General features: G+C 67.3%; 54 protein-coding genes and 2 pseudogenes (1 of these 56 running past the window's edge). 33 read left to right on the top strand and 23 right to left on the bottom strand.

All coding sequences use genetic code 11. The annotated features are described in order from the left end of the window. From H7I57_RS01325 to H7I57_RS01315, 3 genes are all read left to right on the top strand, one after another. A protein-coding gene (locus tag H7I57_RS01325) for an arylsulfatase (RefSeq protein ID WP_308204299.1) crosses the window boundary here: on the top strand, positions 1-2160 show its 3' portion. Its footprint begins 270 nt before the window's first position; only the last 2160 of its 2430 coding nucleotides appear in the window; its start codon lies beyond the left edge, outside the window; its stop codon occupies positions 2158-2160. Continuing rightward, positions 2157-2537 carry a DUF1330 domain-containing protein gene (locus H7I57_RS01320; protein ID WP_264021437.1) on the top strand — a complete coding sequence of 127 codons (381 nt, stop codon included), beginning with the start codon at positions 2157-2159 and terminating at the stop codon, positions 2535-2537. The genes H7I57_RS01325 and H7I57_RS01320 overlap by 4 nt, the downstream gene beginning before the upstream one ends. Positions 2538-2705: 168 nt before the next feature. After that, positions 2706-3128, top strand: a complete 423-nt coding sequence (locus H7I57_RS01315; RefSeq protein WP_264021436.1) for an MTB12 C-terminal domain-containing protein — start codon at positions 2706-2708, stop codon at positions 3126-3128. Positions 3129-3163: 35 nt separating this feature from the next. Here H7I57_RS01315 and H7I57_RS01310 read toward each other — a convergent pair whose 3' ends face one another. The 3 genes from H7I57_RS01310 to H7I57_RS01300 all read right to left on the bottom strand — a co-directional run bounded on the left by H7I57_RS01310 (position 3164) and on the right by H7I57_RS01300 (position 9502). Next, positions 3164-4084, bottom strand: coding sequence for a type IV toxin-antitoxin system AbiEi family antitoxin (locus H7I57_RS01310; protein WP_264021435.1), 921 nt, complete (start codon positions 4082-4084; stop codon positions 3164-3166). Between the two features lie 118 nt (positions 4085-4202). Continuing rightward, entirely contained in the window at positions 4203-4955 is a 753-nt protein-coding gene (gene nei2, locus H7I57_RS01305) for an endonuclease VIII Nei2 (protein ID WP_264021434.1), read from the bottom strand. Further along, on the bottom strand, positions 4955-9502 hold the full coding sequence (locus tag H7I57_RS01300) for an ATP-dependent helicase (protein WP_264021433.1): 4548 nt from the start codon (positions 9500-9502) through the stop codon (positions 4955-4957). Before H7I57_RS01300 ends, nei2 begins: the two co-directional genes overlap by 1 nt. 124 nt (positions 9503-9626) lie before the next feature. On the opposite strand from H7I57_RS01300, the gene H7I57_RS01295 reads away from it, so the two are divergent. The 5 genes from H7I57_RS01295 to H7I57_RS01275 all read left to right on the top strand — a co-directional run bounded on the left by H7I57_RS01295 (position 9627) and on the right by H7I57_RS01275 (position 13857). Continuing rightward, entirely contained in the window at positions 9627-11825 is a 2199-nt protein-coding gene (locus tag H7I57_RS01295; protein ID WP_264021432.1) for a winged helix-turn-helix domain-containing protein, read from the top strand. A gap of 480 nt (positions 11826-12305) precedes the next feature. Further along, positions 12306-12677, top strand: a complete 372-nt coding sequence (locus H7I57_RS01290) for a heme-binding protein (RefSeq protein WP_264021430.1) — start codon at positions 12306-12308, stop codon at positions 12675-12677. Positions 12678-12838: 161 nt separating this feature from the next. Next, positions 12839-13123, top strand: coding sequence for a hypothetical protein (locus H7I57_RS01285; RefSeq protein WP_264021429.1), 285 nt, complete (start codon positions 12839-12841; stop codon positions 13121-13123). Positions 13124-13157: 34 nt separating this feature from the next. Beyond that, complete coding sequence (locus H7I57_RS01280) at positions 13158-13490, top strand: hypothetical protein (RefSeq protein WP_264021428.1); 333 nt, start codon at positions 13158-13160, stop codon at positions 13488-13490. Positions 13491-13518: 28 nt separating this feature from the next. Next, positions 13519-13857, top strand: coding sequence for a heme-binding protein (locus tag H7I57_RS01275; RefSeq protein ID WP_264021448.1), 339 nt, complete (start codon positions 13519-13521; stop codon positions 13855-13857). 8 nt (positions 13858-13865) lie between these two features. On the opposite strand, the gene H7I57_RS01270 is transcribed toward H7I57_RS01275, so the two are convergent. Then, positions 13866-14516 carry a TetR/AcrR family transcriptional regulator gene (locus H7I57_RS01270; RefSeq protein ID WP_264021427.1) on the bottom strand — a complete coding sequence of 217 codons (651 nt, stop codon included), beginning with the start codon at positions 14514-14516 and terminating at the stop codon, positions 13866-13868. Here H7I57_RS01270 and H7I57_RS01265 point away from each other — a divergent pair. Further along, a pseudogene (locus H7I57_RS01265) lies at positions 14413-15045 on the top strand (cytochrome P450); the annotation flags it as partial. The gene H7I57_RS01270 and the pseudogene H7I57_RS01265 sit on opposite strands and share 104 nt — an antisense overlap. Before the next feature lie 57 nt (positions 15046-15102). Here the strand turns inward: H7I57_RS01265 and H7I57_RS01260 are convergent. The 3 genes from H7I57_RS01260 to hglS form a co-directional block, all read right to left on the bottom strand. Next, a complete protein-coding gene (locus H7I57_RS01260) occupies positions 15103-15903 on the bottom strand; it encodes an SDR family NAD(P)-dependent oxidoreductase (protein WP_264021426.1) in 801 nt (266 codons plus the stop codon). 112 nt (positions 15904-16015) lie between these two features. Continuing rightward, positions 16016-17560, bottom strand: coding sequence for an L-piperidine-6-carboxylate dehydrogenase (amaB, locus tag H7I57_RS01255; protein WP_264021425.1), 1545 nt, complete (start codon positions 17558-17560; stop codon positions 16016-16018). Then, positions 17557-18777, bottom strand: a complete 1221-nt coding sequence (gene hglS / locus H7I57_RS01250) for a 2-oxoadipate dioxygenase/decarboxylase (protein ID WP_264021424.1) — start codon at positions 18775-18777, stop codon at positions 17557-17559. The genes amaB and hglS overlap by 4 nt, the downstream gene beginning before the upstream one ends. Before the next feature lie 23 nt (positions 18778-18800). Between hglS and H7I57_RS01245 the strand changes: the two genes are divergently transcribed. Both H7I57_RS01245 and lat read left to right on the top strand, forming a co-directional pair. After that, positions 18801-19277: an Lrp/AsnC family transcriptional regulator gene (locus H7I57_RS01245; RefSeq protein WP_264021422.1), complete on the top strand. Its 477-nt coding sequence runs from the start codon at positions 18801-18803 to the stop codon at positions 19275-19277. Positions 19278-19326: 49 nt separating this feature from the next. Beyond that, positions 19327-20682, top strand: coding sequence for an L-lysine 6-transaminase (gene lat / locus H7I57_RS01240; protein WP_264021421.1), 1356 nt, complete (start codon positions 19327-19329; stop codon positions 20680-20682). Here the strand turns inward: lat and H7I57_RS01235 are convergent. After that, complete coding sequence (locus H7I57_RS01235) at positions 20651-21223, bottom strand: restriction endonuclease (protein ID WP_264021420.1); 573 nt, start codon at positions 21221-21223, stop codon at positions 20651-20653. The two genes, lat and H7I57_RS01235, sit on opposite strands and share 32 nt — an antisense overlap. A gap of 111 nt (positions 21224-21334) precedes the next feature. Here H7I57_RS01235 and H7I57_RS01230 point away from each other — a divergent pair, with 111 nt between their 5' ends. From H7I57_RS01230 to H7I57_RS01210, 5 genes are all read left to right on the top strand, one after another. Then, complete coding sequence (locus H7I57_RS01230; protein ID WP_264021418.1) at positions 21335-21703, top strand: hypothetical protein; 369 nt, start codon at positions 21335-21337, stop codon at positions 21701-21703. Between the two features lie 198 nt (positions 21704-21901). Further along, positions 21902-22453, top strand: a complete 552-nt coding sequence (locus H7I57_RS01225) for a CBS domain-containing protein (RefSeq protein WP_264021417.1) — start codon at positions 21902-21904, stop codon at positions 22451-22453. A gap of 43 nt (positions 22454-22496) precedes the next feature. Then, the gene (locus tag H7I57_RS01220; protein WP_264021416.1) at positions 22497-23492 is read left to right on the top strand and encodes a TerC family protein; all 996 of its coding nucleotides are present in this window, start codon (positions 22497-22499) and stop codon (positions 23490-23492) included. A 39-nt stretch (positions 23493-23531) separates the two neighbouring features. Further along, the gene (locus tag H7I57_RS01215) at positions 23532-23846 is read left to right on the top strand and encodes a helix-turn-helix transcriptional regulator (protein WP_264021415.1); all 315 of its coding nucleotides are present in this window, start codon (positions 23532-23534) and stop codon (positions 23844-23846) included. A gap of 124 nt (positions 23847-23970) precedes the next feature. Further along, positions 23971-24825 (top strand): type IV toxin-antitoxin system AbiEi family antitoxin, encoded by an 855-nt coding sequence (locus H7I57_RS01210; RefSeq protein ID WP_264021414.1) that lies wholly within the window; start codon positions 23971-23973, stop codon positions 24823-24825. A gap of 115 nt (positions 24826-24940) precedes the next feature. On the opposite strand, the gene mbp1 is transcribed toward H7I57_RS01210, so the two are convergent. Continuing rightward, a complete protein-coding gene (mbp1, locus tag H7I57_RS01205; protein WP_264021412.1) occupies positions 24941-25177 on the bottom strand; it encodes a microaggregate-binding protein 1 in 237 nt (78 codons plus the stop codon). A 228-nt stretch (positions 25178-25405) separates the two neighbouring features. After that, complete coding sequence (locus H7I57_RS01200) at positions 25406-25561, bottom strand: hypothetical protein (protein WP_264021411.1); 156 nt, start codon at positions 25559-25561, stop codon at positions 25406-25408. A 118-nt stretch (positions 25562-25679) separates the two neighbouring features. Here H7I57_RS01200 and H7I57_RS01195 point away from each other — a divergent pair, with 118 nt between their 5' ends. Then, on the top strand, positions 25680-26111 hold the full coding sequence (locus tag H7I57_RS01195; protein WP_264021410.1) for an ATP-binding protein: 432 nt from the start codon (positions 25680-25682) through the stop codon (positions 26109-26111). A gap of 62 nt (positions 26112-26173) precedes the next feature. Then, positions 26174-26896 (top strand): RNA polymerase sigma factor SigF, encoded by a 723-nt coding sequence (locus tag H7I57_RS01190; RefSeq protein WP_275080747.1) that lies wholly within the window; start codon positions 26174-26176, stop codon positions 26894-26896. Here H7I57_RS01190 and H7I57_RS01185 read toward each other — a convergent pair. Beyond that, the gene (locus H7I57_RS01185; protein WP_264021406.1) at positions 26867-27295 is read right to left on the bottom strand and encodes an STAS domain-containing protein; all 429 of its coding nucleotides are present in this window, start codon (positions 27293-27295) and stop codon (positions 26867-26869) included. The two genes, H7I57_RS01190 and H7I57_RS01185, sit on opposite strands and share 30 nt — an antisense overlap. Positions 27296-27536: 241 nt before the next feature. On the opposite strand from H7I57_RS01185, the gene H7I57_RS01180 reads away from it, so the two are divergent. After that, complete coding sequence (locus H7I57_RS01180; RefSeq protein ID WP_264021405.1) at positions 27537-28085, top strand: nucleotidyltransferase family protein; 549 nt, start codon at positions 27537-27539, stop codon at positions 28083-28085. A 153-nt stretch (positions 28086-28238) separates the two neighbouring features. Then, positions 28239-28484, top strand: a complete 246-nt coding sequence (locus H7I57_RS01175) for a hypothetical protein (RefSeq protein WP_264021404.1) — start codon at positions 28239-28241, stop codon at positions 28482-28484. Between the two features lies 1 nt (position 28485). Here the strand turns inward: H7I57_RS01175 and H7I57_RS01170 are convergent, their stop codons facing one another. Continuing rightward, complete coding sequence (locus H7I57_RS01170) at positions 28486-28806, bottom strand: hypothetical protein (protein ID WP_264021403.1); 321 nt, start codon at positions 28804-28806, stop codon at positions 28486-28488. 241 nt (positions 28807-29047) lie between these two features. Here H7I57_RS01170 and H7I57_RS01165 point away from each other — a divergent pair, with 241 nt between their 5' ends. Further along, positions 29048-30037 carry an NAD-dependent epimerase/dehydratase family protein gene (locus H7I57_RS01165; protein ID WP_264021447.1) on the top strand — a complete coding sequence of 330 codons (990 nt, stop codon included), beginning with the start codon at positions 29048-29050 and terminating at the stop codon, positions 30035-30037. Positions 30038-30152: 115 nt separating this feature from the next. Here H7I57_RS01165 and H7I57_RS01160 read toward each other — a convergent pair whose 3' ends face one another. Next, entirely contained in the window at positions 30153-31955 is a 1803-nt protein-coding gene (locus H7I57_RS01160) for an acetyl/propionyl/methylcrotonyl-CoA carboxylase subunit alpha (RefSeq protein WP_264021402.1), read from the bottom strand. Between the two features lie 610 nt (positions 31956-32565). On the opposite strand from H7I57_RS01160, the gene H7I57_RS01155 reads away from it, so the two are divergent. Further along, positions 32566-34965 (top strand): putative bifunctional diguanylate cyclase/phosphodiesterase, encoded by a 2400-nt coding sequence (locus H7I57_RS01155; protein ID WP_264021401.1) that lies wholly within the window; start codon positions 32566-32568, stop codon positions 34963-34965. 62 nt (positions 34966-35027) lie between these two features. Here the strand turns inward: H7I57_RS01155 and H7I57_RS01150 are convergent, their stop codons facing one another. The 3 genes from H7I57_RS01150 to H7I57_RS01140 form a co-directional block, all read right to left on the bottom strand. Further along, positions 35028-35378: a hypothetical protein gene (locus H7I57_RS01150; protein ID WP_264021400.1), complete on the bottom strand. Its 351-nt coding sequence runs from the start codon at positions 35376-35378 to the stop codon at positions 35028-35030. A 141-nt stretch (positions 35379-35519) separates the two neighbouring features. Next, complete coding sequence (locus H7I57_RS01145; RefSeq protein ID WP_264021399.1) at positions 35520-35933, bottom strand: SufE family protein; 414 nt, start codon at positions 35931-35933, stop codon at positions 35520-35522. Continuing rightward, on the bottom strand, positions 35930-36826 hold the full coding sequence (locus tag H7I57_RS01140) for a sulfurtransferase (RefSeq protein WP_264021398.1): 897 nt from the start codon (positions 36824-36826) through the stop codon (positions 35930-35932). The genes H7I57_RS01145 and H7I57_RS01140 overlap by 4 nt, the downstream gene beginning before the upstream one ends. 175 nt (positions 36827-37001) lie before the next feature. On the opposite strand from H7I57_RS01140, the gene H7I57_RS01135 reads away from it, so the two are divergent. Together H7I57_RS01135 and H7I57_RS01130 are read left to right on the top strand one after the other, a co-directional pair. Next, positions 37002-38381, top strand: coding sequence for an MFS transporter (locus H7I57_RS01135; RefSeq protein WP_264021397.1), 1380 nt, complete (start codon positions 37002-37004; stop codon positions 38379-38381). 2 nt (positions 38382-38383) lie between these two features. After that, the gene (locus tag H7I57_RS01130) at positions 38384-39850 is read left to right on the top strand and encodes an NAD-dependent succinate-semialdehyde dehydrogenase (RefSeq protein ID WP_264021395.1); all 1467 of its coding nucleotides are present in this window, start codon (positions 38384-38386) and stop codon (positions 39848-39850) included. On the opposite strand, the gene H7I57_RS01125 is transcribed toward H7I57_RS01130, so the two are convergent. The 3 genes from H7I57_RS01125 to H7I57_RS01115 all read right to left on the bottom strand — a co-directional run bounded on the left by H7I57_RS01125 (position 39837) and on the right by H7I57_RS01115 (position 42017). Continuing rightward, the gene (locus H7I57_RS01125) at positions 39837-40505 is read right to left on the bottom strand and encodes a GntR family transcriptional regulator (protein ID WP_264021394.1); all 669 of its coding nucleotides are present in this window, start codon (positions 40503-40505) and stop codon (positions 39837-39839) included. The two genes, H7I57_RS01130 and H7I57_RS01125, sit on opposite strands and share 14 nt — an antisense overlap. Beyond that, on the bottom strand, positions 40502-41221 hold the full coding sequence (locus H7I57_RS01120; RefSeq protein ID WP_264021393.1) for a maleate cis-trans isomerase family protein: 720 nt from the start codon (positions 41219-41221) through the stop codon (positions 40502-40504). Before H7I57_RS01120 ends, H7I57_RS01125 begins: the two co-directional genes overlap by 4 nt. 73 nt (positions 41222-41294) lie before the next feature. Continuing rightward, entirely contained in the window at positions 41295-42017 is a 723-nt protein-coding gene (locus tag H7I57_RS01115) for a maleate cis-trans isomerase family protein (protein WP_264021392.1), read from the bottom strand. A 120-nt stretch (positions 42018-42137) separates the two neighbouring features. On the opposite strand from H7I57_RS01115, the gene H7I57_RS01110 reads away from it, so the two are divergent. Genes H7I57_RS01110 through H7I57_RS01100 form a run of 3 tightly spaced genes read left to right on the top strand, consistent with a single transcriptional unit; the run spans position 42138 to position 44988 of the window. Continuing rightward, positions 42138-43076 carry a D-2-hydroxyacid dehydrogenase gene (locus H7I57_RS01110; protein WP_264021445.1) on the top strand — a complete coding sequence of 313 codons (939 nt, stop codon included), beginning with the start codon at positions 42138-42140 and terminating at the stop codon, positions 43074-43076. Next, entirely contained in the window at positions 43076-44485 is a 1410-nt protein-coding gene (locus tag H7I57_RS01105; protein WP_264021444.1) for an amidase, read from the top strand. Before H7I57_RS01110 ends, H7I57_RS01105 begins: the two co-directional genes overlap by 1 nt. After that, on the top strand, positions 44482-44988 hold the full coding sequence (locus H7I57_RS01100) for a DUF3830 family protein (RefSeq protein WP_264021391.1): 507 nt from the start codon (positions 44482-44484) through the stop codon (positions 44986-44988). The genes H7I57_RS01105 and H7I57_RS01100 overlap by 4 nt, the downstream gene beginning before the upstream one ends. Here H7I57_RS01100 and H7I57_RS01095 read toward each other — a convergent pair. After that, positions 44976-46112 (bottom strand): annotated as a pseudogene (locus tag H7I57_RS01095) (acyltransferase family protein); the annotation flags it as partial. The gene H7I57_RS01100 and the pseudogene H7I57_RS01095 sit on opposite strands and share 13 nt — an antisense overlap. A gap of 448 nt (positions 46113-46560) precedes the next feature. Here H7I57_RS01095 and H7I57_RS01090 point away from each other — a divergent pair. Together H7I57_RS01090 and H7I57_RS01085 are read left to right on the top strand one after the other, a co-directional pair. After that, positions 46561-46926: a PASTA domain-containing protein gene (locus tag H7I57_RS01090; protein ID WP_264021390.1), complete on the top strand. Its 366-nt coding sequence runs from the start codon at positions 46561-46563 to the stop codon at positions 46924-46926. Positions 46927-47123: 197 nt separating this feature from the next. Next, a complete protein-coding gene (locus H7I57_RS01085; RefSeq protein ID WP_264021389.1) occupies positions 47124-47453 on the top strand; it encodes a PASTA domain-containing protein in 330 nt (109 codons plus the stop codon). 338 nt (positions 47454-47791) lie between these two features. Here H7I57_RS01085 and H7I57_RS01080 read toward each other — a convergent pair whose 3' ends face one another. Genes H7I57_RS01080 through H7I57_RS01070 form a run of 3 tightly spaced genes read right to left on the bottom strand, consistent with a single transcriptional unit; the run spans position 47792 to position 50423 of the window. Further along, positions 47792-48415, bottom strand: coding sequence for a Maf family protein (locus H7I57_RS01080; protein WP_264021388.1), 624 nt, complete (start codon positions 48413-48415; stop codon positions 47792-47794). Between the two features lie 58 nt (positions 48416-48473). After that, positions 48474-48755, bottom strand: coding sequence for an acyl-CoA carboxylase subunit epsilon (locus tag H7I57_RS01075; protein ID WP_264021387.1), 282 nt, complete (start codon positions 48753-48755; stop codon positions 48474-48476). A gap of 42 nt (positions 48756-48797) precedes the next feature. Next, on the bottom strand, positions 48798-50423 hold the full coding sequence (locus H7I57_RS01070; RefSeq protein WP_264021386.1) for an acyl-CoA carboxylase subunit beta: 1626 nt from the start codon (positions 50421-50423) through the stop codon (positions 48798-48800). A 432-nt stretch (positions 50424-50855) separates the two neighbouring features. Here H7I57_RS01070 and H7I57_RS01065 point away from each other — a divergent pair, with 432 nt between their 5' ends. The 4 genes from H7I57_RS01065 to H7I57_RS01050 all read left to right on the top strand — a co-directional run. Continuing rightward, a complete protein-coding gene (locus tag H7I57_RS01065) occupies positions 50856-51284 on the top strand; it encodes a hypothetical protein (protein ID WP_264021384.1) in 429 nt (142 codons plus the stop codon). Positions 51285-52127: 843 nt separating this feature from the next. Then, positions 52128-52562 carry a hypothetical protein gene (locus tag H7I57_RS01060; RefSeq protein WP_264021383.1) on the top strand — a complete coding sequence of 145 codons (435 nt, stop codon included), beginning with the start codon at positions 52128-52130 and terminating at the stop codon, positions 52560-52562. A gap of 104 nt (positions 52563-52666) precedes the next feature. Then, on the top strand, positions 52667-54526 hold the full coding sequence (locus H7I57_RS01055; RefSeq protein WP_372510081.1) for a DUF4012 domain-containing protein: 1860 nt from the start codon (positions 52667-52669) through the stop codon (positions 54524-54526). Between the two features lie 552 nt (positions 54527-55078). After that, on the top strand, positions 55079-55958 hold an 880-nt coding region (locus H7I57_RS01050), incomplete at its 3' end, for a YveK family protein (protein ID WP_264021382.1).

Genomic DNA, 55958 nt, shown 5'->3' with positions numbered 1-55958 from the left:
TTTCACGTCACCGCGGTGTGTTCACCGACCCGGGCAGCCCTGCTGACCGGTCGGAACCACCACCGATGCGGCTTCGGGTCCATTGCCGAGTATCCCGGACCCTACCCGGGCTATTCGTCGATGCTGCCTCGTAGCATCGCGCCCCTGCCCCGCATCCTGCGCGACAACGGCTATGTCACAGGCGGTTTCGGCAAGTGGCACCTCACCCCGGACAATGTGCAGGGCGCAGCGGGCCCGTTCGACCGATGGCCGCAGGGTTGGGGCTTCGACCACTGGTGGGGATTTCTGTCCGGTGCCGCGGGCCAGTACGACCCGATCATCACCCAGGACAATGGCGTGATCGGGATCCCCACCGAGGGCCGCGACGGCAAGCCGTACTACTTCCCCGACGACCTGACCGACAAGGCCGTCGAGTGGTTGCACGCGGTGCGCGCCCAGGATCCGAACAAGCCCTGGATGATGTACTACTCGACCGGTGCGACCCACGCTCCACACCACGTGTTCTCCGAGTGGGCCGACAAGTACCGGGGGAAGTTCGACGACGGTTGGGATGCCTACCGCGAGCGGACATTACAGCGCCAAAAGGAGCTGGGCATCGTCCCACCCGATACCGAACTGACGCCGCGTCCGGATCTGTTCCCGGCCTGGGACAGCCTGACGGACGATCAGCGAAAGCTCTACGCGCGGCAGATGGAGGTGTTCGCGGGATTCTCCGAGAATGCCGACTGGAATGTCGGTCGTCTGGTCGACGCGGTAGACGGTCTCGGCGACCTCGACAACACACTGATCTTCTACATCTGGGGCGACAACGGTGCCTCCATGGAGGGTACCGTCACCGGCTCGTTCAACGAGATGACCTTCCTCAATGGTGTGGTTCTCGAGGCTGATCACCAGCTCGAGCTCATCGAGCAGTACGGCGGAATCGAGGCTCTGGGCGGAGAGCACACCGCACCTCACTTCGCCGCCGCCTGGGCGCACGCGAACAACACCCCGTTCCAGTGGGGTAAGCAGATGGCCAGCCACCTGGGTGGTACGCGTGACCCGATGATCGTGCACTGGCCGGCGCGGATCTCCTCCGATCGAGCGTCGCGAACCCAGTTCACCCACTGCATCGACATTGCGCCCACCGTGTTGGACTTGGCCGGGATCCCGGCCCCGGTCAGCGTCGACGGGTTCGACCAGGAGCAGATGGACGGCTCGAGCTTCGCGGCGACCCTCACCGACGCCGGTGCCGCTGAGCACCGCACCGTGCAGTACTTCGAGATGTTCGGCAGTCGCGCCATCTATTCCGACGGCTGGTGGGCGTGCACCCGGCTGGACAAGGCTCCGTGGGACTTCTCGCCGGCCACGATCGGCCGGTACGGCCCGGGTGGCTCGTACAACCCCGACGACGACATCTGGGAGCTCTACTATCTGCCCGACGATTTCTCGCAGGCCCACAACGTCGCCGACCGTCACCCGGACAAGGTCGCCGAACTGGTGGAGTTGTGGTGGGCCGAGGCGGCCGACAACCGGGTGCTGCCGCTGCTGGGTGGGCTGTCGGTGTTGATGGGCGATCTGCCGCCGTTACCGACCGTCAGCCGGTTCGCGTTCCAGGGCGGCGTGCAAAACATCCAGCGTGGCATGACGCCTCGCATCGAGGGTCGGTCATACGAGATCTCGGCCGACCTCCACGTGCCCGACAGCGGCGCTGAAGGTGTGCTGGTCGCCAACGCCGACTTCATCGGCGGATATGCACTCTGGGTCGACGGAGACGGTCTGTTGCACCACACCTATTCGATGCTCGGCGTCGAGACCTATCGGCAGACCTCCACCAAGCCGATTCCCGCCGGTGACGTCACCGTGCGGATGCTCTTCGAGATCGACACGCCCACACCGGGTTCCGGCGGAACGGTGACGCTGTATGCCGGTGACGAGAAGATCGGCGAGGGTGACATGCCCAAGACCGTGCCCGTCGCGTTCACGTCGTATGCGGGTATGGACGTCGGTCGCGACAACGGTCTGGTCGTCGACCGGGCGTACGAGGACAAAGCGCCCTATGCGTTCACCGGGACGATTCGGCAGGTGGTGTTCGATCTGCAGCCGGTGGACCCCGACACCGAACTTGCTTTGCATCGCCACGCTGCCGTACAGGCCGTCGGGGACGGAGCCGCCGGATGAGTGAAGTACCCGACCTCGAGGCCCTGCTGCGGTTGCCCGCAGATCAGCCGGTGGTGATGGTCAACTTGATGAAGTTTCATCCCGGCGAGGGCAGAGACCACTACGCGCGTTATGTCGCCGCGGCGACCCCGCATCTGCAGCGGGTCGGGGCCAAGACTCGCTACGCCGGTGACGTGGGCGCCGGCGTCCTGGGGGGCGCGGTCTGGTGGGATGCCGTGTTGCTGGTCGAGTACCCGACACCGCAGGCGTTCGTCGACATGGTCAGCGATCCGGGGTACCGCGACGCGCACCGGTTGCGGAATGCGGCCCTGGAACGCCACGAGTTGATCGCCACGACGGTGTGGTCGCCGGGGGAGGCGTCACCGGAGACCGTCTGATTTGTCCGCCGGAATTGCATTCCAGCAGGGCCTCACTCGAAGTTTTCCTGCTGGAATGCAATTCCGGCGGGGAGGATGCACAGCGCTTTGGCGGACGTAGGTCTTGTCCGAGGGCCGACCGCATGGTGGAGTCTGCGTGGTCGGGCAATCTTCGGAGGGAATGTGTTCATGCGTGCTGCGTTCGCGGCGATGACGGTGTTGGCGGCGGGTGCTCTCAGCGGAGCGGGGGTGGCGGTCGCGCAGCCGGCTCCCAGCGCCGGCGAGTTGCAGTCGGACCTGCAGCAGGTGCTCGACACCGGGGCTCCAGCATCCGAGCGGGCCGCCAAGCTGGCGGGTGGCGATACCGCGGTGTCGACCGCCGACAACATCGCCAACCGGCTGAACACCTACGGCGGCATGGTCAACTGGCAGGTGCAGAACCCGGTGCTCAACGGCGATCAGGTCGATGCCCAACTGGCGGTGACGATTCCGATCTTCGGCACCAAGACACACAGCCTCTACTGGGTGAACCAGGACGGGGCGTGGAAGCTGTCGAACTCGTCGGCCTGCGTCATCGCCACGGACGTCGCCGGCGTCGACTGCACCGTCTAACCGCCCGCCCGCCGGAATTGCATTCCAGCAGGCGTCTACTCGAAGTTTCCCTGCTGGAATGCAATTCCGGCTCGCCAGCGGGTGTACGCGTAGTTCGGAATCTGGATACGGCCTCGCCAGCCGCGCGCCTTCATCGCCTCGTGCAGGCTATGGATGACCGCGACGGGGTCGTTCTCTTTGACGACGGTGATCACGTTCCAGCCGAGGCGGTCGAGCACGGGGAGGACACGTCGGTCCTTCAGGTATTGCCCACGGTCCGTCTGGTGTTGCTCACCGTCGTATTCGATGGCGACCTGGAGACCTTCCCACCCGAAGTCGAGCACCCGAACGGGTCGGCCGTCCTCGTCGAACACCGGTATCTGCGTGGCGGGCGCGGGAAAACCGCAGTCAATGACCAGCAGTCGCCAGAACGTCTCCATCGGGGACATCGCGCCACCGTCGACGAGCGGTAAGACGGCCTTCAGCCGCGCGACTCCGTGATGACCGCGGTAGCGCTTGGCCAGCAGCAGCACGTCTTCTACCGAGTAAGGCCGCGCCCGCATCAGGGCGTCGAGCTGGGCGACAGCCTTGTGGCGACGTTGAAATCGGCCGAGATCGAATGCCGTCCGGGCCGGAGTGGCTATTGGAAGGCCATGCCGCTCGAGCCATTCGTCGGAGCAGATGCGCTCGTTGCGGGCAATCACGCCTCGGGGTGGCCGAGGGCATTTGTAGATCAACTCGATGTCGACGTCATCGTCGATCCAGGACGATCCGTGCAGCGCTGCCGCGGCCTGGCCCGTGACCATGCCTTTGCGCTTGGACCAAAGCCATGCCCCGAACGTGCGGTCGTGCACCGTCAGCTCTCGGCCCCTGGGAGCGTGGACGTTCGGGTAGATCGGCCGGTACCAGCGTTGCAGCTGGTGGCGGGTGACGGCTCCGGCGGCGACGGCTTCGGTGCCGATGATGATGGTTCCCATGCCCGAATGCTGGCCATGCCCACTGACAAACCAAGGCCGCGGTCGCCGAGATTGCACCTAAGCTGGGGATAACTCGAAAAAGTTCTGCTGGAATGCAATTCCGGCGGAGAACGGGGGGTCAGCGCTGGCAGGTGGGGCACCAATAGGTGACCCGCTCACCGCCGCGATCAGTCTCGATGGGCGTGCCGCAGCGACGGCACCCCAGCCCGGCGCGACCGTACACCCACACGTCCTGGCCGGGCCGGGTGTTGCCGGTGGTCGTGCGGTTCACCCGTAATCGGTTGGCCCACAACATCTGCTGCGACCGCTGCGTCACCCGCAACGGGTCGGTCACCTCGCCGACCGCGGTGCCGGGCCGCAGCCCGAACACGAAGCACAACTCGTTGGCGAAGACGTTGCCCACCCCCGCCATCACCCGCTGGTCCAGCAGCGCCTCGGCGAAGGGCCGCGAGGGATCGGCCATCAGGTTCGCAGCCGCAACCGAGGCCGACCAGTCGTCGCCCAGAAGGTCCGGGCCCAGGTGCGCGACGGCCTCCATGTCGGTGGCGCGCTCCAGAACCTCCAAAACACCCAGGTCGACCCCCGACGCCCGAGAGTCGGCTGTCTCCAACACGATCCGCACCTTGTACGCCGGAACACGCACCCTGCCGATGACCCACGCCCCGTCCATCTTCAGGTGCGAGTGAATGCTGGCCGCCCCCACCCGGATGAACAGATGCTTGCCGCGGCTGAGCACCTCATCGACGACCTGCCCGGTCAGGTCCACCGCGGCGTAGCGGGGCACCCGCACATCGCACCGCGTCAACTGCTTGCCCTCCAGCGCCGCCCGCAGCTTCGCGGCGGTGCGGAAGACGGTGTCGCCCTCGGGCATCAGCGCAGCCGCAGCCCGCGGGGTGTCTTGGCGAACCCGGCCTGCGCCAGCGCCTCGGGCACCGGCGACTCCCTGGCCTCGAGGACCGGAACCCCGTCCACGCGTTCGACCAGCAATGCCGGCACCCGGTGACGAGTGACCAATTCGGCGAGCGCGGCCGCCGCGGCGTTGTGGGTCTCGGTGTCGGTGGTGAAGCTCAGCAGCGACCGGCCACCGCGCTCGACGAACCACGCCAGCTCACCGTCGACGAGCACCACCAGCGCACCGGCTTTGCGGCCGGGCCGGTGGGCGGTGTCGGCGTCCTCACCCCGCGTCGGCCATGCCAGGGCGGCGCCGAACGGATTGGCGGGATCGGTCGCGGCCAGCGCGATCGCGCGCAGCGCGCCCTGCTTGTCGTCGATGCTGTCGGCGTGGGTGCGCAACCGGTCGACGGTGCTGGCGGTCGCGAACTGCGCGCCACCGAGCGATTCGACGAAGTAGCCACGCTGACAGCGGCCCACATCCTCCAGCGCTGTCAGCACCTTGTACATCGAGGCGAAGCCGCCCGGGATGGCGCCCCGGATGTTCTCGGCGGCCACCGCACCCTTGGTCAGGACACCGTGGCGTGCCAGCAGCTGATCGGCCTGAAAATGGGCACGCACGGTGGTGTCCACCTCCGCCGCGGGCAGTACGGACCACCGCCCCGCCACCGTCGGGTCGGAATCACGGTGGGCACCCGAGCTGATGCTGTACCGGCTCAGCCGGGGCGCGCGACGATGCCGGTGCGACGGGGTCGCCGGCCGTCGCGCACCCGACCCCCGCGATCCGGCCAGCAGTGCGCGCACCGGTGCGAAGGTGTCCCCACCGACGTATCCCGACCAGATCAGTTGCCACAGCGCCTCTTTGAGGGACGCCTGGCTCACCCCGTCGACGCCGAGCTGCCGGAAGAAGTAGGCGCCACCGCCGCTCAGGGCGTCCAGCACAGCCCGGTGGACGTCGGTGAGGTCGAGGTCCCCGGGTGCGGCCAGCGACAGCGGTGCGGTGTCGGTCGGGTGGAACGCGACCCAGCCGTCGGCCGCCGACAGCGCGCCGGCGCCGGACCACAGCACCTCGCCGGAGGCGAGTAGTTCGTCGAGCATTCCCGGCTGGTAGTCGCGCACGCGCTGGCCGAAGATCAGCGGCTCCACTGCCGAGGCCGGCATCGGCACCCCGGCGAGCTGATCGATCACCGCGGCCAGCCCGTCGACCCCCGACACGGTTTCGCTGCCCAGCATCTGCCACGCCGGCAGGAACCGTCCCAGCGCCGCGGTGCTCACCGGTTCGATCTGTGCGCGCAGCGCGGCCAGCGAGCGGCGGCGCAGGATACGCAGCACCTCGGTGTCGCACCACTGGTCGACGCCGACGGAATTCGTTGGCGCGTCGATGAACTCACCGCGCATCAGCTTGCCGTCCACGGCCAGCCGGCTCAACACGTCGCCGGCGACCCGTAGCCCCAGGCCGAAGCGGGCCGCGGCGTCGGCGGTGGTGAACGGACCCCGCGTCCGCGCGTACCGCGAGAGCAATTCGCCCAGCGGGTCGACCACGGGCTCCAGGAACGCCATCGGCACGCCCACGGGCACCGCCACCCCGACGCCGTCGCGCAATCGTCCGATGTCCTCGACCGCAGCCCACCACGAGCGCCCGGCGAACGACACCGTCACCACCCGCTTGGCCGTGAGCAGGCCCTCCAGCCAGCCGCCGACATCGGCGGCCGAACACCGTGCGGCGATCTCCTCGACCGTCAGCGGCCCGAGCAGGCGCAGCAGATCCGCCACCCCTTCGGCATCACGGGCGGCGCGTTCCGGGGTCAGGTGCTGGAGCTGGCGCGCCGTGGAAGCGACGACGTCGGCGTCGAGCAGCTCGCGGAGTTCGACGCGGCCCAGCAGCTCGGCCAGCAGCGTGGGGTCCAAAGCCAGTGCCGCGGCGCGACGTTCGGCCAGCGGACTGTCGCCCTCGTACATGAACGCCCCGACGTAGCCGAACAGCAGCGACGCGGCGAACGGCGACGGTGTCGGGGTCTCGACCTCGAGCAGCTTCACCCGGCGCTGCGCGATCCGCGCCATCAGCGAGGTCAGCGTCGGCACGTCGTAGACGTCCTGCAGGCACTCGCGCACCGCCTCCAGCACGATCGGGAAGTCCGGGTATCCCTTGGCGACGTCGAGCAGCTGCGCGGCCCGCTGGCGCTGATGCCACAGCGGCGAGCGCTTGCCGGGGTGACGCCGCGGCAGCAGCAGCGCACGGGCCGCGCACTCCCGGAAGCGCGAGGCGAACAGCGCCGAACCGCTGACCTCGGCGGTGACCAGCGGTTCGATCTCGTCGGGGTCGAACACGAAGATGTCCGCGCCGGGGGCGAGGTCGTCGGTGTCGGGCAGCCGGACGATGATGCCGTCGTCGGACGCGGTGGGCTTCTCGTCGATGCCGTACCGCTCGTAGAGCCGCTTGCCGACCGCCAGCGCCAGCGGACCGTGCACCCGCAGCCCGTAGGGCGAGTGCAGGATCACCCGCCAGTCGCCCAGTTCGTCGCGGAAGCGTTCCACCACCAGCGTCGTGTCCGACGGCACGGCCGAGGTCGCGTCCCGTTGCTCGGAGATCAGCTGCCACAGGTTGTCGGTCGCGAACCCGTCGAATCCGACGGTGTGGCAGCGCGTCTCGAAAGCGGTCCGATCCAGGCGGGCAAGCTCCCCGGTGAACGCGCCGATCGCCGCGCCCAGCTCCGCGGGCCTGCCGACGCCGTCGCCGCGCCAGAACGGCAGCCGCGCCGGCTCACCGGGGGCGGGGACGACGAGCACCCGGTCGTGGGTGATCTCGGTGATCCGCCAACTCGTCGCGCCCAATGAGATGACGTCGCCAGGGCGTGACTCGTAGACCATCTCCTCGTCGAGTTCGCCGACCCTGGAGGGCTTTTCGGAATCGGCGTTCGACGCCAGGAACACGGTGAACAGGCCGCGGTCGGGGATCGCGCCGCCGGAGGTGACCGCCAGGCGCTGAGCGCCGGGACGCGCGGTGAGGGTGCCGGAGTCGCGGTCGTAGACGATGCGGGGACGCAACTCGGCGAAGTCGGTCGACGGGTACTTGCCCGACAGCAGGTCCAGCGTCGCCTCGAACGCGCTGCGCGGCAACGCCGCGAAGGGGGCACTGCGCCGCACGGTGTCGAACCACCGGTCGGCGCTGATCGGCTCCAGCGCGCACGCGGCGACGGTGTGCTGGGCCAGCACGTCGAGTGGATTGGCGGGCACCCGCATGGTCTCGATCTGGCCGGCCAGCATCCGCTGCACGCTGACGGCACACCCGATCAGGTCGGTGCGGTGCTTGGGGAACAGCACGCCCTGGCTGATCTCGCCGACCTGGTGACCGGCCCGGCCGACGCGTTGCAGCCCGCTGGCCACCGACGGCGGGGTCTCCACCTGGATCACCAGATCGACTGAGCCCATGTCGATTCCGAGTTCCAGGCTGGAGGTGGCGACCACCGCCTTGAGGCGGCCACTCTTGAGCGCTTCCTCGACCTCGGCACGGGCTTCCTTGCTGACCGAGCCGTGGTGGGCGCGCGCCAGCAGCGGTTCGGCGCCGTAGGTCTGACCGCTGCCCATCAGGTGGGCGGGCGCGCCACCGGCCACGCCGGGGTTGGGCCCACCGAGCTCGACCCCGATGCGTTCGGCGTGAATCTCGTTGAGGCGGGCGGTCAGCCGCTCCGCGAGCCGCCGGGAGTTGGTGAACACGATCGAGCTGTTGTGCGCCTCCACCAGGTCGACGATGCGCTCCTCGACGTCGGGCCAGATGGAGTTGTGCTCCAGATTCGCCATGTCGGGCACCGGGACCTGCACGGTCAGGTCGAACGTCTTGGCCGCGGGCGGCGCGACGATCGTGGTGGGCGCGGCACCGGACAGGAACCGCGCCACCTCCTCGGGCGGCCGCACCGTCGCCGACAGACCGATCCGTTGCGCGGGCTTGTCCAGCAGGGCGTCGAGCCGCTCGAGCGACAGCGCCAGGTGCGCGCCGCGCTTGGTGGCCGCGACGGCGTGCACCTCGTCGACGATCACCGTCTGCACACCCGCCAGCGTCTCGCGGGCCGCCGAGGTGAGCATCAGGAACAGCGACTCGGGGGTGGTGATCAGGATGTCGGGCGGCCTGGTGATCAGTTCGCGGCGCCGGCTGGCCGTGGTGTCGCCGGACCGCACGCCCACGCTGATCGACGGCGGCGGTTGCCCGGTGCGTTCGGCGATGCGGGAGATGCCGGTCAGCGGGGTGCGCAGGTTGCGTTCCACGTCGACGGCCAGCGCCTTGAGGGGGGAGACGTAGAGCACCCGGGTGCCCTTGGCGTCTTCCGGCGCCCGGGCCAGCCCGTCGATGGCCCACAGGAACGCCGCCAGCGTCTTGCCGGACCCGGTCGGGGCGATGACCAGCGTGTTGTCACCGTCGGCGATCGCGTTCCAGGCCTGTGTCTGCGCGGCCGTGGGCTCGACGAACGTGCCCGAGAACCACTCACGCGTCAGCGGGCTGAAGCGCGAGAGCGGATCCACCGTCCGGGGCATTTCTCCATGGTGCCTCGACCCACCGACAGGCCGCTGCACCGGCGGGTGTCCGCCCGCCCGGCCGCCCGTCTCGGAGCCCCGCAAAGTGGCACCCTCGTGCAGGTGGGGGCCTTAGAATCCAGACGTGGTGGCGGGCGAGTGGCAGCCGTACATTCCGGCGGTCACGATAGGTCGACCGCGGATCGGCGCAGCGGTCATCCGCCGTCCGACGGTGGTCCAGAGGCTGCTCGGCGCGGCCGACGGTGATCTGGTGGTGGTCACTGCGCCTGCCGGCTACGGCAAGACCGCAGCGGCCGCGCTGTGGGACGAGGCCGACGCTCGGCCGTTCGCGTGGGTGCGGCTGGACTATCTCGACGACGATCCGGTGCACTTGCTGCTTCACATCGCCACCGCTGTCGCCGAGCTACGGGGGCGCGACGACGGGGTGCTGCGCTATCTGCGCGGACCGGGCCGGGCCGCACTCACGCATCTGGTGCCCGCAGTGGTGCGGCTTCTGGAGGCCAGCGGTCCCCTGGTTCTCGTGCTGGACGACACCCACGAACTGAGCGCCCCGGACGCCATCGGTGCGCTGCATGTCCTGGTCGACACGGTGCCGTCGTCGACGACGGTGGCGCTGCTCGGCCGTTCCCGGCTGCCCCTGGGACTCGCGCGGCGTCGGGTGCAGCAGAAGGTCGTCGAAGTCGGCGTCGAGGAGCTTCGGTTCACCGGCGACGAAGCGGCGGCGGCGCTCGAGTCGGTGTGCGGACCACTGGAGGAGGCGGCGGGGGCGGCCGTGGTCGACCTCTGTGAGGGCTGGGCCGCGGGGGTGATCCTCGTCGGGATGGCGTTGCGCGACGGTGTCGCGGTCGAATCCATCACCGGCAGAAGCAATATGGTGGTCGAATACCTGGTCGAGGAAGTGCTGGAACGTGTCGACGCCGACACCGTGACGTTCCTGATGGAGTCGGCCGTCCTCGACCGGTTCAGCGCAGAGCAACTCGACACGCTGCTCGAGCGTGACGATTCGGGATACATGCTGGAGAAGTTGTCGGATTCGGGCAACCTGTTCCTGGTGCCCCTCGATCACCACAGGGTGTGGTACCGCTACCACCACCTGTTCGGAGATGTGTTGCGGAGCCGATTGCGTGCCACGGCACGAGACAGGTTCCGGGCCTTGGCTTCCCGGGCGGCCGACCTGTTGGACCGATCAGGAGATGTCGACGGCGCCCTGCTCCAGGCGCTCAATGCCGGCGACCGGGCACGTGCGGCGGGCCTGGTCGGCCGCGAAGCGGTCCGGTTGGGTTTTGACGGGCGTGCGGGGGTTCTCGCCCGTCGGTTGGCCCTGCTGGACGCGCGAACATTCGCCGAGCACCCCGATGCGGCCGTGGCCCGTGCCTGGCTCGGGGTGACGACCGGCGATGCGGAGTTGATCCAGCGGTCGCTGATGCTGGCGCACCAGGCCGACAGCGGCCGGCCGTTGGCCGATGGCACGCCTTCGGTGAAAGTCGCTGCAGCGTTGATCAGTTCGCTCGTCGGAGTGGGCGGGGTGCGCGACGTGGTTCGGCATGCCGACGTGGTGCTCGCCGCGGGCGACAATCTGGTGAATCCGTGGTGGGGTGCCGCGACGGTGACGAAAGGCGCGGCGGAGTCCATGCTGGGCAATGCCTCCCGCGCCCGCGCGCTGCTCGAGTCGGCGCTGCCGGTGATCGACGACCTGCCTGGTTTCCAGGCGGCCGCGCTGGCCCATCTGTCGTTGCTCTACCTGGGTGCCGGCGACGACGACGGCGCCGTCGAGCGCAGCGACGCCGCCCGGACGCTCGCCGACAAATACGATCTGTGCGACGTGGTCCCGATGGTCGTCGTCTATGCGGTGAGTGCCGTGATGGCAGCGCGTGTCGGTGACACCGCAGCCGCCCTGGAGTCGGTGGCTCTCACCGAGACGCTGTTGGACAGACTGGGCAATCTCGCGGCGCGTACCGCCCTGCTCGGTCACGGATTGCTGGCGTGGACCGCTGCGGTGATACGGGATTCGGAATTGTTGGGTAAGCACCTGGAGGCGGCCGAGCGCGCCCGACTGCGCGAGCCCGATGCCGTGGCGCTGTCGCAGCGAGTGGATCGCGTCCGGGCCATGGTCGCCGAGGGTTGCCGTCCGCTGACTGCCGCCGAGCTCCGGTTGCTGCCCCACCTGGCTACCCACTTGTCGCTGCAGCGGATCGCCGAGGAACTGGTGATCGGTCGGGAAACGGTGAAGAGCCAGGCGACCTCGATCTACCGCAAGCTCGGGGTGACGTCTCGCGCGGAGGCCGTCGGCGAGGCGAGAAGGGTCGGCCTGCTGTCGGCCTGAACCTTTGGCCTGACACATGGGGCCAGTGCACCGACTGCCGATGCCGAAGGTGGTCGCATCGCTGCGGCGTCGTCGATTTTCCCCCGTTGTGGGGGATGTCAGTCGGTGTTGCGCTTCCTAGGCTTGCATTCTGCTAGCCCGCAGGCTCGCACGGTGAGTTCGTGACCGCCATGTTTGAGAACCGACGCAGTAGGAGGTCGTTATGCGGTCACGGTACTTGATTGCCGTTCCCTTTCTGTTGATCGCCGGGCTCTATGTCGCGCCCACAGCTGCAGCCGATTGCGTCACCACCGGGAACCAGACGTTCTGTTCCTTCGGGGAGCCGGGTGAGTCCGGCCCTGTCCTGCCCTATGAGTGCGTCGACGCTTACGACTACTACTGTAACGACACTTACAATCATTGGGACCTGTTCTGAGCTCGATCCGAGGTCGCAGTCGAAGCGCCAACGGTGATTCAACCAAGCAGATGGAGGAGCAAGTAATGGTGTCTCACAAGACTTTCGCGCGACGGATGCTGGTGGCCGCCGTCGGTTCGGGTGCGGTGTTGCTCGGTGCCACCGTGCCCGCGAGCGCTCAGCCGGTGCCGCCAAACTGCACCGCGGCTGATCTTGCCGGGGTCATGTCCGGCGTCACCGCCGCGACGTCGGCGTATCTGTTCACCCATCCGCCGGTGAACGACTTCTTCACCAGTCTCGGAAAGATTCCCAACGAGCAGCGGCGTGAAGCGCTGGCCAGCTTCCTGGATGCCAACCCGCAAGTCAAGGCCGATCTCGGCGGTATCCGGCAGCCCGCCAAGGACTTCCGGGCTCGCTGCGGCGTGGGTCCAGGACCTATGGCAGAGGGTGAGGGCTGAGCCGAGCCCTATCCGGCTCGGCCGGCCCGCCGCACCGGCGATCGTTCACCCGTTATGGGGGATGTCTCCTTTCAAGGGCGGCTCTTACGCTCCTGGTACCCGTGGACCCATGGGCGTTCGCAAGGGCTCGAGTTGCGAACTGAGGCGGTAGGAGTGTCGTCGTGCGAACGTCGTACATGTTCGTCGCAACCGTCGTGGTGATCGCCGGACTTGCCGCCGAACCGACTGCCGCCGCCGAGTGCACCACCTCCGGAAACACCACCATCTGCTCGGTCGGAGAGGGCGGCAGCGGGCCTACCATGCCCTATCCGTGCGAATACGACTACTACTGCGACGACAACTATTGGGCGGTCGACCTCGACATGGATCCCGGTGCGGGCATCGGTCTGCCGGGACGTCCCGGCGATCGACCCGGCGGTGGCCGACCGGGCGGTGGCGGACGATGAACCACCCCACCAACAGCAATGCCAGGAGTTTGTCATGATCCGGTTGCCGTACGTATTTCTCGGACCTGCCGTCGTGTTCGCCGGCCTGTCGGTCGCGCCCACCGCGGCGGCCGACTGCACCAGTTCCGGCGGAACGACGATCTGCGCGCAGGGCGAGTCCCGCGGCGCCAACACCGGATCCGGTCCCAGCGGATCCGGACCCTATGTGCCCTATCCGTGCGACTATGACTGGTACTGCAACGATACCTACGGCTGGGATTGGGATGTCAATCTCGACTGGGATCCCGGTCCGGGTATCGGCGCCCCTGGCACCCCGGGAAATCGGCCGAATGTCGGAGGTGGTGGTGGGCGCGGTGGCCGACGATGATTCAACCAGGCGGACAGAGGAGCAATTGATGGTGTCGCACAAAACTTTTGCGCAGCGAGTACTTCTGGCCGGCGTTGCCGCCGGCGCGGTCCTGCTTGGTGCCGGCGCGCCTGCGACCGCTCAGCCTCCGCCACCGAACTGCACGGCTGCCGACCTTGCGGGCATCATGTCGGGTATCACCGCCGCGACGTCGGCCTACCTGTTCACCCATCCGCCCGTCAACGAGTTCTTCACCTCCCTCAAGGACCTGCCCCAAGAGGAGAAGCGAGATGCGTTGCGGGACTACGTTGATGCCAACCCACAGGTGAAGGCCGACCTTCAGGGCATCCGCCAGCCCGCGGTGGATTTCCGCAATCGCTGCGGCTGAATCCTGCGTCAGCGCTGCTGGACTGACACCGCGTCGGCGAGCGCCCGTGGGATGCCGGGCACCCGGCCCACGGCGTCGAGCAGGCCGTGGGCGCAGGTGTCGGCGACGAAGTCGGCGTCGATCGACGCGTCGATGAGCCGCTGTCTGCACATCTCCAAAGTGAACGCCAGCCAGCCGTAGACGGTGGCCCGCAGATCCCGCTGGACCTTCGGATCCAGGGCATCGCCGACGGCCTGGGTGACCCGGTCGATGATCCGGTTGGCCTGGCGGTCGTTGTCGATGTCCTCGATGCCGCGCAGCACCGGATCCGACCGGCCCATCCCGAGGTAGGCGGCCCAGGCGCCGTGGGGGTGCTCCTCGTCGTAGTGCAGGTAGGCGAGCACGCCCGCGCGGAGCTGGCCGAACAGCGTCAGCCCCGGTTCGGGTGGGGTGTTGGTGGCTTCGAACAATCGCTCGCCCTCGGCGCGGACGACGGCGGCGAAGAACGCCCGCTTGTCGGGGAAGTAGTGGTACATCAGCGCTCTGGAGACGCCGGCGCGCTCGGCGATCTCATCGATGCGCACCTCGTCGTACGGCCGCTGGCCGAACACCTCCGCGCCGAGCGCGAGGAGCTCGTTGCGCCGATCGTCGGGGGACAGACGGCGTCGGGAGGCAGCCATGCAGGCGATACTACTTGACACATGTACAACAGCGACGGAGGCTGGGCTCATGACCGCTGTTGACGACCGGAGGTCTCACCCCGCCCTGCCGCATCCCCGCCGTCGGCTGCCCGTGCTGGGTGACGTGCTGGCCTTCCGCGCGGAATCCCCGGCGCAGTCGACGTTGCAGCTCGCCAAGCTCGGCTCGGTCTTCGAGTTCCGGTTCCTGGGGGCACGGTACGTGGTCGCCGCGGGTGCGGACGCCGTCGTCGAACTGAGCGACGAGAGCCGGTTCTGCAAGCACGTCGGGCCGGACATCGAGGCGCTGCGATTGCTGGGCGGCGACGGGCTGTTCACCGCCTACAACGACGAACCGAACTGGCAGAAGGCGCACGACGTGTTGATGCCGGCGTTCAGTCAGCAGGCGATGCGCCGCTACCACGCCGTGATGTTCGACGTCGCCGACGAACTCACCGACCGCTGGGACGCTCACGCCGCGCGCGGTGAGACGGTCGACGTCTCGGCCGACGCGACCAGGGTGACGAGCTCGCGTGTCTGTACGTCGACACGCCGCTTTTCGCGTACAACAGCGCGAGCTCGGCGGCCGTCAGGTCGAGCGCAGTGTCCGTTGGTAGCGGCGCATGCCCGCGATCCAACGGTCGTAGTCGGCGCCCTTGTGCCGGTACATGTCCAGAACCTGGGGATGAGGCAGCACCAGAAACCGGTTCTCCCGAATCGCATCAACGGTCAGCGAGGCGACCGTTGACGGCGTGAGCACGTCACCGGACTGCAGGATGGACTGCGCGCCCACGCGGGCGCCCGGGTCGGTCTCCGCGCGAATCGCATCGAGGAGCGGGGTGTCCACACCCAGCGGGCACACACAACTGACGCCGATACCGTCGTCTCCGTAGGTGATCGCCAGCCACTCGGCGAAGCCGACGGCAGCATGCTTGGTGACCGCGTAGCCCGCGGCGCCGATCTGTGACAACAACCCGGCTGCCGACGCAATCGACACGAAGTACCCCGAACCTCGGGACTTCCACTGCGGCACTAGCAGTTCCGCTGCGCGGACGTGAGCGCGCAGGTTGATCGCCAGAATCCTGTCCCAGTCGGCGTCGGTGCCGAGGCCCGAAGCGCCGGTCACTCCGGCATTGGCGACGAAGATGTCGACGGGCCCGAACTCGCGCTCCGCAACGGCCATGAGAGCTTCGATACCCTCTGTGGTGGCGGCATCGGCGTGCATCGCCACGGCGGCGCCGCCGATCGCTGCGGCTGTCGTCTGGGCGAGGTCGTCGTCGACGTCCCCGATGGCGACGCGTGCGCCCGCTGCCGTCAATTCCTCGGCGATCGCGCGTCCGATGCCTGAAGCGCCGCCAGTGACGATGGCGACCTTGCCTTCGAGTTCCATGCACTGAGTGTGCCCTCGGCGCCCGCGAGCTTGCGCAAATGTACGCGCGGCGCGGCGTGTCGGCGGGCAAACACGCGAGCTCGCGCGAACCAGCCTGCCAGGGCACCGGGCCCTAGCCGAAGTGCACGCCCTGGGCCAGTGGAAGCTCGGCGGAGTAGTTGACGGTGTTCGTCGCGCGCCGCATGTAGGCCTTCCACGCGTCCGAGCCCGACTCGCGCCCGCCACCGGTCTCCTTCTCGCCGCCGAACGCGCCGCCGATCTCCGCCCCCGACGTGCCGATGTTGACGTTGGCGATGCCGCAGTCCGACCCGTCTGCGGCCATGAATTGCTCCGCCTCGCGGACGTCGAGCGTGAAGATCGACGACGAAAGACCCTGCGGCACCGCGTTGTTCAACGCGATCGCCTCGTCCAACGTCTCGTAGGTCAGCACGTACAGGATCGGGGCGAACGTCTCGGTGTGCACCACGTCGGTCTGCGCGGGCATCCGCACCACCGCAGGCGTGACGTAGAAGGCGCCCTCGTCGCCGGCGTCGTGGCGCTCACCGCCGATCACCTCACCGCCCTCGGCCTCGGCCTGCTGCAGCGCGCCGACCATGTCCCGGTAGGACGTCTCGTGGATCAGCGGACCCACCAGCGTGCCGTCGACGAAGGGATCCCCGACCGGCAGCTGCCGGTAGGCCGCCACGATCCTCGACACCAGCTCGTCGGCCACCGAGGAATGAACGATCAACCGCCGCAGCGTGGTACACCGTTGCCCGGCGGTGCCCGCCGCGGAGAACACGATGCCGCGCACCGCCAGGTCGAGGTCGGCCGCCGGTGTCACGATGGCCGCGTTGTTGCCGCCGAGCTCCAGCAGCGCGCGACCGAACCGCTGCGCCACCCGCGGCCCGACCGCCCTGCCCATCCGCACCGACCCGGTCGCGCTCAGCAGCGCCACCCGGGGATCGTCGACCAGCCGCTCACCGATCTCCCGCTCACCCAACACCAGCCGGCCCACCCCGGGGGGCGCACCGACATCGGCGCACGCGCGCTCCAGCAGCGCCTGGCACGCCGACGCGGTCAACGGCGTCAGCTCCGACGGCTTCCACACCACGGTGTCACCGCACACCAGCGCGACGGCGGTGTTCCACGCCCACACGGCGACCGGGAAGTTGAACGCGGTGATGACGCCGACGACGCCGAGCGGGTGCCAGGTCTCCATCAGGCGGTGGCCGGGGCGTTCGGAGGCGATGGTCTTGCCGTACAGCTGACGCGACAGGCCCACGGCGAACTCGCAGATGTCGATCATCTCCTGCACTTCACCGAGTGCCTCGGAGGTGATCTTGCCCGCCTCGATGGTGACCAGCGAGGCCAGCGCGGCCTTGTGCTCGACGAGCAGTTCGCCGAGCCGGGCCACCAGGGCACCGCGGACGGGCGCCGGTGTCACCCGCCATGTCGTGAACGCCTGCGCGGCCTCGGCGATCGCGGCGTCGGCCTCCTCCACGGTCGACTCCGTCAGCGTGAACAGCACGTCGCCGTTGATCGGGGTGCTGGCGGGCATGCCGCCCGATCCCGGGTCCCCGAGCGGGACCGAGCAGCCGACGGCGGCGAGCGCGTCGCGGACGCGGGAGCGCAGGGCGTCGGAGGTGGGCAGCGGGGACGTCACGGTGGTGGTCATGAGCAGGCGGCTTTCTCGTAGAGCTCGTAGGGGTCGTGGATGTGGTGACCGATCTGGCCGGCCATCCACTGCCGGCTGTAGTCCGAGTCGTCCACCCCGTCGGTGGCCGGCGTGTCGGAGTCGAGGTTGGAGCGGAAGATCCCCGCCGCGGATGCGGGCAGGAAGTCTTCGTAGACAACGGGTTTGTCGGGGTCGCCGCCGCGGTAGTAGGCCAGGCCCGCCGCTGCCATCTCGGCGTCGGAGGCGGGGAAGTGCTGATCCCACACCGCGGCCGGGTCCTCGGCGGCCATCGCGGCGTCGAACCGGTGCCGGCCGGCGGGTGTCAACGCGACCCCGCGCTGCTCCACCTCGCCGAACCGGACCCGCAGCGTCCCGTCGCTGACCGTGCCGTCGGCGTCGAGGAACCGGCGTGGCTCGGCCAGGGCCCGAAACGACGTCTGGCGCAACAACACCTGGGGTCTGTCGGTGCGGGGCGGGCCCTGGATGTCGTCGATCATCGTGATACCACGCGCGGTCATCGCGGCGTGCAGTTCGTCGATGTCGAGAACCCGCGGCGTGAGGTGGTTGATGTGGGTGGTCGTGACGCCCGCGATGTCGGCCGCGACCGCCGACACCGCCGACAGTTCGGTGTACCAGGCGCGGTCGATCGGCTCGCGGGACAGCGCGAACGCCGACACCGCGGCGGCGACGAACGCGTCGGCCTCGGCCTGCGAGCACCCGCCGTCGGCGGCGATCCGGCGTGCGCGGCTGATCATCGCGGGATCGAAGAGTTGGCGCTGCGCCAGGAACCGTTCGACCCGGCCGCGCAGGTCGGCGTCGAAGAACCGGGCGTCGGCGGTGGCCAGCATCGAGGTGAACACCCGGAAGGGGTTGAGCGCCAGCTCGTCTGGATCCACCGGCCGGAACGCGGTGGACACCACCGGCACCGGCGACGCCGCCTCCCGCAGGTCGTAGAAGCCGACCGGGTACATGCCGAACGCCGCGAACAGGTCGGCCACCTGGGCCAGTTCGGCCGCGGTGCCGACCCGGAGCGCGCCGTGGCGTTCCGCGGTGACCCGGTCGAGCGATCCCAGCCGGAGCGCGCCGACGTACGCGCGGTTCACGTCGGAGCTGACGTCGACGAGCGTGTGGTAGGCGGGCACCTCGGCGCCGTACATGCGGGACAACCCGGAGGCGAATTGCGCCCGCAATTGCCAGGTTTCGACACGACTACCCATGACCCCTCCGATACAGTGCGGCCATGACCGATCCCGACGATCCCACGCCGCAGGTGCTCGACGAGATCGATCGCGTGCTGGCCCGGGAACTCGTCGCCGACGGCCGCGCGACCCTGGCGCACCTGGCCGAAGCGGCGGGGCTCTCGGTGTCGGCGGTGCAGTCGAGGGTGCGCCGGCTGGAGTCCCGAGGGGTGGTCTCCGGGTACACGGCCCGGATCAACCCGGAGGCCGTCGGCAGCATGCTGTCGGCGTTCGTCGCCATCACCCCTCTCGATCCCTCTCAACCCGATGATGCACCCGCCCGGCTGGAACACATCCCCGAAATCGAGGCGTGTTATTCGGTGGCCGGGGAGGAAAGCTATGTCCTGCTGGTGCACGTCGCGTCGGCGCGGGCGTTGGAAGGTCTGCTCCAGCGGATCCGCACCGCAGCCGACGTGAAGACACGCAGCACGGTCATCTTACATAAGTTTTACAGCGATCGCCGCTTCATACCGGAGTAGTACCGGCTGAGTGTCGCATAAACAGTAAATAATCCGTTACGCTGGGTCCATGACTGATCTTCTTCCGGTCGCGCGTCGGCCCGCCCAGCGGATCTCCCCGGCCGATGTGCGCGCGGTGCTGGCGCGCAACATCCTCGCCGACGGTCTGGACCTGGTGCTCGACATCGACCGCTCCCAGGGTTCCTATCTGGTCGACGCCCGCACCGGGCGCGGCTACCTCGACATGTTCACCTTCTTCGCGTCCTCAGCGCTGGGCATGAACCATCCGGGTCTGGCCGACGACGACGAGTTCCGCGCCGAACTGGCCGCCGCCGCGCTGAACAAACCGAGCAACTCCGACGTCTACAGCGTCCCGATGGCGCGGTTCGTCGACACCTTCGCCAGGGTGCTCGGCGACCCCGCGCTTCCGCACCTGTTCTTCGTCGACGGGGGAGCGCTCGCGGTCGAGAACGCGCTGAAGGTCGCGTTCGACTGGAAGAGTCGGCTCAACGAAGCGCGTGGGCTCGACCCGGCACTGGGCGCCAAGGTGCTGCACCTCAAGGGGGCGTTCCACGGTCGCAGCGGCTACACCATGTCGCTGACCAACACCGATCCCACCAAGGTGGCCCGCTTCCCGAAGTTCGACTGGCCCCGCATCGACGCGCCGTTCCTCCATCCGGGCGCGAACATGGACGCACTCGAGGCCGAAGCGATCAGCCAGGCGCGGGCGGCGTTCGAAGCCGCACCGCACGACATCGCGTGCTTCATCGCCGAGCCGATCCAGGGTGAGGGCGGGGACCGGCACTTCCGGCCGCAGTTCTTCGCCGCGATGCGGGAGTTGTGCGACGAGTTCGACGCGCTGCTGATCTTCGACGAGGTGCAGACGGGCTGCGGCATCACCGGAACCGCTTGGGCCTTCCAGCAATTGGGCGTCGTACCGGACGTGGTGGCCTTCGGCAAGAAGACCCAGGTCTGCGGTGTCATGGCGGGCGGGCGGGTCGACGAGGTGGCCGACAACGTGTTCGCCGTGAGTTCGCGGATCAACTCGACGTGGGGCGGCAACCTCGTCGACATGGTCCGGTCCCGCCGGATCCTCGAGGTCATCGAGGCCGACGGGCTGTTCGCCCGGGCGGCCGAGAACGGCCGCTATCTGCTCGACCGTCTCGAGGAGTTGGCCGCCGAGTTCCCCGGCCTGGTGCGCGACCCGCGCGGCCGCGGCCTGATGTGCGCGTTCAGCATGCCGACCGCGCAGCAGCGCGACGCGTTGATCGCCGGGCTGTGGGACTGCGGGGTCATCATGCTGGGATCCGGCCCCGACAGCGTGCGCTTCCGGCCCGCGCTGACGGTGTCGCGCGACGAGATCGGCGCCGCGATCGACGCCGCGGGCGCCGTGCTCAGGACGATGTGGGTGCGGCCGGCTGTGTGAGCCGGCGGATCGTCGAGCGCAGCCTCGGCAGATCCGTGCCCGCCACCAGCTCGCAACCGTGCCGTTCGGCGAGTTTCCGTGCGGCGGGCGTGAATTCGTGGTTGGTGACGACCATCGTCTGAGTGCAGTCCTGCATCGGCGCCCCGGCCACCACCTCCTGGACGGCGCCGGCCCCGACCGGGCGGGACAGCCGCTTGCACTGGACCGCCAGCCGATTGGGGCGGTGCCCGACGATCAGGTCGACTCCCCAGTCGCCGGTGATCGACGTCATGATCACGGGCACGCCGCACGACCGCGCGATCCGGGCGACGTAGTCCTCGAACTCGGTACCCGACATGGCATCGGCGGCCGAGCGCTCTCGCGCCCCCGGCGTGGCCGCGCCGACGACCGTGGCCACGAAGAAGCGCGGCGCCACCGCGAGAAGGGCCGGGGCCAGCACCGCCGTTAGCACGCTGACGGTGAGGTTCGCGCCGACCAGATAGGCGGTGGTGCCGACGGCCACGCCCAACGCCGCGTACAGCTTCCACCGCAGCCTGGTCACGCACGCATGGTAGGCCCGGGCCCCGACAGATTACGTTTACCGGATCGTGATCATGGGAATTCCCCGCAAACCAGAACAATGGCTCTATCAGCGGATCCAGGAGAACCAGCCATGTCGGACGTGTCCCATGACACCCGCGATTTGCGCCGCGGCGCCGAGTACGACGACGCCGGCGTGCGCGACGCCGTCCGTACCGGCGCGGGGTTCGCCGCGGCCGGCCTGCTCTTCCTTCTCACCGCGGCCGTCTGGGTCGGCACGTGCACCGGTTCGACCGCCGACGCGTTGGCGTGCGGGGCGCCGCAGCGAGCGGCGCTGGCGTTGGGTGCGCCGGCGATCCTGCTGGCCGGCGGGGTGTGGTCGCTGGCACGCACCTATCGCATCCCCCGGGACCGGACCGCGTGGTGGGCGTGGCTGGGCACGGGTTCGCTGCTGCTGGCGCTGATGGTGCTGAGCGCCGTGGTGAGTGTGCCCTCGCTCTGATGCACGCCCGCAGTCGGACGTGGGCGCATCCCTTTCGAGCGCGGAACTTCATCTGAAGCACTAGGGCGCTGACGTACCGGGCGGACCCGGCAACCGCGACCATGCGAACCAACTTTAACGAATAATATTTCGTGTGTTAGGCTTCGTCTAATTGCGTGGGGCGGTCAGGAGGCCAGGATGTTGCGTGCTGGAGATGTCATGAGTCGGCCGGTGGTGTCGGTGCAGGGCTCGACGCCGCTACGCGAAGCCGGGGTGGTGCTTGCCGCTTACGGCTTTGCCGGGCTTCCGGTCGTCGACGAGTCGGGCGTGCTCCTCGGGATGCTGTCTGGCGGTGACGTTCTGCGAGCGGGTTCCGTGGCCGAGGACACGGCTCGTGCGGCGATGACGACACCTGCGCTGACCGTCGACATCACCTCGCATATCGACGAGATCGGCCGCCTGCTGGTGGGCCGGGGGATTCGCAGCATCCCGGTCGTCGACGGCGAGGGCCGCGTGTTGGGCATCGTCAGCCGCGGCGACCTGTTGCGACTCGACTTGACCAGCGACGAGGTCGTTGCGGTAGGTGCGCAGAAACTGCTCGACGACTACACCGGCAGACGGAGGTGGGTCGCTCAGGTACGCCAGGGCGAGATCACCGTCGCCGGCGTGTTCGACGGTGATGCGGAACGCCGCATCGCTGTGGCGCTGATGCGCATGGTTCCGGGGGCGCGTGACATCCGACTCGGGGCGGGAGTACCCGGCAACGGCTGATGCCTGCCGGGTCCATGGTGTTCGTGAACCGAGGGGAACAGAAGTGGTAACCGATGCTACCGATGTTGTAGTCGTCCCGTTGTGGGGCTGGGTCGCGCTGAGCGCTGCGATCGCCGTCATGCTGGCGGTGGACCTCTTCATGCACCGCGACAACCACGTGATTGGGTTCCGCGAAGCCGCTGTCTGGTCCGCGATCTGGATCGCCGCGGGGTTGGGCTTCGGTGTGATCGTCTGGTGGGCCTACGGCGGCGACGTCGCCGGAACCTATTACGCCGGATATCTGATCGAGAAAGCGCTGTCGGTCGACAACGTCTTCGTCTTCGCCCTGATCTTCACCTATTTCTCGGTTCCCGATCGCTACCAACACAAGGTGCTGTTCTGGGGCGTCGTCGGTGCATTGCTGTTCCGGCTGGTGTTCATCTTCGTCGGGGCCGAGTTGTTGGCCGCGTTCTTCTGGACCGCTTACACCTTCGGTGCGTTCCTGCTCTATACCGCCTACAAGATGGCCTTCCAGCACGACAAGGAGCTGCAGCCGGACGAGAACCTGCTCGTGCGACTGGTTCGGCGGGTGGTTCCGATCGACCCGAACTATCACGGCGATCGGCTCTTCACCCGGGTCAAGGGCAAGCGAGTCGCCACGCTGCTGTTCGTCGTGCTGATCGCTATCGAGGCGACCGATCTGATCTTCGCGATCGACTCGGTGGCGGCGGTACTGGCAATCACCACCAGCACGTTCATCGTCTGGACCGCCAACGCCTTCGCGGTGCTCGGACTGCGCAGCCTCTACTTCTGTCTGTCCGGACTGCTGCGCCGGTTCACCCACCTGCACTACGGGCTGGCGTTCCTGCTCGCATTCGCCGGACTCAAGCTCATCCTGTCGGAGACACCGGTCGGCAAGCTGCCGATCCCCGTGACGCTGGGTGTCATCGTCGTGACCCTCACCGTGTCCATCGTGTGGAGTCTGCTCGCCACGAGGTCCGCCGACGCCGCAGCGGCCGTCGACGAGGGCGACCGGCCACGAGAGGTACGCACCGATTGACGAATCACATTACGCGAATCGCGCAGTAAGATACCGGCGATGGTGACCTCGAGACGGACGTCCAAGAACGCGGCGGATGATCAGCCGCGCAACTGGACGTTCCTGACCAATCACGCCCACGTGCTGTTGTGCCTGGCGCAGGGGGACTCGCTGACCGCGCGCGAACTCAGCATCCGGATCGGCATCACCGAACGCTCGGTGCAGGCCATTCTCGCGGATCTGATCGCCGACGATTACCTGGAGAAGACGAAGGTGGGCCGGCGCAACCTCTACGCGGTGAATCCCTCGGGACGCCTCCGGCATCCGTTGGAGTCCGCACACACCGTCGGTGAACTGATCGACGCCCTGAGCTGAGCCGCCGGGCGGCGCTCTGCGCGACATTGCGCTCAGGGTCGTGGAGCGCGAGTTGTCCACAGCCGTGGCGGCAATCTGGGCGTCAGGCCGCTGTTTTGTCGGCGTCAGCGGTCAGCATCGCGGCATGCCACCGGTATTCATCGGCAGTGAAGCACTGGCCAGGGGCGCGCTGACCCGCGCGACGTTGCGGTGGAACTACCGCCGCCTCTATCCCGACGTGTACACCTCTGCCCCGGCCTCTCTACGGGTCCGCACCATCGGGGCGTGGCTGTGGACCCGACGAAACGGCATCGTCACCGGCCGTGCGGCTGCCGCGTTGCACGGCGCGCGGTGGGTCGATGATCGCGTGCCGATCGAGATGATCTGGAAATGCGGGCGTCCGCCGCCGGGAGTGATCGCCCGCAACGAGAGAATCGCCGCCGACGAGGTCACCCAGATTGCCGGTCTGCTGGTGACGACCCCCGAACGAACAGCGCTGGACCTCGCCAGGCATCTGCCGCGGAACAGGGCCGTTAGCCATCTCGATGCCCTCGCCCCGGCGACGGAGGTGAAGGCCGTCGACGTGCTGACCGTGGCCCAGCGGTACCCGGGAGCGCGCGGTCTGCGGTCCGCGGTCACGGCACTGAGCCTGATGGACGGCGGTTCCCAGTCGCCGAGGGAGACGTCGCTGCGGTTGTTGCTCGTCGACGAGTGGACTGACCCGGTCAGGACACAGATCAAGGTGTGCGAAGACCGCAACGTCGCCTACATCGACATGGGCTATGACGAGCCGATGGTGGGCCTCGATTATGAGGGCGCACATCACGCCGAGGACCGCACGACGTACGTCGGCGACATCGGCCGCGCCGAGTTGATCGAACGGTGTGGCTGGTTCGACCTGCGGGTCGTCAAGGAGCACACCAGTGACTTCATCAAACACCGCGTGCAGCAAGCCTTTCAGCGACGCGGCTACACGCCGACATTGCGCAGACGGTCGTGATCGCGGCCCCGCCACAGCCCTGGACGCAACCTCGGCGACCCCGGCCGCGCAACGCCGGGCCCCACCCATGACAATGGGCCCAGCCGAACCGGCTGGGCCCATCGCAACGAAACTCTTACTGGTTGGATTCCTGGCGCTTCTCGGCTGCCTTCGCGCCGGCGCGGGCCGACTCGGCCTCGGCTTCCTTCTCGGCGACGTCGCGCTGAGCATCGGCCTTGTCCTGCTGGGCCTTGCCCTCGCGGATCATGTCGTCGCGACCGGTGACGGTGCCGACGGTCTCCTTGGCCTTGCCCTTGACGTCCTCGACGACGCCCTTGACGCCTTCTGCGGGTCCACTGTTGCTGTCAGCCATGCTTTACCTTTCGATTTGGGTGGATAAGCCTGATTTCACCCACCTCTTGGGTGCACAGCCAGACTTCCCGGATGGGCCGACGGCTAAACGGGTGACGTGGGTCTCACTGAACGGTATTCAGCGGCAACGTAATTCCCGCCGGTCAAGCAGCAAGTTTGGGGTGTACCGGCAACGGGGTATTGCACCCGAACCATGAGGACATTCCGAGCGAGAGCCACGCCCGCGGGCTCACTGCATCATCGGCGCGAGAATCAGGAAAGCGCCCGCATAGATGGCGGCCGCGATCACGATCAGCGCGGCCAGCACGAGGCCGGTGATCACCAGCACGCGTCGCAGCGGCTTGTCTTTCGGATCGGCGCCGGTCGACGGCTTGATCTCCTCCATGACCGGCGGTTACCCGACTTGGGTCGACGCCTAACGTTGTCCACCGATGCCCTGCGCGCCCATGAATAACCGGGGTTCAGCCTGGGGTAATCTCGCTTTCAAGTTTCCAGGAGGTCAGATGGCCGACGCGAGCCAGATCAACGGGCATCGTCACAGTGCCCAGTCAGTAGAGCTCCGCGTGGCCGCCACGCTGGAGAATCTCGCGGTACTTCGCACGGTGGTGGCGGCCATCGGCACGTTCGAGGACCTCGACTTCGACGCCGTCGCCGATCTTCGGCTGGCGGTGGACGAGGCCTGTACCCGGCTGATCAGGTCGGCCGTGCCGGACGCGACGCTGCTGCTCGTCATCGACCCGCAGCCCGAGTCCCTGGTCGTGCAGGCCTCGACGACCTGCGACGGCCCCGACATCCTGGCGCCCGGAAGCTTCAGCTGGCATGTGCTGACGTCGCTGACCGACGAGGTCACCACCTTCTCCAACGGTCAGTCGGCCGGTGACAGCCAGCAGTTCGGGATCACGATGACGACGAGGCGAGCGAGTTCGCTGCGGTGACTCGATCGCCTTCACAGGGCTCGTCATCTCGGTCGAGCTCTGAATATGCGGACGTGGCAGACATGTTCCGCGAGTTGGCTGAGCTCGAAGAGGGGTCGGCGGCATTTCAGCGGCAGCGTGACAACATCGTGCAGCGGTGCCTGCCGCTGGCCGACCACATCGCCCGCCGTTTCGACGGCCGCGGTGAACCACGCGACGATCTGGTCCAGGTCGCCCGGGTGGGTCTGGTGAACGCCGTGATCCGGTTCGACGTCACCGCCGGATCGGACTTCGTGTCGTTCGCGGTGCCGACCATCATGGGTGAGGTCCGCAGGCATTTCCGCGACAACAGCTGGTCGGTCAAGGTGCCGCGGCGACTCAAGGAACTGCATCTGCGCCTCGGCGCGGCGACCGCCGACCTGTCACAGCGCCTGGGTCGCGCGCCGACGCCCAGCGAGCTGGCCGCCGAGCTGGAGATGGACCGCGACGAGGTAGTCGAAGGCCTCGTCGCGGGCAGCTCCTACAACACACTGTCCATCGACAGCGGAGGCAGCGGCAGCGAGGACGCGCCTGCGATCGCCGACACGCTCGGTGACGTCGACACCAGCCTCGATCAGATCGAGAACCGCGAGTCGCTGCGACCGCTGCTGGCGGCACTGCCGGAACGCGAGCGCACCGTGCTGGTGCTGCGGTTCTTCGAGTCGATGACGCAGACGCAGATCGCCGAGCGGGTCGGCATCTCGCAGATGCACGTGTCCCGGCTGCTGGCCAAGTCGCTAGCTAGGCTCCGGGACCAGCTGGAGTAGCCGCGGCGGCTCGTTGTGCACCGTCGTCAGCGCATCGCCGACGTCGGAGCAGATCGGCAATGCCGAATCCGGGTCGCAGATCCGCAGCAGTCGCACGACGGCGGCGCTCGGAACGAGTGCCCAGCGGATTTCCTCGCCGACGCACTGGACGTTGAGGGTGTGCAGCGCGGTGAAGCCCGCGGTCGCGAAGAACGTCAACCCGGAAAGGTCGATGACCAGCCGGTCCGTGTCCTCGCAGTTGCGGAGCGCGAACTCGACGAACTGCGTGCCGTTGGCGGCGTCGAGTTCCCCGCGGACGGCGACGACCGCGGTCGTCTTCTCCGGCCAGTGGATCTCGAACTGTGCGGTGTGGCAGTCGAGGCGTTCTGTGGTGGGTTCGGTATCAAAAACTTGAGGCATGGTGACTCCATTAGTCGGAATGCGTGATTCGGACTGTGGATCACGTCAAGGTGGGCCCTTGGTCTCAAAGCCGGCACGGACGACGGTCCGCGTGACGATGACGTCTCCAGAAAGGCTGCGAATTCAACCCCTGCGTTGAACCCTACGCCACCGGGGCGATCTTGGACAATGAAAGCTAGACGCTATTAACAAATACTCAGCTGAGCATTGACAAATTTGTCAATGAGAAACGAGTACGGCTGTGGCACAGAATTTTTCGGTCTCCGGGGTGCTGCTGGCCGCCGGTGCGGGCACCCGATACGGAATGCCGAAGGTGCTTGCCGACGGTGGCGAGTGGTTGCGCCGCGGCGTCGCGGCGTTGCGCGACGGCGGCTGCGGTGACGTGGTGGTGGTGCTGGGCGCGGCGGTGGTGGACGTGCCTTCGCCGGCCCGTGCGGTCGTCGCCGAAGAGTGGGCGCAGGGCGTTAGCGCCTCGGTGCGGGCGGGTTTGCTCGCGCTGCGCGACGATGCCGAGTTCGCGGTGCTGACCACCGTCGACACCCCCGATGTCGGGGCCGCGGCGGTAGCGCGGGTGCTGGCTGCCGCGCGCGCGTCGGAGTCCGGCCTGGCCCGCGCCCGCTACGGCGAACGGCCCGGACACCCGGTGGTGATCGCGCGCAGGCACTGGCCGCAGGTGCTCGACGCGCTCACCGGGGACGAGGGCGCCGGACCGTTCTTACGGGTTCGTGACGACGTCGTCGTCGTCGACTGCGCGGATCTGGGCTCGGGACTCGACGTCGACGAACGCTGACCCCCGATGTCCCCCGATTGGGGGAACGGGGATTCCACCGGTTCATGGACCGATCGCCCTACAGACGGACCCGCCCGGGTGCGGGAGAGTTATCTCATCACCGGAACACCACCGGGACAGACGAAAAGTCAACGACCGCAAGGAGATAACATCATGACCCGAATTGCCCGCCTCATCGCACTGCCCATCGTGTCCGCCGGCATCATCGGTGGCGCCGCCCTGGGCCTGGCAGGCACGGCCGGTGCCGCGGTCTCGGTCGACAACAACGGCGGCATCGTCGCCACCCCGGACATCCATGCGCACCAGCAGATGATCTATCCGATGCGGCACGGCCTGTACTACTGGCCGACCCAGGCTCATGCCCCGCACGTCGACACCACCGTGCACCAGAGCCGCTGACCTACCCGCCGAACACGGCGTCCGCGAAGCGCTGTACCGCCTCCGCCCCGGTCACGGCAGCCTGCTCGTGGCCGGGGCGAGCGCGCGTGCTGACCGCTCCGGTCGACGGATTCAGTACCACCTCGGCGAGCAACTCACCGGTCGTCGGCTCGCAAACCGCCCACGAGCACGATTCCGCAGAATCCCACTGGGCCGCACGGTGCGCGACGTAGTCGGGGCGGTGCTCACCGAGGTCGGCCAGGGCGGGTCGGTCGTCGACGCGGTCATCGGAGCGCATGGCTCGCAGGTACCAGGCGCCGGCGTTGATCTCGACGGGTTCCACCCGCTCAGCTTGCCATCTGGTTGCGGAAAGGGGACGGCCCCGCTCCCGCCGGCGGTGCCGGGAGAACGAGGCCGTCTCCACCCCTCAGCAAATGGGTGTACCCAGTAGGGGCAAATCCTACCCCCCGTCGAGTTCGGTCGCGGACGGTTTTCGCGGACGGATCTGGTGCGGTTTCAGTACCCGCCGAGTGGGTACGGTGGCGACCGAGGACGGCGACGGGCCGCAGCCACCGGAAGGACAGATGAAGGTACTGATCACGGGCGGCACCGGTTTCGTCGGCGCGTGGACCGCCAAGGCCGTCCAGGACAAGGGTCATCAGGTCCGGTTCCTGGTGCGCAGCGCGGAGCGGTTGGCGGCCAGCGCTGGCAGCATCGGGGTCGACGTCGACGACCATGTCCTCGGCGACATCGCCGATGCCGGGTCGGCCACGCAGGCCCTCGACGGCTGTGATGCGGTCATCCATTGCGCGGCAATGGTTTCCACCGACCCCAGCCGTGCCGACGAGATGCTGCACACCAACCTCGAGGGTGCCCGCAACGTGCTCGGTGCGGCCGCGAAGGCCGGGCTGGATCCGATCGTTCACGTGTCGAGCTTCACCGCGCTGTTCCGCCCCGACCTCGAGGTGCTGCACGCCGACCTGCCGGTGGTCGGGGGCAGCGACGGCTACGGCAAGTCCAAGGCCGTCGTCGAGGCCTACGCCCGCGGCCTGCAGGACGCCGGCGCACCCGTCGACATCACCTATCCCGGCATGGTGCTGGGACCGCCCGCCGGTGAACAGTTCGGCGAGGCGGCCGAGGGTGTCGAGGCGGCGATCAAGATGCGCGGTGTCCCGGGACGCAGCGCGGCGTGGATCGTCATCGACGTCCGCGATCTCGCCGACCTGCACGTCGCGCTGCTGGAGCCGGGGAAGGGGCCGCGCCGGTACATGGCGGGCGGTCGTCGGATCCCGGTCGATCAGTTGGCGTCGCTGATCGGCGCCGCGGCCGATCGGTCGCTGGCGGTGTTCCCGGTGCCGGACACCGCGCTGCGGGGGGTGGGCGCGCTGTTCGACACGGTCGGTGCCTACCTGCCGTTCGAGACGCCGATCAACTCCGCGGCGATGCAGTACTACACGCAGATGCCGCCGTCGGACGACACCCCGAGCGAGCGCGATCTCGGGGTCACGCAGCGCGACCCGGCCGAGACGCTCGCCGACACCGTCGAGGGCTTACGGCGCGTCGGACGGATCTGACGCTGTCGCGGGCGCCGAGCTCGCCGCCGCCGAGCTTGCGCATTTGTACGCAACACGCCGCGCGGACGCGTGCAAACACGCGAGCTCGCGGGGGAGAAAAAGGGGAAAGGGGGGGCTACTCGCCGCTCTTGATCTCGCAGAGCACGGTGCCCTGGGTGATCGCCGCGCCGGCTTCGGCGGACAGGCCGGTGATGACGCCGTCCTTGTGGGCGGTGACGGGGTTCTCCATCTTCATGGCCTCCAGGACCACGACGAGGTCGCCCGCCGCGACGGTCTGACCCTCCTCGACGGCGACCTTGACGACGGTGCCCTGCATCGGGGCGGTCACCGCGTCACCGGAGGCCGCCGCGCCGCCGCCGCCACCACGCTTGCGCGGCTTGGGCTTCTTGCGGATCGCGCCGGACGCGGCCCCGCCGCCGTTGCCGAGGGCCAGGTCGCCGGGCAGGGACACCTCGAGGCGACGGCCGCCGACCTCGACCACGACGGTCTGGCGCGGGATGGTGTCTTCCTCGTCGATCGGGTCGCCGCCGGTGAACGGTTCGACGGTGTTGTCCCACTCGGTCTCGATCCAGCGGGTGTGCACGTCGAAGCCCTCGCCGTTGCCGATGAAGGCGGGGTCGGAGACCACGGCGCGGTGGAACGGGATGACGGTCGCGAGGCCCTCGATGTTGAACTCGGCCAGCGCGCGGCGCGACCGCTCCAGGGCCTCGTCGCGGGTGGCGCCGGTGACGATCAGCTTGGCGAGCATCGAGTCGAACTGCCCGCCGATGACCGATCCGGTCTCGACGCCGGAGTCCAGGCGCACGCCCGCGCCGGTGGGGGGTTCGAACTTGCTGACCGGGCCGGGGGCGGGCAGGAAGCCGCGGCCGGCGTCCTCGCCGTTGATGCGGAACTCGAAGGAGTGGCCGCGCGGCGTCGGGTCCTCGGTGATGTCGAGCGCCTCGCCGTTGGCGATGCGGAACTGCTGGCGCACCAGGTCGATTCCCGCGGTCTCCTCGGTGACCGGGTGCTCCACCTGCAGGCGGGTGTTGACCTCGAGGAAGCTGATCAGGCCGTCCTGGCCGACGAGGTACTCGACGGTTCCGGCGCCGTAGTAGCCGGCCTCCTTGCAGATGCGCTTGGCCGACTCGTGGATCTCCTTGCGCTGCGCGTCGGTCAGGAAGGGGGCCGGGGCCTCCTCGACGAGCTTCTGGAAGCGGCGCTGCAACGAGCAGTCACGGGTGCCTGCGACGACGACGTTGCCGTGGGTGTCGGCGATGACCTGGGCCTCGACGTGGCGCGGCTTGTCCAGGTAGCGCTCGACGAAGCACTCGCCGCGGCCGAACGCCGCGACGGCCTCACGGGTGGCCGACTCGAACAGTTCGGGGATCTCTTCGATGCTGCGGGCGACCTTCATGCCGCGGCCGCCGCCGCCGAACGCGGCCTTGATGGCGATCGGGACGCCGAACTCCTTGGCGAACTCGACGACCTCGTCGGCGTCCTTGGCGGGTTCGGCGGTGCCCGGCACCAGCGGGGCCTCCGCGCGGGCCGCGATGTGGCGGGCGGTGACCTTGTCGCCGAGGTCGCGGATCGACTGGGGGCTGGGCCCGATCCAGATCAGCCCGGCGTCGATGACGGCCTGGGCGAAGTCGGCGTTCTCGGACAGGAAGCCGTAACCCGGGTGGATCGCGTTGGCTCCGGACTTCGCGGCGGCGTCGAGCAGCTTCTCGAACACCAGATAGGACTCCGCGGAGGTCTGGCCGCCGAGCGCGAAGGCCTCGTCGGCGAGCCGCACGTGGGGTGCGTCGGCGTCGGGTTCGGCATAGACCGCCACGCTCGCAAGGCCTGCGTCCTTGGCTGCCCGGATCACCCGGACCGCGATCTCCCCGCGGTTGGCAACGAGCACCTTGGAGATCTTTGAGCTGGCGTGACTGGCCACTGCGCCTCCTGATGGCATGGTTCTCTAAGAGCGTCTTTAAGAATGTATCCCGGGAAGTTTAAGCGTCCCAATCCAAGTGTCGGCGAGCCGGTCCCTTACCCGTCGGTAACTCACCGTCAGGCAGCGTCAGGCCGTCGTGGCCGTCACCTCACGGCGGCGATCGGGCTGCGCTACATCCTCGTTGCCACCACCACGAGATCTGCTCGCTCAACGCTCGCTGTGCTGACGATGACCTCGGTGCGGAACGCGCTCGTGCGACACGGGAAGCGATTTCAGCAAATTTTCATATCGGCGTTGCGGTTGCTGTGCCGATTAGCCGAAATGCGAAAAGAGTGGTCGGATTCTGGCAGACTATTTCAGCGATGGCAGTTGCTCTGGGTTTCCGGTCGCTGCGCTGTGAGGGAAGGCATCACGGCCGATCGGACGCGCAACGCCGCACTTCAAAGCGATGCTCCGGCAGTGGTCCACACGAGTCGGCAAAGCCGGCGAGCATTTGTCCGGGAAATCGCGTTCGGCCGAGGCGGTCCGTGGAAGTAGATGCTCAAACATCGCGTGAGGCCACGTGTTTTACACACATCACGCCGTTTTTGGCGAATCAGTGGCGGTTACCATGACCATCGCCGCCGGTCTGTCGGCCCAGCCGGCGCGGAGGTGGCGACTGCAGGCCGCCCTGTTGGCGGTGATCGCGGGATTCGTGGTGTCCACGATCTTTGACCTGCGTGTGCAACCGGGTTCCTCGTGGTGGATGAACGGGATTTGGCAGAACCTGGCCTACGTCGCGGCCGCTGCGCTGTGTCTGGTGCGGATACCGGCGGCCTCGCCTGACCGGGCAGCCTGGCGGATCATCGCGTTGGGCCTGTTCTTCCTCGGGCTGGCGAACACCTACTACCAGTGGTTTCTTCGACCGTTGGAGCCCGCGCCGATCCCGCTGCTGGCCCACGCGCTCTGGCTTGCCTTCTATCCCTGTGCCTACCTCGGATTGGTGCTGTTGATTTGGCCTCGGGTGCCGCGGCTGCCCCTGGGCCTGGCGCTGGACGGCGTGGTGGTCGCATTGGGGGCGGCGACCCTCGGCGCGGCGGCCGTCATCCCGCAATCGATGGCGGATCACGGGGAAAGCGTCGCTCGGGCGGCGGCCACCCTCATGTATCCGATGGCCGATCTGCTGCTTCTGACGTTGGTGATGTTCGCCGTGTCGCTGCTTTCCTGGCGACCGCCGACGTCGATGTGGTGGCTGGCCGGAGGATTCGCCTTGTTCGCGTTGGTGAATTCGGTCATCGGTGCGGCGCACGACCTGTCGGAGCCGGATGGACTGTTCAACGTGGGAACTGTGATCGCCACCATGCTGATCGCCCTAGCACCCGGACAGCATCGGCGCCGTGCGAGCACCCGGCCTCCTCCGACGTGGGCTCCGTTGGCGGCGCCGCTGTTGGCGGCCTGCGCAGCGATCAGCGTGTTGGCCGCGGCGCGGTACATCCCGATGGCGCCGGTCGGCGGCTGGATTGCGGTGGCGACACTGCTGGCGGCACTGGGTCGCCTCGCGGTGGCGTTCTTGGAAGCGCGGCATTCCAGCGAGCATGCACACCAAGCGCGCACCGACGATCTAACGGCCTTGCTGAATCGTCGTGGCTTCTATGAGCGAGCCTCGGAAATCCTGTCGGCAAGTGCCGGCGGCGACGAGTCCCACGCGCTTCTGTTGCTTGATCTCGATCACTTCAAAGACGTCAACGATTCACTCGGGCACGCTGCCGGCGACGAGTTGCTCCGATTGGTCGCCGTCAGGCTGATCGGTTCGCTCGACGAGCACGACCTGCTGGGCCGCCTCGGCGGGGATGAGTTCGCCCTCTTGGTGTCGTGTGCCGACACCGACGAAGCGAAGCTGACGGCAGCGGAGCTGATCGCAGCGCTCGGGGTGGGTGTAGACATCGACGGAGTGGAGGTACATGCCGACGCCAGCATCGGTATCGCCATCACGTCAGAGCACGGCCGCGACCTGGGAACACTGTTGCGGTACGCCGACATCGCCATGTACCGGGCCAAGGAAGCTCGCGCCAGCGCCATGGCCTACACCGCCGAATTGCACGGGCATGGCCCCACGCGCGCGGGGCTGGAGATGCTGGCTCAACTACGTCGGGCGATCGAGCGCGCCGAACTGGCCGTGCACTACCAACCGAAATTCTCGTTGGCAACCGGTGAGATCGTCGGGGTCGAGGCGTTGGTCCGCTGGCCGCATCCCAGCCTGGGGTTGCTCTATCCCGACCAGTTCTTGCCGCTGGCCCGGCGCAACAGCCTGATGTACGCACTGACCGAGTTCGTCGTGGAACGTGCCCTCGACGACGCCGGCCAGTGGCGCACTCGAGGACATTCGGTGCCGGTGGCGGTAAACCTGTCGCCACCCACCTTCGCCGACCGGGATTTTCCGGTCCGGATGGTCGACGCGGTGACCCGTCATCAACTGACACCGGCAGACCTCGCCGTCGAAATCACCGAAGACTTTGTTCTGGGCAACCTCGAACGGGCCCGCGCTGTGCTGGTCGACCTCCGCGACCTCGGCTTCAGGATTGCGATCGACGACTTCGGCAGCGGGTACTCGGCTCTGTCCTACTTGCGGGAGCTGCCGATCGACGAAGTCAAACTCGACCGCTCGTTCATCGCGCCGATAACGGCGGATGCTGATGCGGCTGCGATTGTGCGCGCCGTGATTGCCTTATCGAAAACTCTTCGCCTGACCACCGTCGCCGAGGGCGTCGAAACCGCCGAGACCGCGGCGCTGCTCGACTCGTATGGATGCGACGCGGTTCAAGGCCACTACTTCAGCCCGCCGGTGAGCGCTGCCGACCTGCTTCAACTCTTGGGCCGAGCCACTGTCCCGCCGGACGACACGCAGCAGGGTGGTGGCTCGCGGCGATCGTCGTCATCGCCACCTGGGCGGCCTGCCACGGCGCGCTCGAAGTCGTTTCCGTTGTCGAGATTCCTCCCGGTCCGCCACCTGCAGCGGAAACGGTCAGGCTAAGCGGGACGCGATCTCGCTTCTGACTGAGCCGATTCCGTCCAGCGCGAGGTCGACGCAGGAGGTCAGCGCAGGCCGCCCTGGATACCGTGGTGCCAGCCGCTGCGGAAGTTGTCCGCACGGGGAACCTGAGGCCTGCTCGGCACGGCGATCATCGATCCGGTGACATCGCCCTGGGCGTGGACTTCGAGGATGTCGGCGCCGCGCACTTCTCCCCAGGTCGAGTCGTGCCGGACCCCGCCGCTCGTCGTCGACGCCGCCTGGCGGCTGCTCACCCGCGTGTCGGAGCGGATCTCCTCGGCGTTGGCGGTTCCCGCGCTCACGCCGATGAAGGCGGCCGAGGCCGCCGTCGCAATCGCGCCGACCACGCCCATCTTCGTCATGGAGCAATTGCGCCTTGCGGTGGTCTTGGCCATTTTCTGTGAGTCTCCTGAATAGTCGCTGTCAGAACGCTGTCGATCACCTGGTTGTTCTGCACCCTAACAGCTAGCGCACGGTGGTCGGCGCACTCTTCGGAAGCCCTTAGAAAACAACGGCTTTCGACCGCAGAGCCGCTTCTACTGCAAACGACGCTTGATCCGGGACAGCATCGCCGACATGCCGCGCAGCCGCAACGGGCTGATCAGCGCCGCCAGCCCCAGATCGCCGTAGAAGTCGTCGGGGACGGCGAGGATATCGGCGGCCGATTGCCGGTCCAGGCCGGCAGCCAGGATCGCGGCGAACCCACGGGTGGTCGGGGCCTCGGCCGGCGCGCTGAAGTACAGCCGCACCCGCGAGCGATCCTCGGCGTCGACGTGCAGGAACAGCGGCGACTGGCATTCGGGCACCGGCTCCATCGCCGCCTCTTCGAGGTCGGCGGGCAGTTCCGGGAGTTCGTTGGCGAACTCGAGCAGCATGGCGAGCTTGTCCTGGCCGTCGACCTCCTTGAAGTCCGACACCACCTCGGCCAGTGCGGCCGGCATACCGGTCATGGCGAGGGCGCCTCGCCCGGCTCGTCTCCCACCGCGACGGGGACGCGCACCGCGTTGCCCCACTCGGTCCAGGAGCCGTCGTAGTTACGCACGCCGGGCAGGCCGAGCAGGTGGGTCAGCACGAACCAGGTGTGGCTGGAACGCTCGCCGATGCGGCAGTACACCACCGTCTTGTTCTCGGGATCGAGGAAGTCGGCGTAGAGCTCCTCGAGTTCGGGGCGGCTGCGGAACTTGCCGTTGTCCAGCGCGGCCTTGGCCCACGGGATCGACACCGCGGTCGGGATGTGGCCGCCGCGCAGCGCGCCTTCCTCGGGGTAATCGGGCATGTGGGTGCGTTCGCCGGTGTACTCCTGCGGGGACCGCACGTCGATCAGCGGCCGCTTGCCCAGTACCGACAGGACGTCCTCCTTGAACGCGCGGATCGGGGCGTCGTCGCGCTCGACGACGGGGTAGCCGGTGGTCTGCCTGGACGGCACGTCCAGGGTGGTGTCGCGACCGTCGGAGATCCACAGGTTGCGTCCGCCGTCGAGCAGGCGCACGTCGGGGTGGCCGAACAGCGTGAACACCCACAGCGCGTAGGCGGCCCACCAGTTGCTCTTGTCGCCGTAGATGACGACGGTGTCGTCACGCGCGATGCCCTTGCGGTTCATCAGCTCGGCGAACTGCTCGCCGGTGATGTAGTCACGCACGTGCGGGTCGTTGAGGTCGGTGTGCCAGTCGATCTTGACCGCGCCGGGGATGTGGCCGGTGTCGTAGAGCAGCACGTCCTCGTCGGACTCGACGATGGCCAGGCCTGGGCGGCCGAGGTTGCCGGACAGCCAGTCGGCGGTGACCAACCGTCCGGGGTGGGCGTAGGACTGCAGTGTGGGGCTGGGATCAGCAGGTAGCGGCACATGGTCAGCCTACCGTCGCAGCACCCGTGGGTCGGGGGGCTCCGAGATCGACCGTTTGAAATCCCGTTTCTTGGGTACGGGGGACAGGTGCAGCCGATCTTGATTGGTCCGCGTGACGCATCGTTGCCGGCGTGGAGCAGCCTTCCGACACCGTCCCCGACTTGAGGAGCTCCCGATGAGCCGCCCCGACGAACCCGCCGCCACCCAGGAGGAACCGTCACCTGCGGTACTGAAGAAGGCCATCGCGGCGTCGGCGATCGGCAACGCCACCGAGTGGTTCGACTACGGCCTCTACGCCTACGGCGTCACCTACATCTCGGCGGCCATCTTCCCCGGCGACACCGCGGAAGCCACGCTGTTCGCCCTGACGACCTTCGCGGTGTCGTTCCTGGTGCGCCCCCTGGGCGGGTTCGTCTGGGGGCCGCTCGGTGACCGGCTCGGCCGCAGGCAGATCCTGGCGATCACCATCGTGCTGATGGCCACCGCCACCTTCTGTGTCGGCCTGGTGCCGTCGTATGACTCGATCGGGTTCTGGGCGCCGGTGCTGATGGTGTTCCTGCGGATGGTCCAGGGCTTCTCCACCGGCGGCGAGTACGGCGGGGCGGCCACCTTCATGGCCGAGTACGCGCCGGCGCGCCGCCGCGGCTTCATGGGCAGCTTCCTCGAATTCGGCACGCTGGCAGGCTTTTCCGCGGGCGCGCTGATGATGCTGGGGTTCTCCGCGGTGCTCAGCGACGACCAGATGGGCAGCTGGGGCTGGCGCCTGCCGTTCCTGATCGCGGCGCCGCTCGGCATCGTCGGCATCTACCTTCGGACCAGGCTCGAGGACACCCCGGTGTTCCGGGAACTGGAGGCGCAGGGCAAGGAAGAGGAGAACGTCGGTTCGGAGTTCAAGGACCTCATCACCCGTTACTGGGCGCCGATCCTGAAGCTCGTCGGCCTGGTGGTGGCGCTCAACGTCGTGAACTACACGCTGCTGAGCTACATGCCGACCTACCTCGAGCAGTCCATCGGGCTGTCCACCAACTTCTCGCTGGTGGTGCCGATCATCGGCATGCTGGCGATGATGGTGTTCGTGCCGTTCGCCGGGCACCTGTCCGACCGGGTCGGCCGCAAACCGCTGTGGTGGGTGTCGCTGGCCGGTCTGTTCGTCGCGGTGGTCCCGATGTTCATGTTGATGTCCACCGGTGTGGTGGGGGCGATCATCGGCTTCGCGGTGCTGGGCCTGCTGTATGTGCCTCAGCTGGCGACGATCTCGGCGATGTTCCCGGCGATGTTCCCGACGCAGGTGCGCTTCGCGGGCTTCGCGATCGCCTACAACGTGTCGACGTCGATCTTCGGCGGCACCGCGCCTGCGGTCAACGAGTGGCTGGTCACCGAGTCCGGCAACAACCTGTGGCCGGCGTTCTACATGATGGGCGCGGTGGTCGTCGGGATGATCGCGCTGTCGCGGGTGCCCGAGACCACCCGCTGCCCGATCAACGGCACCGAGATCCCCGGCACGCCGGAGGCGCCGCCGCAGTTGGAGTACGAGACGGCGGGGAGCCGGTCCTGACGGTGGACTCCTGCGACGAAGCCCGGGTCGTCGACGCCGTCGACAAGCGACTGTTCATCGACGGCACGTGGGTGGACGCCAGCGGCGGGCGCACCTCCGAGGTGCTCGACCCGTCCTCGGGCGCGACGCTGTGCGCGGTCGCCGACGCCGCCCCGCAGGAGGGCCGGGCGGCGCTGGACGCCGCGGTCGCCGCGCAACCGGGCTTCGCCGCCACCCCGCCGCGGGAGCGCGCCGACATTCTCACCCGCGCGTTCGGGTTGCTGCACGAGCGCATCGACGACCTGGCGTTGCTGATGACGCTGGAGATGGGCAAGCCGCTGGCCGAGGCCCGCGGTGAGATCGCCTATGCCGCAGAGTTCTTCCGGCACTCCGCCGGCGAGGCGGAGCGGATCGACGGCGGATACCAGACCGCGCCGGCCGGCGGCTCGCGCTTCCTGGTCGCCCGTCAGCCGGTGGGGCCGTGCCTGCTGATCACGCCGTGGAACTTCCCGATGGCGATGGGCACCCGCAAGCTCGGCCCGGCCATCGCCGCCGGGTGCACCAGCGTCATCAAGCCGGCCCCGCAGACGCCGCTGTCGATGCTGGCGCTGATGGACATCCTCACCGAGGCCGGGCTGCCCGCCGGCGCCGTCAACTGCATCACCACCACCGACGCCGGCGGGGTGCTGGAGCCGATGATCAGGTCGGGGCTGGCCCGCAAGCTGTCGTTCACCGGGTCGACCCAGGTGGGCCGGTTGCTGCTGGAGCAGTGCGCGGAGAAGATCCTGCGCACGTCGATGGAACTCGGCGGCAACGCGCCGCTGCTGGTGTTCGACGACGCCGATCTCGAGGAGGCCGTCGAGGGCGCGGTGGCGGCCAAGATGCGCAACATGGGGGAGGCGTGCACCGCGGCCAACCGGATCTACGTCCACTCGTCGATCATCGACGAGTTCGGCCGCATGCTGGCCGAGCGGATGGCGGCGCTGCCCGTCGGCCGGGGCACCGAGGCCGGCGTCAAGGTCGGTCCGCTGATCGACGACGCCGCCCTGCGCAAGGTGCAGACGCTGGTCGACGACGCCGTCGCCCGCGGCGCCTCCGTCCTGACCGGCGGCTCGGCGCCCGGCGGTGCGGGGTTCTTCTATCCGCCCACGGTGCTGACCGGTGTGCCGCGTGACGCGCAGATGTCCGCGCAGGAGATCTTCGGGCCCGTCGCGCCGCTGACCGCGTTCGAGACAGAGGAGGAGGCCGTCGCGGCCGCCAACGACACCGAATACGGTTTGGTGTCTTACGTTTTCACCAACAATCTGCGCCGGGCGCTGCGGGTCGCCGAGGCGTTGGAGACCGGGATGGTGGGCCTGAACCAGGGCGTGGTGTCCAACCCGGCCGCGCCGTTCGGCGGCGTGAAGGCCTCGGGGCTGGGCCGAGAGGGTGGGTCGGTGGGCATCGACGAGTTCCTGGAGACGAAGTACATCGGCATCAAGATGGGCTGAATACGGCCTCGTCCTGGTCGATCAGCCTGGCCAGCGCGTCGTCCATGTGGGCCACCAACAGCTCGTCGGTGCGGTCGCGGTCGCCCGAGCGGATCGCCGACGCCAGGATGCGGTGCTCCTGCTCGCGGTAGTCGGACTTGGCGTAGCTCTCGGCCAGGGCGTGGATGCACATCCGCGTCTCGGTGATGAACGTCTGGTGCATCCGCGCCAGCCGCGGGCTCCCGGAGAGCTCCACGAGCCGCTCGTGGAAGGCGATGTCGAGCTCGCTGGCCTCCGCCGAGGTGATGGCCCGGCCCATCTGGTCGACGATCAACAGCAGCTCGTCGCCCGCCTTGACGTAGGCGCCGCCGAGGATCTTGCGGGCGGCGGCGCGCTCGACGGCCTCGCGGGCCAGGTACATGTCGCGGACGTCGTCGGGGGTCAATTCGGTGACGAAGATGCCGCGGTTGCGGATCGCGACCAGCAGCCCCTCCTGGGTGAGGCGCTGCATGCCCTCGCGCAGCGGACCGCGGCTGACCCCGAGCTGGCGCGCCAGTTCCGCCTCGCCGAGCTGCGCGCCGGGTTCCAGCTCGCCGTGGCCGATCGCCGCCCGCAGCTTGTCGGCGATGATGCTGGGCGTCGTCTCCTGCACCAGCGGGCCGATGTGGCTGGTCACCGGCCACCCCCGAACAGCGCGCCGAGCCCGGGTAAGGCCGGCACCGGCCCGAGCAGTTCCAGGCCTTTCCACACCGTGACCTGGTTGGCGGTCAGCACCGGCTTGCCGACCGCGGTCTCCAGGTCCTCGATGATCGCGAGGGTGTGCATCGCGGTGTCGGGGACCAGCACCGCCTCGGCGTCGGGGTGGTCGGCGGCGGTGACCATCGCGACGACCTGGCCGGGTTCCAGCGTGCCGACCTCGGCGGCGGTGTAGATGCCGTGGCTGCCCATCGACACCACCTGCACGCCGCCGGCGGACAGGAAGCCGACGAAGTGCTGGGCGACGTCGTCGGGGTAGGACGCCGCGACGGCGACCCTGTCGATCCCGAGGTGACGCAGCGCGTCGACGAACGCCAGGGACGTGGAGGAGGCAGGCACCCCGGCGGCGGCGGCGACCGCGGACACCTGGTCGCGGGCGCCCTGCACGCCGAACACGAAGCTGCCCGAGGTGCACGCCCACATCACCGCGTCCGGGTTCTCGGGCGCCAGTTGCGCGGCGCCGTCGGCCAGGCGGGTGTCGCTGCCGAGGTCGAGCAGGGCGTCGACGCGGTGGGCGTCCTCACCGACGGAGGTGATCACCACCGGCAGCCGCACCGCCCCGGCGATCCGGTCCTCGAGTGCGGGGAAGTCGTCCTCGGCGCTGTGGCCGGGGTAGAGCAGGCCGACCGTCGGCATGCGGCCCTCCTTGGCTGACACCGAAATGAGTGGATTGTCAACAATGTTAGCGGCAGGGGTTCGGCGTCGGTGCTCAGCGCTCCATCAGCTGCTGGCCGGGGCCGACGGCCTTGCGGCCGATCAGGCCCAGCGCCAGCCACATGGTGACCTGGTTGGCGGTCAGCACGGGCTTGCGCAGTTCGCCTTCGAGCGGGGCGATCACGTCGTAGGTGGGCATGTTGGTGCAGCTGATGAACACGGCTTCTGCCTGGTCGTTGTCGGTGTGGCGCACCAGTTGGGCGGTGACGTCGTGGGGCACCGTCCAGATGTCGGAGATCAGCCCGAGGCCGGCGGCGGCGGTGACCTCGATCCCGGCCTCGCCGAGGTAGGCGGTCAGTCCCACCGTCAGGTCCGCGGTGTACGGGGTGGCGATGGCGAGCCGGCGGATGCCCATGTGGCGCAGCGCGTCGAGCAGGGCGCCGCTGGTGGTCAGCGCTGCGGGTGCGCCTGCCGCGAGCATGGAGGCCACCAGGGCCTGTTCGCCTGCCGGGCCGCCGACGAAGCTGCCCGACGTGCAGGCGTAGGCGGTGACCAGCGGCGATACTGCGGAGATGTCGGCTACGCAGTGGGCGGCGGTCTCCGGGTCGGAGATGTGCATCGCCATCTCCATGGTCGCCGCCATCGGGGCGTAGGGCATCCGGGTGAGGTGCAGGCTGACGTCGTCGGGCAGCCATCGCCATAACTCCCGGTCAAGCGCGAAATCGTAGGGTACGACGACCCCGATTCCGGCCTGCAGTAGGGGTGGCGACGGCTTCATTTTCACAGTGTGGGGCCGATGCGACCCGCCCGCAAGTCCGATTGTTGACAATCAGACGGTTCGATTCCTAGCCTCGACCCCGTGCCTCGAACGAGACCGGTTGTCGCGGTGCTGTGCGCCATGGCGGAGGACCGGCCACCGGGGCTCGAGGATCTGGACGCTGAGCTGCGGTTCTGCACCGCCGACGGGCTGGCCGAGGCGGTCCGCGGAGCGCGGGCGTTGCTGCTGTGGGACTTCTTCTCCAGCGCCGTGGCCGATGTGTGGGACCGGGCGACGGACCTGGAGTGGATTCACATCACCGCCGCAGGGGTGGACACCCTGCTGTTCGACGACCTTCGGGCCTCCGAGGTCGTGGTGACCAACGCGCGCGGGGTGTTCGACCGGCCGCTGGCCGAGTACGTGCTCGGCGCCGTGCTGGCCCACGCCAAGGACAGCCGCACCAGCTTCGACCTGCAGCGCCGCCACGAGTGGCGGCACCGCGAGACGCGCGCCATCACCGGCGCCACCGCGTTGGTGGTGGGCACCGGCGGCATCGGCCGCGAGACCGCCAGGCTGCTGCGCGCGGCCGGGATGGTGGTCCGCGGGGCGGGACGGCGGGCCGTCGCCGAGGATCCCGACTTCGGTGAGATCATCGACAGCGCAACCCTTTCCGCGCATGCCGGGTGGTGTGACCATCTGATCCTGGCCGCCCCGCTGACCCCGGCGACGCGCGGCCTGGTCGATGCGGCAGTGTTGGCCGCGATGAAGCCCGACGCGCATCTGGTGAACATCGCCCGCGGCCCGATGGTCGACGAGGCCGCACTGCTGGCGGCGCTGACCGAAGGCGAGATCGGGGGAGCGACGCTCGACGTGTTCGACACCGAACCGCTGCCCGCCGACCACCCGCTGTGGGACGCGCCCAACGTGACGATCACCGCGCACATGTCGGCCGACGTCGTCGGCTGGCGTGACGTGTTGGCCGCCCAGTTCGCGGCCAACGCGCGGCGCTGGCTGGCCGGCGAACCGCTGCACAACGTCGTGGACAAGGCGCTGGGCTACGTGCCGGGTGCGGCGCCGTGATGATGGAGGCCACCGAACTCGTTGCGGGCTACCGTGATCGGAGCATCTCCCCGGTGGAGGCCACCCGGGCCGCGCTGGACGCGATCGAGCGCCACGACCCGGCGGTCAACGCCTTCGTGCTGGTGGACGCCGAGGGGGCGCTCGCGGCGGCCAGGGAATCGGAGGCCCGCTGGCACGCCGGGGAGCCGCTCGGGCCCGGCGACGGGGTGCCGACGTCGATCAAGGACGTGCTGTGGACCCGCGGCTGGCCGACGCTGCGCGGCAGCGCGCTGATCGACGCAGCGGGTCCGTGGGACGAGGACGCGCCGTGCGTGGCGCGGTTGCGGGAGACCGGCGCGGTGTTCCTGGGCAAGACGACGACGCCGGAGTACGCGTGGAAGGGCGTCACCGACTCGCTGCGGTACGGGGCGACCGGCAACCCGTGGCATCCGGGCATGACGGCGGGCGGGTCCAGCGGGGGCAGCGCGGCGGCGGTCGGGCTGGGCATGGGCGCGTGGTCGGTCGGCACGGACGGCGGTGGCTCCGTGCGCATTCCGGCGGCCTTCACCGGCACCGTCGCGCTCAAGCCGACCTACGGTCTGGTCCCGCACTACCCGCCGAGCCCGTTCGGGACGCTGGCGCACGTCGGTCCGATGACGCGGACCGTGCGCGACACCGCGGCGCTGCTGGACGTGATCACCGGGTTCGACGCGCGCGACTGGTCGGCGCTGCCGACGCCGCCCGGGTCGTTCCTCGACGGCCTCGACGACGGGGTGGCCGGCCTGCGGATCGCGTACTCGCCGAACCTGGGCTTCGTCCGCAACGACCCGGATGTCGACGCCGCGGTGCGCGCCGCCGTGGCGGTGCTGGACGACGCGGGGGCGGTGGTCGACGAGGTCGACCCGGGTTTCCCCGACCCGGTGGAGGCGTTCCACGTGCTGTGGTTCTCCGGGGAGGCCAAGGTGCTGGAAGGCTATCTGGATGGCACTGCCGACCTGGCGACGTTGGCGGGCCGCGCCGACGCGGGGCTGCTGCGCACCGCGCAGACCGGCACGGCGTTCTCGGCGTCGGACTACCTGGACGCCACCGCGGTCCGAATGCAGTTGGGGCAGTTGATGGGTCGGTTCCACCAGCGCTACGACGTGCTGGTGACCCCGACGCTGCCGCTGCCCGCGTTCGGCGTCGGCCGGGACGTCCCGGACGGATCGGCCTCGCCGGACTGGACGAGTTGGACGCCCTACACCTACCCGTTCAACCTGACCCAGCAGCCCGCGCTGAGCGTGCCGTGCGGCTTCACCGCCGCCGGCCTGCCGGTCGGCCTGCAGATCGTCGGCCCCCGGCACGCCGACGCGCTGGTGCTGCGGGTGGGGCAGGCCTATCAGTCGGCCACCGAGTGGCATCGACGCACACCGAAACTGGAGGAACTGTGAGTCGTTGGATCACCGTCTCGTTGGACAAGCGCGGCGTGACGTGCACGGCCCGCCTGCTCGACGAGCAGGCGCCCCGCACGTGTGCCGCGGTGTGGGATGCGCTGGCTGGAGGACAGGTCTCCGCACAAGTTTTTCATGGCAAGTACGCCCGCAACGAGATCTACACACTGCTGCCCGCGTTCACCGGTGCCGACCCGGGTAAGGAGAACACCACGGTCACCCCGATCCCCGGCGACCTGTGCTGGTTCTCGTTCGACTCCGACGACCTGGGCAACCCCGCGTACGGGTATGAGAACACCACCGGCACAGGCACAACGGGCGCGATCGTGGATCTCGCGTTGTTCTACGGGCGCAACAATCTGCTGATCAACGGTGACCAGGGCTGGATTCCCGGGAACGTCTTCGGTGCCATCACCGAGGGCCTCGAGGAGATGGCCGCGGCCTGCCAGGACCTGTGGATGGGTGGGGTGCGCGGGGAGACGCTGAGCTTTCAGCGCGCCTGAACGACCGCGGCGGGCGGTCGGGGGGCGCCCCGCTCGTAGGCGTCGGGCCGCATCGCGTAGGTGATCAGGCTGACGGCCAGCAGCGCCAGCGCGGCGACCACGGCGACCTTGGTCGCCCGCTCGGGTTGGTAGAGGCCGTGCTTGATCTCGTCCCGGATTTCGCGGGCCCGCTGCCGGCCCGCGTACCGCAGCGGGTTCTCGACCAGGTGATAGATCGCGAGCGCCAACCCGAACGCGAGCGCCAACACGGTGGCGTAGTAGTACGCGCTGGTGGCCATCATCGTCGCGAGCAGGACGACCACCGGCCAGTGCACCAGGTACAGCGAATAGGAGATGTCCCCGAGATAGGTGCAGGCCCGGTTGCGCAGCAGGCCCTGCAGGATCGGCTCACCGCCAACACCGGCGGCGATCACCAGGGCGGCGCCCGCCACCGGCAGCAGCGCCCACGGCGCCGGGAAGCCCGCGGTCTCCGCGTCGATCAGGAACATGCTCGCGCCGATGAGTCCGACTCCCGCCCACGACAGCACCGGCTTCAGCAGCACCGGGATGCGGGAGAGCGCTCCGGTCGCGGTCGCCAGCAGGGCACCCACCCCCAACTCCCAGACGCGGGAGAACGTGTTGAAGAACGCCCACGCCGGTGACGATGCGGTCTCGTAGACGGCGAAGCCCAGGGATGCGGCGACGACGACGCCCATGACGGCGCCGGTGACCAGCAGCCAGCGGGCATGGCTCCACGCCCAGCGCACGGCGATCAGGCTGATCACGAAAATCAGTGCGGGCCAGACGAAATAGAACTGCTCCTCGATCGACAGCGGCCAGTAGTGCTGCAGGGGAGACACCAGTTCGGTCGCTGTGGCGGAGTACGCGCCCTGGGCAGCGAAGTGCCAGTTCGCCAGGAAGGCGAGGGCGAACAGCGCGTCCACGCCGACGTCCCGGGCTCCCGGCGGTGGCAGGACGTAGATCGACGCGGCACAGGTCAGGGCCAGGACGAGGGCCGCTGCGGGGACGATGCGGCGCAGTCGATCGAAGTAGAATTTCGTGAACGACAGCGTGCCGGTTTCCCCGGCGGTTCGCAGCAGACCGTCGGTGACGAAGAAGCCGGCAATCACGAAGAAGACGTCGACGCCGACGAAACCGCCCGCGGGTCACCCCCACAGATGCGCGGCGAACACGGCGAGAACCGCCAGTGCACGCAAACCTTGAACATCGAGGCGGTAGTTTGCTCGTTCTGCACGAGCGCGGCGTCGCCGCGACGACTCACGATATCGATCAAGCACAGTAGTCACTTTTGTGCCCCCCGGCTGAGTATCCCGATACATCAGATTTTCGCTGAATACCCACACTCGCGCATCTTGGCAACGGCGATGTGTCTCAGGTCACGCGCATCGGCGGCGGAACTCATGCTGCGTGATTCCTGCGTCGTTCCTGCTGATTCGCTGGCGACTCCGACGCCCGGGCGTCGTGGCCCTTATCGTTGGCCAGGGAAGTGCACGCAACCGGGCGCTGCTGAATCCAACGTGGGAATTAGCCACTGTCGCAAGGGTTTTCAGGTGAACATGGAGAGGATTGACGATGAAGCAGCGCATCATGGCGACAGTGGCGACAACGTGCGCCCTGGCTGTGGGTGTGATCGGGGTTGCGGCGCCGGCAGCGGCGGCGCGGGACGGCAAGGTGTATTCCTCGGGTTCCAACGACACTTCCTGGGTGATGCCGGATGTCGACGGGATGGTGCTCAAGCACGCGATCCTCACCGTGGAGAAGGTCACCGCGCCCGTGGAATTGAACATCGGAACTGTCGCCAAGGGTGACCAACCCGTGATCAACCAGGAGGACTGGGTGGTGTGCGGACAGTCCCCGAAGAAGGGCGCGCCGATCTCGCAGGAGACCAAGAAGGTCACCCTCGCAGTGCAGCGACCTCATGACGACACCTGCGCCTGACGCGGCGCCCGGTCGGCCGGTGTCCGGATCACCGAATTGTATTCCGGGGACGCAAGACGCCTGACCTGGGAGTAAGCTAACCGGTTTCCTCCCGAATCCCTCGAGCTAACGCGGCGAGACCGTTTCGTTACAGAAACACTACGGCGAATCGACTACTGTTCGACAGGGGTTGGGACTGACTTCGAGGGGGTTGTGCGGTGCGCAGGCAAATCATTGCGATGACGGTTGCGGTTCTCGCTGCGACGATTGGGTTCGCGGGTCAGGCGGGAGCAGAGACCAGTTCGGAATGGGAGATGCCGAACGTACGCAACATGGTGCTGCAGCAGGCGATAGATGCTGTGTACGACGTAACTGGTCCGGTCGACTTGAAATTCGACTTGCTGGATAAGGTCAACGGCCAGGATGTTCTTAACCTAACCAACTGGGAAGTCTGCGCGCAGAATCCGAGCGCAGGTGCGCAGATTTCAAAGAAGACCATGAAGGTCACTTTTTACGCGAAGCGATTCAATCAAACCGCTTGCGTATAGCCCGGACCGGTCCCCAGTAGGGGCGTCCTACGGTTGGCTATTGTTCGTCAAACCCCTGTATCGGGCCTCTTTGGGGCCCGAAATATCGCAGGTTCTCTTGGCTTCCGGCCTGTTGCGGCGCGCGACGCCGCGCCCCTCATTGGCACATCGGAGGGACAGATGAAGTCGGGCAGGCATTTCCGACTGGCCAGCAGGTTAGCGATGTCGTCCTCGTCCAACCGAGGTGATTGATCACCACCGTAGCCAGCCGGGCTTCATATAGACGTGACAAATATGTTATGTGAAGTCGCACTTGACTACGCCGCAGATGATAGTCAGGCCCTGCTAACGGTCGTCTATTACCAGAGATCGCCAATGAACAATCCCGCCTTGCGCAACATCAGGTGCACCAGGGGAAGGCTGAGGCCGATGACATTGGACGGGTCACCCTCGATCCGTTCGATGAACCATCCGCCGAGTCCGTCCAACGTGAATGCGCCCGCGACGTTGATGGGCTCCCCGCAGGCGATATAGCTGGCCAGTTCGTCGTCGGTCGGTGCTCCGAAATACACCGTGGTGCTTGCCGTTTCGGAGTCGGCGTGGGTGATGACACCGTCCGAGATGCGCAGCATCGCGTGCCCGGTGAGGAGGTGGCCGGTCGTCCCCGCCATCGCCAGCCATTGTTTACGCGCGGCTTCGGCGGAGCCGGGCTTACCCCAGAGCCTGTCGTCTCGGTACAGCATGGAATCGCAGCCGATCACGACGCAGTCGGAGGCGACGTCGTTCGGCAGTTGTGCGGCAACACTGACGGCTTTGGAGTTAGCGAGCGATGCCACCACAGCCTCCGGCGGCAGTCCGGGATCGAGCGACGCGAGCAGGGCGTCCTCGTCGACCTTGGAGACCACAACCAGCGGGTCGATACCGGCTTGACGCAGCACCCGCAGGCGGCCTGACGACGCCGAGCCCAAGACGAACCGGGTCATAACTCAATCCCCTTCGCGCGAGCGCTCATCAGGCGCTGTCTCCTCTTCGCGCGGGCGCTCATCGCCGCATGTGGGTCCGTTCCAGCAGGGTGACCCGCTGCCAGCTGGAGACGTTGTAGCGCAGCTTGTCCACCGGATGGCCCCACGGGTTGAGCTCCTGCGGGCCCGGTTCGGGGGCGGCGCCGCCGCCGGCGCCGGCGAGCACGGTCACCAACGCGGCGATCTCCTCCACCGACGGCTCGCCCTTGACGACCTGGAAATGCGGGTCCGGCTGCGGCGGATCATCGATCGTCATGTCCCGCGGGTCGGAGACCTCGACGATGTCGGCGTTGTGGTCCATTGCTGAACGTCCTTGTCTAGGAAGCAGATCCGGGTGGCGGGGTCAGAGCGGGATGTTGCCGTGCTTCTTCGGCGGGGTCTGCACGACCTTGCGCTCCAACAGCCGCAACGCGGTGCCGATGTAGCCGCGGGTGTGCGACGGCGGGATGACCGCGTCGACGTAGCCGCGTTCGGCGGCGACGTAGGGGTTCACCAGGGTGTCCTCGTAGGTCTGCTGCAGCTGCAGGCGCAGCGCATCGACGTCCTCGCCGTCCTTCGCAGCCTCCTTGAGCTGCTGGCGGTAGACGAAGCCCACCGCGCCTGAGGCACCCATGACAGCGATCTGAGCGGTCGGCCAGGCGACGTTGACGTCGCATCCCATGTCCTTGGACCCCATGACGCAGTAGGCGCCGCCGTAGGCCTTACGGGTGATGACGGTGATCTTGGCGACCGTGGCCTCGCCGTAGGCGTAGAGCAGCTTGGCGCCGCGGCGGATGATGCCGTTGTACTCCTGCTCGGTGCCGGGCAGGAAGCCCGGGACGTCGACGAGCATGACGATCGGGATGTTGAAGCAGTCGCAGGTGCGCACGAAGCGGGCGGCCTTCTCGGAGGCGTCGATGTCCAGGCAGCCGGCGAACTGGGTGGGCTGGTTGGCGACGATGCCGACCGGGCGGCCGTCGACGCGGCCGAACCCGATGATGATGTTGCGCGCGTAACCCGCCTGCACCTCGAGGAACTCGTCGTCGTCGAGGATACGGGTGATGACCTCGTGCATGTCGTACGGCTGGTTCGGCGAGTCCGGGATCAGCGTGTCCAGCTCGAGGTCCTCGTCGGTGAGGCTCTCCTCGATCGGGCCGGGGTGCGGCGCCGGGTAGCGCGGCGGCTCGGCGTAGTTGTTGGGGGGCAGGTAGCCCAGCAGGTCCCGGACGTAGTCGAGGGCGTCCTGCTCGCCGGAGGCGACGTAGTGCACGGTGCCCGACTTGGCCATGTGGGTGTGGGCGCCGCCGAGTTCTTCCATCGTGACGTCCTCGCCGGTGACGGTCTTGATGACGTCGGGGCCGGTGATGAACATCTGGCTGGTCTGGTCGACCATGATGACGAAGTCGGTCAGCGCGGGGGAGTAGACGTGCCCACCGGCGGCGGCGCCCATGATCAGCGAGATTTGGGGGATGACACCGGAGGCCAGGATGTTGTTGCGGAAGATCCGACTGTAGAGGCCCAGCGAGACGACGCCCTCCTGGATGCGGGCGCCGGCGCCGTCGTTGATACCGATCAGCGGGCGGCCGGTCTTGATGGCCAGTTCCTGAACCTTGACGATCTTCTCGCCGTACACCTCGCCGAGGGAGCCGCCGAACACGGTGGCGTCCTGGCTGAAGATGCAGACGTCGCGGCCGTCGATGGTGCCGTAGCCGGTGACCACACCGTCGCCGGTGGGCCGGTTCTTGTCCAGGCCGAAGTTGGTGGACCGGTGCTTGGCCAGTGCGTCGAGTTCGACGAACGAGTCCTCGTCGAGAAGCGCCAGGATGCGTTCGCGGGCGGTCAGCTTGCCCTTGGCGTGCACCTTCTCCACGGCGGTCTCGCCGACCGGGTGCAGGGCCTCTTCGGCGCGCCTGCGCAGGTCGGCCAGTTTCCCGGCGGTGGTGTGGATATCGATCTCGTGCTCGGCTTCGGGCTCAGTCACGCTGGTCATAGGTGTCGATGGTATCGGCGAGGGTTGGGCATGTCGCGCGTGGGTCTTAGTGGTCCCTTAAAAAAGCCTGTAGCGACAAGCAAGCACAGCACCTCGGTGGTTCCTCCTGATACGGCGGAAATGTGCACCGTGCAATTTCAGCCAGTGTTGCTTCTCCGGCCGCACTGCCGAAGGCCACGATAAAACCTCCATATAAAAGGATCCAGCAAACTTGCTGAGTCGAAGAGAGGACGTCGCATACTATGCCGAGAACCCCGTCGGGCCGCGGTTGAACTGTGCTAACTCGCGGGGTGGACCTGCAGCTGAGACCTGTTTTTCGGTGTTTGCCCGAAGCGTGCTCTTACCTGGTGAGTTGCAGTTGACAGGTCGGGTACCGTCTGCAAAGCTTCAAGCAATATCGAAGGGTACCGAGCCTTCTGTGGGGGGAAACAAATGAATGCTATTGCAACTAAGTGTCAGGTGACAGTTGCCGCTCTGGCGGTGGGGGCTGCTGCTGCCTTTGCTCCGGTCGCCGCGAATGCCGCTCCCGCGGTGCAGGTTCCGGCCGCTCCGGTGCAGCAGGTGGCGGGTGATTTCGCTGAGGCGCCAGGTGATTTCCTGTTCTTCAGTAAGGTCGTCTCGCTTCAGCTAATTGCCTCGAACATCAGATTCCGCTCGGGTGTCTTGGAGCGGAAGACCACTCGCCTCGAGGCGTATGCGGCTGCTAATCCCGGAACCTTCTTCGGGCAGCTGGCTGCGGCACGGGCAGCGCGTCTGGACGCGCGCCGAACGGCTTTGGGCGCTCTCACCTTCAGCGCCTGCAAGGATGGTGTCGGCATTATCGTCGGGCCGTACGGAACGGTGTCGCAGGGCGCCTGCTGACGCAGGTCGCAAAGGCCACGTTGGCTCGCATGCCAATATCGCGATAGCTCGCTTAGGCGAGCACGCCGAATGGTGAGCGGGTCGATGTCGGCATTCTGCAGCACATGCAGTCCGTACGGAGGCGCTTGGCATTCGGATGCCTCCACGTCATTCGATGAATATTCCCTTCTGCGAAAGCGGCACACATTCCATCGGCGCGACGGCTGCCTGATGCAGAAAGAGAACGGTCTGCCAACTCAGGCGCTATAAGGCGGCCCGAGTCTGCGGTGGCGTCACCTCATTATTGGGACTGGCCTAACTGCGACCCAACCAAATGCGCCCCATCCGTGCGCTGGTGTATACGCCCTGGTCTATTTGTCCTCCAACGACACTCGTCTTGCATTAGCGCGAAGAGGACATGGCGAGTGTGCAGGATTTCGACGATAAAGCATGGGGCGGTTCTCACCGTCGTCCGCCGGCGACTCCGTCAGCACGCCGGGATGAATCCGTCGATACCGGAGTCAGCCTCCCGAAGGATCCCAAGGCGCGGACCCACCGGCCAATTTTGGTCCTCGTCAACGCTTTCCCGGTCGGAGTCGCAGAATGCAAGCCGCTTTCCCCACTTGCACCCTCAGTGAAAAACGCGCCCGGCAATGCTACTCCTTAAGTTCCCTACAGTGGGCGACTTCGACCTCAGTCGCGAGCGCACGACTATGTCCGTGCGCCATTAAGTTTGGGGTGAACTGAGACTCTTGATGTCTGCCCGGCGAGTGCAATTCCTTTTTTTCGGATTCGGTTGACAGCCCTTGTCGCGTCTGGGATGCTTCCATCAACGTTGAAGGACGCTTAACCTTCCCTGGGGGGATGAATATGAATGCCATCGCAACTAAGTTTCAGGTGACAGCGGCCGCTCTCGCTGTGGGCGCTACCGCAGCTTTTGCTCCGATCGCCGCGAATGCCGCTCCCGCGGTACAGGTTCCGACCGCTCCGGTGCATCAGATGGTGGGCGATCTCGCGGAGGCGCCGGGCGATTTCCTGTTCTACACCCAGGTTATTTCGCTCCAAATAATTGCCTCGAACATCAGATGGCGTTCCTCCTCACTGGAGGGTAGGGCGCAAAGTCTCCAAGTGTATGCGGCCAACAATCCGGGCACGTTCTTCGGACAACTGGCGGCGGCAAGGGCACAGACACTCCTCGAGCGTCGCGCGGCCTTGGGCGCGCTTACTTTCAGTGCCTGCAAAGGCGATAAGGGCATTCAGGTCGGACCATACGGAACCGTAGACGGCGGCCCCTGCTAAAGGCGCAATGGCGTTCTGAACAAACACAACCATCAATTCATAGAGCTGGAGCCTGCGCGTCGCTACGCTGACGTGCAGGCTCCAACTATTTACAGGAAACTCGAGTGCGATTCTTCCCGCGACGCCAATCGGATCAAGACCCCAACGCCGATGACGGTGACGACACACGAACTGGTGACGACGATGGGCGCCGATGGCTGCCGGGATTCGTTCGTCGCCGCGAGTTCCTTTGGGGAGTTTCACTGCTGGTCCTCGTCGCCCTCGGGTTGGGATGCTGGGTCGCCGTCGGTGCTTTTCAAGCCAAGTCCAGTCTCGAGCAAGCCCGCAGCAGTGCTGAGGACGCCAAAGACGCGCTGCTAGATGGGAATACTGAAGCGGCGTCCAGATCAGCCGACGATGCGCTTGTCCGAGCGCAGGCGGCTCGCGACGCCACGCACTCCCTAGCGTGGAATATCGTCTCGGGACTGCCTTGGCTCGGCAGCCCGTTCAAGACTGGTCAGCAGGTCACTGAGGTCGTCCTCGGTCTCGCGTCGGATGTTCTACGGCCCGCAGCCGATGTCGGCATTTCGATCTCGCCCGATCGGCTGTACCGGGATGGACGCGTGGACGTCGACCTGCTCCGCAGCCAAGAGCCTCAGCTGAGCGAGTTGTCCGCCGACGCCACGCGCCTCAACCGTGAAGCCGGCGCGATCACGGACCCTCGATATGTGTCGCTCATGAGCGACGCGCGTACTGAACTTCAGGGTCAGATTTCCAGCATCACGTCGGTGATCGAGAATACGGCGTTGGCTGCGCGCTTGGCGCCATCGATGATGGGCGCAGACGGGCCGCGCACCTATTTCATGGGCTTTCAGACCAATGCCGAAGCGCGCGGAACCGGAGGACTGCTCGGCGGATTCGGGGTCCTCCGGTTCGACAACGGTGTGCCGTCCGTCGACACCCTGGCGCCGAACACGGACCTCGCTGACGCTATCGCGCCGATTGACCTCGGCCTCGAATTCGACCAACAGTATGGGTATGCCGAGCCGTTCACGGACTTCCGCAACAGCAACTTGAGTCCCCACTTTCCGTACGCCGCGCAGATATGGAAGACCATGTTTGCTGAGCAAACCGGAATCGACGTGGACGGAGTGATCGCCATCGACCCGGTCGCGCTGAGCTACATCCTGGGAGCCGTCGGGCCGATAACCATGCCGGATGGTGAGATCGTATCCAAAGACAATGTCGTCAAACTGACGGAATCGACCGCCTATGCTCGATTCCCGACGGATCAGGTTGCGCGCAAGCAGTACCTGCAGGACATCGCCAACGCCGTGGTCACGAAGATCACTGGAACGGTGAAGTCACCTCGGCAACTACTCGATGCGCTCGGCAAGGCGCTCAGTGAACGTCGCATCGCCATCTGGAGTGCCGTGCCGGAAGACCAGAAGCTCCTCGAACTGACTTCCCTTGCGCACGTGATCCCCGATGGCCCGGCTCCGTACGCTGCGGTGGTGATCAACAATCTCGGCGGGAACAAACTTGATTACTATCTGAAGACGGAAATCGAGTACGCCGCAGATGACTGCAAGGATGAAACAAGGGCTTCGACTGTCAACGTTAAGCTGACCAACACAGTGCCCAATGAGCCGTTGCCCGATTACGTGGCGGCGGCGGCGGGTCTGTCGCCCGAGTTACTCATTGAGGTTCCGAGGGGGACCAACATCGCGTCTGTACGTCTCTTCGCAACGAAGGATGCGGAACTGTCCGCCGCGATCCTCAATGGTGAGCGGGTGCCGGCAATCTTGAACACCGAACGCGGCCATCCGGTCTTCGAGGTTCAGGTCATCATTCCACCCGGTCAATCTGCCGACATCAGCTTTCAACTGTCCGAGCCAACCGTCCCCGGCGCACCCCGGGTGCCTACACAGCCTCTGGTCGACACGGTGGTACCGAAGGTGATGGTGCCTGAATGTCGGAGGTAAGCCTAAGACGCACGCACGTACGGGGGCCTTCTAGGAAAGCGGAAGTGACGATCATCGTTCCTTTGAAGGACGCAGTATGTCCAAATGCGGGGTTGTCGGAGTACGCCACAAGTACCGAGGGTCTTTTCGGCGATGTTCCGTTCGAGATGCTGAGCGGCACGAAGGCGACGTCAGTTCGTCTTCTCGGGACGACAAGCGCATCGTTGGTGAGTGCACTCATCAACGGCGAACGGATGCCTGTCATCGAACGAATGGAACGCGGTCAGCCAAGCTTGGAGGTGCAAATCCTCCTAACGTACGAACAGTCGAGGGAACTGAGCTTCCAAAAATCGGAACCGACATCGGCGGGCGCTCCACGTGTTCGGATTCAGCCGTCGGTGGACGGCGTGTCTCCCCTAGTATCGGTTTCCCAATGCTCGAAATAGGTCGAAGGCTCGCTGTGCCGGAAGTGCCTGCTGAACTTTCATGGACGGGCGAGGTGGGCTTGCGCCCTCTAGTGAGACCGGCCCGCAACGCGCCATATCCAGACCAGCCAGCAGTGAAGGGGTCGCATTGAATCTCCAGGACTTCATCAAGTTGCTACGCTCGCGCTGGATAACAGTCGGCGTGACGCTGGTGGTCGCAGTCCTGGGCGCCGTTGCCATTACTTTGCTCACGACTCCGCTCTACCAAGCGTCGACGAGACTCTTTGTGTCTACTACGTCCGGTTCATCGCTCTCCGACATATACCAGGGTAATCGCTTTTCGCAAGAACGCGTGGCCTCATACACCGAATTACTCAAGGGCGAGACCCTTGCTCAGCGCACTATAGACAAACTTGGCCTTGGCATGAGTGCGCAAGAGCTACAGGAGAAGGTCAAGGCGAGTGCAAAAGTCGACACAGTCCTGATCAATGTCGAGGTGCGGGACGAATCCGCCGTTCGGGCCCGCGATATCGCGAATACGTTGTCCGACGAGTTCGTTGCTATGGCGCGCGAATTGGAAACTNTCAATGTCGAGGTGCGGGACGAATCCGCCGTTCGGGCCCGCGATATCGCGAATACGTTGTCCGACGAGTTCGTTGCTATGGCGCGCGAATTGGAAACTCCGGAGAGCGGTGCAACGCCTGATTCTCGCGTTGTTGTCGAGCAACGTGCGTCAATTCCCGACCATCCAGTGATCCCGAACACCTCCCGCAACATCGCGATCGGCCTCGGCATCGGCGTGCTTTTCGGCGTAGGCCTCGCGATCCTTCGCGATGTGCTCGACAACACAGTAAAGGACCGCGAGACTCTCGAGCACATCACGGGTGCCGGGACCGTAGGCAGCATTCCGCTTGACAAAGAGCGGCGGAAGCAGCCAGCAATACCGTTTGATAGGGATAACTCAGCGATTGCTGAGGCGTTTCGCAAGTTGCGGACTAACTTACAGTTCCTGGCGGTTGACAACCCCC

This window comes from Mycolicibacterium pyrenivorans (genome assembly GCF_025821625.1).
In the GTDB taxonomy this organism is placed as follows: domain Bacteria; phylum Actinomycetota; class Actinomycetes; order Mycobacteriales; family Mycobacteriaceae; genus Mycobacterium; species Mycobacterium pyrenivorans.
Note: the sequence above shows the minus strand (reverse complement) of the source record. Positions and strands in the feature narration are given on the sequence as shown.

Coding starts and splice junctions, on each gene's coding strand:
- H7I57_RS01310 (WP_264021435.1), bottom strand. CDS start 4,084: ATGGGAACCATCATCATCGGCACCGAAGCCGTCGCCGCCGGAGCCGTC.
- H7I57_RS01190 (WP_275080747.1), top strand. CDS start 26,174: ATGTTCCGCGAGTTGGCTGAGCTCGAAGAGGGGTCGGCGGCATTTCAG.
- H7I57_RS01110 (WP_264021445.1), top strand. CDS start 42,138: ATGGCGGAGGACCGGCCACCGGGGCTCGAGGATCTGGACGCTGAGCTG.
- hglS (WP_264021424.1), bottom strand. CDS start 18,777: ATGGGTAGTCGTGTCGAAACCTGGCAATTGCGGGCGCAATTCGCCTCC.
- H7I57_RS01315 (WP_264021436.1), top strand. CDS start 2,706: ATGCGTGCTGCGTTCGCGGCGATGACGGTGTTGGCGGCGGGTGCTCTC.
- H7I57_RS01155 (WP_264021401.1), top strand. CDS start 32,566: ATGACCATCGCCGCCGGTCTGTCGGCCCAGCCGGCGCGGAGGTGGCGA.
- mbp1 (WP_264021412.1), bottom strand. CDS start 25,177: ATGGCTGACAGCAACAGTGGACCCGCAGAAGGCGTCAAGGGCGTCGTC.
- H7I57_RS01145 (WP_264021399.1), bottom strand. CDS start 35,933: ATGACCGGTATGCCGGCCGCACTGGCCGAGGTGGTGTCGGACTTCAAG.
- H7I57_RS01090 (WP_264021390.1), top strand. CDS start 46,561: ATGAAGCAGCGCATCATGGCGACAGTGGCGACAACGTGCGCCCTGGCT.
- H7I57_RS01275 (WP_264021448.1), top strand. CDS start 13,519: ATGGTGTCGCACAAAACTTTTGCGCAGCGAGTACTTCTGGCCGGCGTT.
- H7I57_RS01280 (WP_264021428.1), top strand. CDS start 13,158: ATGATCCGGTTGCCGTACGTATTTCTCGGACCTGCCGTCGTGTTCGCC.
- H7I57_RS01215 (WP_264021415.1), top strand. CDS start 23,532: ATGGTGACCTCGAGACGGACGTCCAAGAACGCGGCGGATGATCAGCCG.
- lat (WP_264021421.1), top strand. CDS start 19,327: ATGACTGATCTTCTTCCGGTCGCGCGTCGGCCCGCCCAGCGGATCTCC.
- H7I57_RS01210 (WP_264021414.1), top strand. CDS start 23,971: ATGCCACCGGTATTCATCGGCAGTGAAGCACTGGCCAGGGGCGCGCTG.
- H7I57_RS01200 (WP_264021411.1), bottom strand. CDS start 25,561: ATGGAGGAGATCAAGCCGTCGACCGGCGCCGATCCGAAAGACAAGCCG.
- H7I57_RS01270 (WP_264021427.1), bottom strand. CDS start 14,516: ATGGCTGCCTCCCGACGCCGTCTGTCCCCCGACGATCGGCGCAACGAG.
- H7I57_RS01165 (WP_264021447.1), top strand. CDS start 29,048: ATGAAGGTACTGATCACGGGCGGCACCGGTTTCGTCGGCGCGTGGACC.
- H7I57_RS01260 (WP_264021426.1), bottom strand. CDS start 15,903: ATGGAACTCGAAGGCAAGGTCGCCATCGTCACTGGCGGCGCTTCAGGC.
- H7I57_RS01245 (WP_264021422.1), top strand. CDS start 18,801: ATGACCGATCCCGACGATCCCACGCCGCAGGTGCTCGACGAGATCGAT.
- nei2 (WP_264021434.1), bottom strand. CDS start 4,955: ATGCCCGAGGGCGACACCGTCTTCCGCACCGCCGCGAAGCTGCGGGCG.
- H7I57_RS01115 (WP_264021392.1), bottom strand. CDS start 42,017: ATGAAGCCGTCGCCACCCCTACTGCAGGCCGGAATCGGGGTCGTCGTA.
- H7I57_RS01150 (WP_264021400.1), bottom strand. CDS start 35,378: ATGGCCAAGACCACCGCAAGGCGCAATTGCTCCATGACGAAGATGGGC.
- H7I57_RS01225 (WP_264021417.1), top strand. CDS start 21,902: ATGAGTCGGCCGGTGGTGTCGGTGCAGGGCTCGACGCCGCTACGCGAA.
- H7I57_RS01300 (WP_264021433.1), bottom strand. CDS start 9,502: ATGCCCCGGACGGTGGATCCGCTCTCGCGCTTCAGCCCGCTGACGCGT.
- H7I57_RS01070 (WP_264021386.1), bottom strand. CDS start 50,423: ATGACCAGCGTGACTGAGCCCGAAGCCGAGCACGAGATCGATATCCAC.
- H7I57_RS01290 (WP_264021430.1), top strand. CDS start 12,306: ATGGTGTCTCACAAGACTTTCGCGCGACGGATGCTGGTGGCCGCCGTC.
- H7I57_RS01175 (WP_264021404.1), top strand. CDS start 28,239: ATGACCCGAATTGCCCGCCTCATCGCACTGCCCATCGTGTCCGCCGGC.
- H7I57_RS01075 (WP_264021387.1), bottom strand. CDS start 48,755: ATGGACCACAACGCCGACATCGTCGAGGTCTCCGACCCGCGGGACATG.
- H7I57_RS01060 (WP_264021383.1), top strand. CDS start 52,128: ATGAATATGAATGCCATCGCAACTAAGTTTCAGGTGACAGCGGCCGCT.
- H7I57_RS01120 (WP_264021393.1), bottom strand. CDS start 41,221: ATGCCGACGGTCGGCCTGCTCTACCCCGGCCACAGCGCCGAGGACGAC.
- H7I57_RS01320 (WP_264021437.1), top strand. CDS start 2,157: ATGAGTGAAGTACCCGACCTCGAGGCCCTGCTGCGGTTGCCCGCAGAT.
- H7I57_RS01230 (WP_264021418.1), top strand. CDS start 21,335: ATGTCGGACGTGTCCCATGACACCCGCGATTTGCGCCGCGGCGCCGAG.
- H7I57_RS01135 (WP_264021397.1), top strand. CDS start 37,002: ATGAGCCGCCCCGACGAACCCGCCGCCACCCAGGAGGAACCGTCACCT.
- amaB (WP_264021425.1), bottom strand. CDS start 17,560: ATGACCACCACCGTGACGTCCCCGCTGCCCACCTCCGACGCCCTGCGC.
- H7I57_RS01195 (WP_264021410.1), top strand. CDS start 25,680: ATGGCCGACGCGAGCCAGATCAACGGGCATCGTCACAGTGCCCAGTCA.
- H7I57_RS01080 (WP_264021388.1), bottom strand. CDS start 48,415: ATGACCCGGTTCGTCTTGGGCTCGGCGTCGTCAGGCCGCCTGCGGGTG.
- H7I57_RS01105 (WP_264021444.1), top strand. CDS start 43,076: ATGATGGAGGCCACCGAACTCGTTGCGGGCTACCGTGATCGGAGCATC.
- H7I57_RS01065 (WP_264021384.1), top strand. CDS start 50,856: ATGAATGCTATTGCAACTAAGTGTCAGGTGACAGTTGCCGCTCTGGCG.
- H7I57_RS01185 (WP_264021406.1), bottom strand. CDS start 27,295: ATGCCTCAAGTTTTTGATACCGAACCCACCACAGAACGCCTCGACTGC.